Below are 57,671 nucleotides of genomic sequence, written 5' to 3' on the forward strand. Positions count from 1 at the left end.
ATGAGGTTTTATACCAAATATTTTATAGTTGCCCCATACTACGAGCCTGCGCTTCAAGGCGAGCAATACGATCTTTCATCGGTGGGTGTGTTGCCATAAGTCGCTGTAAATCAGCTCCTCTAAAAGGCTGAGCAATCATCATTGACGCAGTATTAACTACCTTAGGATTCTCAGCAGACATCGGGTATCGACTCACCCCATGTTCTAATTTATGCAAAGCAGAAGCTAATGCAAGAGGGTCTCCAGTAAGTCGAGCGCCGTCTTCATCAGCATCATATTCACGAGTGCGACTAATAGCCATCTGAATCACACCAGTAGCGATAGGAGCTAAGAAGGATAGAAGTAAAGCTACAAGCATGTTCTGCCCGCGTCCTTCGCGATTTCCTCCCCCAAACATTCCGGCAAAACCCAGATATTGAGCGATAGACGTAATAACAGAAGCAATAGCTGCAGCGACAGAGCTGGTCAGAATATCGCGGTTGTACACGTGCATTAATTCATGTCCGAGGACACCGCGCATTTCTCTCTCATCTAAAAGTTGCAAAATGCCTTCGGTGCAACAAACTGCCGCGTTCTGAGGGTTGCGTCCTGTCGCAAAAGCGTTAGGAGTCATCGTCGGGGCAACATATAAAGCTGGCATAGGTTGCCCTGCTTTTGCAGAGAGCTCTTCAACAATTTTGTACAGCCCAGGGACTTGTTCACGAGTCACAGGATAGGCATTCATCGACCGAATAGCAACAGTGGCAGAGTTCCAGTAGGTGTACATTACGCTACCGACGCTCATCAGCGCGAATATCCAGATAAACGCACTATTGTTCATCATTGATGAGAGAAGATAACCGACAAAGAGCAGGAACCCAACCATTGACCCCATGAGGACAGAGGTCTTGAGTCCGTTGTGGTGGCTATGCATATTCTTCATTCCTTGTAGTCTTCTTTTCTTCAAAGAATATATGGAAATCCTGAATAATTTATTGATTTTTTCTCAAAAGATGGCGGTGTTCCCTGCAAGCGCAAGAGAACACCGCCATCTTAGGAGAGTTAGATTCTTGAACCGACGCTGGTCGCGTTATCGAGACAAGAAATTGATTCAATCTCACGGACGTTATAGAACGCAGCGAGGACGTAATAGGTGTATTCGGAGTTAAGCACAGCAGATGGCATCCACACGATATCGGTATAGATATTCTCTGCAGGGTCGCCAAATACGGTGTAGTTCAACACGCATTGCACGTTTGTTGGAATGTCAGTTCTCCCGAAGTCATCCCAAGGAATGCTACGACTCCATTGACGGTACGCCTCAGTTTTGTACCATCCGGGAACAATGCTGTCTTCCCCTTCGTGTTCTCCTGTTTCAGGTTGAGGGTTTTCTTCGGGTGTTCCAGTGTCTTCGTCTTCGCTAATAGGTTGTGGAATGAGCCCGTAATACGGAGGCGGTACGGTGTCATCTGGTTGAGTCGGGGTGTTGTTGTCTTCGTTGCCGTCCCAGAAGTTATCGCCTGCTTCGGGTCGCCAGTAGCCGTCGTCGCTTCCACCGCTTCTTTCGTCATCTTCATAGGATGCACCAGGGTCTGACGGTTCTGCAGGTTCTGCAGGTTCAGTCGGTTCAGTCGGTTCGTTTGGCTCTGCTGGTTCGGTTGGTTCTGCAGGCTCAACTGGTTCAGTCGGTTCAGTCGGTTCAGTCGGTTCAGCAGGCTCAACTGGCTCGGTTGGTTCTGCTGGCTCAGCCGGTTCGGTTGGTTCTGCAGGCTCAACTGGTTCTGCAGGCTCAACTGGTTCTGCAGGTTCAGTCGGTTCAGTCGGTTCAGTCGGTTCGTTTGGCTCTGCTGGTTCAGTCGGTTCAGCTGGTTCAGCTGGTTCTGACGGTTCAGTCGGTTCGTTTGGCTCTGCTGGTTCGGATGGTTCGGCAGGTTCAACCGGTTCTGCCGGTTCTGCAGGTTCAGTCGGTTCAGCAGGCTCAACTGGCTCGGTTGGTTCTGCTGGCTCAACCGGTTCAGTCGGTTCGTTTGGCTCTGCTGGTTCAGTCGGTTCAGCTGGTTCAGCTGGTTCAGTCGGTTCGTTTGACTCAGCTGGTTCAGCTGGTTCAGCTGGTTCGGATGGCTCGGTTGGTTCTGACGGTTCAGTCGGTTCAGCTGGTTCGGATGGTTCAGCTGGCTGAATAACAGGCTCAGAGGTGTCGTCAATTTTAGCGGAGCGAGTAGCCCATTCACTATTACCAGCAACAGTCCCCGAGCCATCAGGCTCATGGGAATCTGTAGGCTCAGGATCAGCGACCTTCGCGCTATGCTCCCCCTCAATCACGGGTACAACTCCAGGTTCAGAGTCTCCCTGCGCAGCAACAGGCTGAGCAACATCCGCTGTCTTCACAGCATTGATGCTCGCAGGTTCTTGAGTGCTAGTAGTAATAACTTGAGGTGAAGTTTTCGGCTCTTCAACCTTTGCCTGTTGAACAACCGGAGGTGCTGGCACCTTTGTAGAAGAAGCAGGCTGTGTTACAGGAGCTTCAGTGACAACAGGTTCAAGGGGTGGAACATCAACAACACGCGGGGCCTGTGCAACAGCTTTAACAGGTGAAGATTTTTCAGTAGCTGGCGATGCTGGAGCGACTTCAGGCACATTTGCGTTAGATGTAGAAGGTTCCGACGTAGGAGCCGTAGTTTTTGATGCAGGTTTTGGTTGCTCTGTAGCAGGCTGTGGTTTTTCTTCTTTAGAAGCAGAAGATTGAGGCTGTTCTGCTGGTTTTGCAGGTTTTTCTTGAGGTTCAGAAACATCAGGTACAGGTGCTTGTGCGGGGGCAGAAGTGATACCTTCAGCGCTAACAACCGGCCGTTGAGATTCGATAGAGGCTTGTTGAGTCGAAGCAAGGAAACCTCCAGCGACAGCAACTGTTGCTACTGTCGCGGCAGCAACACCTGCCGCAGCTTGACCTTTAGTCCCCCATGTCTTGGGAGAGAGAAAATTGAGAGTTCCAGCGCCAGAAGCTCCGCTACCACTAGCTGCCGCAGCTGAGGAGCCCATAAGTCCTGCACCAGCGGCAGTACCGCCAGCGGCAGCGGTGAAGGTTGGCGCAATGATTGCGAGCCCGTCTGTACCCCAGACAGAAAGACCGGCAAGAACAGGGAAAACCCAGCTACGCATCGATTTGCTCACATCGACAAGGGAGAGGTACTCACCAGTACAGTGAGAGCACGCTTCAAGGTGTCCGCGTAAGGCGTCACTACGTTTTTGTGTTAATGAGCCTAAAACGTATGAGCTGATATGACTTGAAAAACGTTTGCAGTCCGCCGTTTTAGGAGTGTTTTGATGTGCGCGAAGGAAGCCTTCTTTAAGGCTATTTTTAGCGCGGAGGGATAGCGCCGAAACAGCGTTCGGGGAGAGGTTCATGGCAGAAGCAATTTCTTGAGGTTTTTTTGCCTCAATCTCAGTAAGCCATAAGACGGTCTGCCATCGTTCAGGCAACGAGGTAAAAGCAGAAATTACGTCGTCTGATTCGTGTAGTTTAACAACGGTTTCATCAAGGGTGCCCATTGCTTCAAGGTGTTCTTCTTCGCTAGGCACTTCGCGTTGAGACAATAACCCATATTCGCCTGCTAAGTGGGCGATGGTTGTGGCAAGATAGCCTCCCATATAGGTGCGGGGGCCTTTTCCATTTTCAAGTGCGTGCAGGATTCGCACAAAGCTCTCAGAGACAATGTCGTCTACACGGTGAGAGTCTGAAGTATGTTTAAAAGCAATAGCTTTCGCCATGGAGTTGTAACGACTATAGAGCTTGCTATAGGCCTCAATATCTCCATCGCGAACGAGCGATAGAAGAAACTCGTCAGTTTCTTCTGGGGTGCTAAAAGTATGTTGCTTTTGCATGTTCAGTTTCCTGCATTTCAGTGCAGCGCAGACACGCCAAATCTTGTTGCGCTGAAAACGATGGCTTTTTTCCACCAGTACTTAAGGCATTTAGCTGGGGGAAAATAAACCGTATGTGAAGTTTCCATTTTAGATAAAGTACCTAGATTATACCTAAATATTACGGCAAATACAGCCTAAGTAACACAACCACCGGCAAGCGCATCATTCCCTACTATGACGCCCAAACTTGCCGGTGGTCTTTACAGTGTTGGCGGGAGAACTTTTCATAGTTCTCTCACCATATGAGTAGGTATTCCCTAAACTACATGCCCTACCATGCAGATACCTACTATTTGTTATGTGATAAACAATCTCGGTTCCCTAAAGATATTCCGACATTGCAGCCCTTTTCTTGTGCAAAGACTCTAGCTTGCGTGCAGCGCCTTTACTGTTTTCAGCAAAGTTTTAGCAAGTGGCTTCCCTAAGTTATTCCACTCTGAATCGATTCGTAACCGCCGGTGCGTACAGACTCTGTGTCTGCTGCGACCCGAACATCGTTCTTTGCTGATTCAACGGTTTTTACGCCGTCACTTATTAAGAGCGATTGAGGGGCAAATCGTGACGCGAAAAAATAAAAAACTTTCCAAAAAAATTCTGCCCCACTAAAATAATGCTTGTGACTAGGTGTAATAGAGAAAAAAGTTTTTTAGATTTTCTTGTTTTCAGCGGAAAACTTCGCGTTGGAAAACTTTTTTCACATTCTGCTATTATGAGTAAGTCATATCTGCTATTATGAAATAGTCAGAATAAACACTCAGGTGGACCATGAAAGGTGACCTTATGCATCACACCATGCAGACCCTCGACAGAGAGTCACTCACACAAGCATGGACAGCAACGCTACGCACCAAAGGCCGTCGCGTCACAAAGCAACGCCTAGCGGTACTCGTAGCAGCACATAAGCACCCGCATGCTACCGCAGAAGATATTGTTGCAGCCGTCCGAGAAGAGCTACCAACTATCACTGTCCAGTCTGTATACGTCATCCTTGCAGACCTCGTCAGTATCAACATGCTCCGCAAATTCGAACCGCCTGGAACACCTGCACTCTACGAAACACGTACTGCAGACAATCACCACCACGCCTTCTGCATCCGATGCGGAAAAGTTCAAGATGTTGATTGCGCAATAGGTGCTTCCCCGTGCCTCACACCCAGTGACCACCACGGGATGGCGTTAATCTCAGCAGACGTCCTCTACCAAGGAATCTGCCAAGACTGCCAAACAGAGCAAGAACGCTCCATGGCACAAGAACAACAACGCCAAGCAGCAGAACTTCACACACACTAATCACACAACAGGAACAGAGAGGGCCTTCCCCACATACGGCCCTCTCAACACCTCACAAAAATAAAGGAAGAAAAGTCATGACCGAAACTATCGGAACTTTTACCACCACAACCACAGGCACACCCGTTGCCTCCGACAACAACTCCCTCACCGTAGGTAACAACGGCCCTATCGTTCTTCACGATGCATACACCGTAGAAAAGCTCGCACAATTCAACCGCGAGCGCGTACCCGAACGTGTTGTCCACGCTAAAGGAACCGGCGCATACGGTGTTTTCAAAACAACTGAAGACGTCTCCGCATACACCCGCGCAGCACTCTTCCAACCCGGCGTAGAAACCGAAACCCTCGTACGCTTCTCCACGGTTGCAGGAGAACAAGGTTCACCTGATACCTGGCGCGACCCCCGCGGTTTTGCCGTTAAGTTCTACACCACTGAGGGTAACTACGACATCGTCGGCAACAACACCCCCATCTTCTTCATCCGCGACGCTATCAAGTTCCCAGACTTCATCCACTCTCAGAAGCGTCTACCCCAAACCGGTCTACGTGACAACGACATGCAGTGGGATTTCTGGTCACTTCGCACCGAATCAGCACACCAAGTCACATGGTTGATGGGCGACCGCGGTATCCCCAAGACCCTACGCCACATGGACGGATTCGGCTCCCACACCTTCCAGTGGATTAACGCTGAAGGCGAGCGCTTCTGGGTGAAGTACCACTTCAAAACCAACCAAGGCAATGACTTCCTCACTGCTCAAGAAGCAGAAGAACTCGCAGGTAAAGACGCTGACTACCACCGTCGTGACCTCTTCGAATCCATTGACCGCGGAGAATTCCCATCATGGACTTTGCATGTTCAGATCATGCCTTATGAAGATGCTAAAAACTACCGCTTCAACCCCTTCGACTTGACCAAGGTATGGCCACACTCTGATTACCCACTGATTAAGGTTGGTACTCTTACTCTCAACCGCAACCCGCAGAATTTCTTCGCTGAAATTGAGCAGGCTGCATTCTCCCCCTCAAACTTCGTTCCCGGTATCGCAGCATCTCCCGACAAAATGTTGCTCGGACGTATCTTCTCTTACCCAGATGCGCACCGTTACCGTGTTGGCACCAACTTTGCTCAGCTACCTGTTAACTCTGCAAAGGCAGCACCCGTCAACAACTATTCTCAAGACGGAACCATGCGTTACAGCTTCAACGACCCATCAGTACCTACCTACGCACCAAACAGCCTAGGTGGCCCTCACGCTGATGCTGAACGTGCAGGCGAAGGCTCTTGGGAAGCAGACGGTGAGCTTGTTCGTGCAGCAGCATCCTTGCACGCAGAAGACGATGATTTCGGTCAGGCACGCTCTTTGTACGCTGTAACCATGAACGATGAAGAACGTGCACGTCTCGTTTCTAACATCGCTGGACACGTTGGCGCAGTTCGCAACGATGATATTCGCGAACGTGCGTTGAAGTACTGGGACTCTGTTCATGAAGAACTTGGAGCACGCGTTCGTGAAGCGATTGCTCAGATGAGCTAAGCTCGTGTACTCGCCCTAACCGTTTAGGGTAAAAGGAGTGGCTGTCACAAGATGATTCTTGTGACAGCCACTCCTTAGTTTAACTTGTAGTTTTGGTAGTTCTTGTTGACGCTAGATGGTCGTTTTTGTTTTCGCAACCAAGACGATTGAGCTTGCAGTAAGAGCCAAGGGCCTTGTCGTTGACACAATCTATCGGCAGGCTAAACTTCTTCCGGTAATCTAGCTCTTGAGATGTCGAGGTTTATTTTCTCGTACGTATTCGTCGAGATTCTCAAAGCTCTGTGACGTAACTTCTGCCGTTCCCAGAACCTTCTTGAGAGATGCTGGTAGCCACCATGCTTTTTCACCCAGCAGATGCATTGTTGCGGGGATAAAGGTTGTGCGTACCAAGAATGCATCCATTGCCACGCCAATAGCTAGAGCAAAACCGATAGGACGAACAACCGTCAGGTGAGAGAATACGAAACCTGCGAATACAGAAATCATAATGACTCCGCAAGCCGTAACAACTTTGCCGCCTTGAGTGTAACCAACTTTGACAGCTTCACGAGCGGTGAAGCCCTCACGATAAGCGTCTCTCATTCCTGAAACAATAAAAATTTGGTAGTCCACAGAGAGCCCAAAAAGTACGCCCACCAGAAGAATCGGTAAAAAGGCAAGAATTGGTCCAGCATGAGTGACACCAAAGAGTGTTCCCAGCCATCCCCATTGATATACCAATACGACGGCGCCAAAAGCAGCCAAGGTAGACATTAAAAATCCGACGGTTGCCATTAGCGGTATGAGTAAGGATTTGAACACTACCGTCATAATGAGTAGACACAATAGCAAGACAACCGTCAGGTATAGGGGTACTGCCTGAGAAATACGATCAGATATTTCGATATTGGCAACGGTCTGCCCGCTTAAACCGATTTGTGTTCGAGTCAGGTTCTCTACCTGTGGTAAATCCTTATGTAGCTGATGAACTGTTGAGACTGTTTGTTCATCGGCAGGGCCAGTTTCAGGAGTCAACGCCACTACGACAACTGAAGAGTCTTTGCTAATGGCTGATACTGCCGCGGAGCGAATACCAGATATTTTGAGATGTTCGGCAACGTCAACGCCAATAGCATGAGCACCGGCCGCATCTGTGCCTACAGGCGTTGTTGCCACAGCATAGATTCTGCCATTTGCACCAGGTCCAAAAGTGTCAGCAATTTTTTCGTAGCTTCGGTATGCGGTGCTATCTTGACTCTGATATGAGCCGTCCGGTAGCCCAAGGCGTAGCGTTCCCATAGGGATAATTGCTAGTCCAAGCAGAGTCAATGATAAGACGGTCATCATAACAGGATGTCGAGTCACGAATGCGCCCCATCCGCGCTCAGCTTTCACAAGCTTTTCTTCTTTAGTGTGTTGGGGCTGCCCCTGCCCTAAGGTCTTTTGTTGTTGTGTAGAGAGAATACGCATACCGACAAGAGCCAATAACGCTGGGGTAAGAGTAATTGCTACCAGTACAGTAACGCCTACGGTAAAGGCGCCAGCTAGCCCCATAATGCTCAAGAAAGGGATACCTGTCAGGCTCAACGCAGATAGAGCAACGATATTCGTTGCACCAGCAAATACGACGGAATGCCCAGCGGTCATATTAGCTTTAACAGCTGAAATGATGAGTGTGTTTCCTTCAGCGAGGAATTCTCGATGTCGATGAATGATCAACAATGCATAGTCGATACCAACACCTAGCCCGAGCATTAACGCGAGAACTGGGTCTGTTGAGGTCATGGGAATGATGAGCGTGCTAGCAAAGACTAGTAGCACTCCAACACCACAACCTACTAGCGCAATTAGCACAGGAAGACCAGCAGCAATCACAGACGCTAAAGTGGCTAGTAGAACAATGGCTGCGACAATAAGACCGATAGTTTCTGAGGCGCCAAAGACCCCAGAGACATCTTGGGCTAGTTCGTTGCTGTAGTCGACGTCAATTCCATAGTTTTCTAGGGTGTTGAAGATGTCGAAGATTTTTTGACGTTGTTCGCTAGAGAGCGCTTGGACGTCTTCGGTAAAGGTGAGGGTGATAAGTGCAATATTGCCCTCTTTGGAGAGAACTCGTTCGCCGTTGGCAAGGTTGAGTTCTCGTTGAGCTTCAGCAAGTTTTTGTTCTTCCGTTTTGATACGGTCACGGCTTTGTTCTAGCTGTTGCTGCTGTTGAGCAAGCTCAGGGGCGTTTTGTGTCACCCATTCGGGTGATGAGTCAGGAAGCTGTGAAAGCGCCCCAGCGAGGGCTTGCTGTCCTTGTGCGAGTTCTTCTTTAGCGTGTGTGAGCTGTTGTGTGCCTTGTGCTAGCAGCTCAGCGCCATCGTCTAAACGTTCTTGCTGTTCGAAGGGGTTTGAGATTGAAGCGACTTCGGGGAGATCTGCTATTTCAAGAGATAGTTGGCGAATCTTCTGACGTTCTTGGTAATCAATGGGTTTGCCGTCGCGTCGAGAAAACACAATAGAAGCAGAGCTAGTGCCAGCTTCTGGTATTGCATGGTGAAGTTTTTCGTTAACTTTTTCGAATGTGGCACCGGGAATAGCATAGTTACTTTGAGCACCTTGAGAGAAAGTTGCCGCAAAAATACCGGCGACGCCTAAGATGAGCGCCCAAACAATGACGACGAGTTTTGAGTGACGAAAACATGTTATGCCTAGCCACCTTAGTATACTCTCCACGAACCGCCCCTAATAGTTTTTAATTGTCATTTTTTGACCTAGCATGATGGTATATGCTTTGTCCCCAAAAGAGCGGTATCACGCGCTAATTACTGATATGTTGAGCCGAACGTACAATCTCGAGCAACTCTTGAATCTGAGCCATCGGCAACGTAGCTGACGGACTCAACGCGTTAATACGAACACCATCAGCACCCAAAGATTGAGCAAACTCGAGAACCTCCATGGCAGGAGCAGAACGCACCTGTAATTGAGGGTCAACTGAAGCCACCTCTGCAGCCGAGGTAAATACCAACATCGTCTGAGGTTCTTGCCCTTCAGGAACAGGAACGAAGAGAGGAGCCTCTTCTCCTGCTCTAACACCCATCAACAGCACGGAGCTGGGTGCCGTGAGCGCCGCTAGTAGACGTTGCATATCACCATCTAATAAAGCACTTTTAACGTGGATATTATGTGGAGTGCTCAACACCCACGCAACCTGCGGTTTCTCAATAAATGTTTCGTGTTCAGTGCCTGGGTCAATCACAACCACATCACAGGTTTTATCAGCTAAAAAGTCAAGATATACCTTGAACGCGTGCTCGCGAAGAATCTCTGGTTCAGAAGAGGATTCTGTAAAGCGCGCATGAAATTCCTTGACATATTCGGAGCTGGAATAAAGGCATAGGGCACGCATATCGTTGGCAAGGCGAAGCACACGATAACGAATCGTTGAACGTGGGCCTATTTTTTGGGAGCCAGCAGGAACGAAAGTTGAATCACTAATATCTAGAAGGAAGTCCCCACCTAAAGAAGCTCTTAACACGTTAACTACCGTCGCGTCACTGCGTTCTTTGCCTCGAGTTTGAGACAGAGCTTCGCTCAGGTAAGGGTTAGGAACCTCACAAGAGTCCGTATTGGGTTCGTGGTCTCTTTTAAGTCGCCCTGATAAGCGCAATTGTGCCCATTGTGGAATCTGGCTTGCATGCCGAGGGAAGTGCTCGAGGTGATATCGCACGTCTTGGCGAGACATGCGCCCCTCCCCCTCCCAGTCTTGAGGCTCATCTTGACGATTATAGGCTGCCCCTATCTGATAGTCAGGTTCGGGCCAGTTCTCTGCAGTCACAATAACGGTGGCAGTAAACCATGTACCTTCGTGTTCATCGTAGGCAGCGTGTTGCAGGTTTTCAATCTCAGGAATGACGATGGAATCTTCTTTAATGGGCCCAACACTGCCAACGTAATCTTGTTCATCACGCGTTTCGGTAATACGAGCAAAGATGGTTCCGCTTAACGGTTTAATGTCAAAAACAAGTTCGTTCCACCCTGGTTCGGTTTTAACCGTGTTCAGAAGCCAACTACCAATACGGGTGAGAGCTTCTTGAACTTTCGCAGGGCGTTCTTCTCTGCGAAAACGAGGTGTGTTCGTCATAGGTGGTCTTTCTTGCTCAGTGCGCAGGTGATACCGATAGGGGAAGTTCGTATTCCTTGCCTTTAAAGTTTCTCTATCTCATTTATTAAAGCAATGTTTTGAGTAGTTTTTCTCTTTTTGACGGAATCTACTCATTGTTGAGTCTTCATAAGATTTTTAAAATGGGGACAATTCCCCTCATAATGGAGTGTTCTTGCGTACTCTTTCAGTATGGGGCGGTGGTGGTGACACCCCGTAGGTGTTTATCCATATATGTCAGATATTCTTCATAATTGTGTTTCTCTTTCTAAAAAATGATGAAAACACTGGTTCTTGCAGAGATAAATACCAAAAATAGGGGTTCAGTAGACACAATTTTTGCTAGCCTTAAGCACATGACTAAAACACTGCAGGATTTGATTGACGAATCAATCTTTATTTCCACCGAATACCAGGCACGCCTAGCCGAGCTCAGTGGCGGATCTGAGTGGTCTGTGGACTTTTCAGCTCCGTCTTTCACCCTCCAGTCTGATAGCTCGGTCAAACTCACACCATATCTTTTAGGAACTGAATCAGAAAACCGCGGTTCTTGGATTTGGTCATGGCAAGAACTGGGACATTTCCCCGATTCTGTAGTTTCGGCAGCTATTCAGACAAGAGAGTCGGGAGCGCAGCACTCTATAGGTGAGCTGACCACAGATGAACTTCCACTCACTGAGGGTATTGCACGCCAGGTGACTCTTGCCGCTAAAGCCCTCACCGGCATCTACGCTCATTACCCTGTTACTGCTGGTGCAGGTGTTAAAGCGTGGATTCTTCTCGACGGTGACGCCTTAGAGCTTGAGGCTCCAACGATTAATCGTATGGGACGAGTCATGGCTCAAGCCCTCCAGACCAATACTGCTGTTAACCATCAGCGTGCCGTAGACTCCTATGCTCGTCTACGCGGCGCTCATATTGCTTGGGACACTGAGGCAACCGCTGTTATCACGACCACTGACGGTGCACTTCGTCTCTGGTTTGACGGCCAAAAAATCTCAGGTATTGAAGCAGCTGAGCCAGTTGTCGATTCTGCAGAGCTTAACCGTTGCGCAGCTCAAGCAATTGCGTTACGTGAACAGGCTGCAGCAGAACGCCAAGAAGTTGAGCGTATTGCCGCTTCCGAGGCTGCTGCACAGCTTGCTGCCCGTGAAGCAGAGCAGAAAGCTGCTCAAGAGCAAGCAGAACGCGAGGCTCAAGACCAGTTGGCACAGACTGTTCAAGAGCATGAACTACCTCAGACCCTTGAGGAGTCTTCTGAACAGACAGTTGAAGAAACAATCGAAGAGGTTGAAGGCGTCGTCACCACCGATCGTGTTTACCCTCATGCCGAGAAGCCTTACGATCAAGATCCTCAAGAGGATGCTCAGCCTGGTCGCATTACAACTTCTGCAATTGCAGACGAAGAAATTATCAGCGACACAGAAGAAGAACGTCCTGTGGCAACAGAACCTGTTGATGATGCTGATACATCAGAGCAAGAAGAACGTCCAAGTGCGTTCCGTGTTGCAGGTTCTGCTCCAGATCTTGAAGAAGAACAGCACGAAGAGGCACGTCGTCCACGACGTAAAGAACAGCAAGAGAAGAAAGGTTTCTTCTCTCGCTTCTTCGGACTATAGTCCTTGTCTTCTGTATAAGCACCCCCGGCTCATCGTGATGAGTCGGGGGCGCTTTTTCCCCTCTTTTTCTATTCACCTATTTTATAGAAATACGTACCCTTTATGTCTTCTTTTTCGACGCAGCAGACTTCGACTGCTTCTCATTCTTCACGGACGCGTTCTGGCCTCGTCTCAGCAATTGGTGCATACCTAATCTGGGGCACCTTTCCGCTCTATTTCGCGTTGACGCTACCTGCGACTCCTTATGAGATTGTCTCGATTCGTGTTCTTTTCTCGTTGTTGTTCTGTGCTGTCATTCTATGTTTTATACCGCACGGGTATCAGAAATTTTGGCAGGTTCTTAGCCGTCCCAAAACCCTTCTTGTGCTCTCTGCAGCCGCTCTACTGATTGGTGCGAACTGGTTATTTTATGTTATTGCTACGACGACAGGGCATACTCTTGATGCCTCTCTCGGGTATTTTATTAATCCGCTGGTTAACGTTCTTTTAGGGGTGTTCTTCTTACAGGAGAGGTTGCGTGTACTTCAATGGGTTGCGGTCGGTATCGCGGCGATTGCAGTGCTGGTCATGAGTGTACTTTATGGGCAGATTCCGTGGCTAGGATTGGGTCTTGCTTTTACTTTTGCGTTCTATGGTCTTGTTAAAAATAAGTTAGGTGGCAAAGTACCGCCGATTGCTGCGTTTACTGTTGAGACGTTAGCGTTAGCTCCGGTAGCTATTGTGGTGTTATATGTTCTGTGGCAACAACATCATTTGACGTTATTGTCGGAGGGTACTGCTCATTTTTGGATTCTTGCAGCCTCAGGTATTTTGACGACTCTGCCACTTTTACTCTTTGCCGATGCTGCATCAAAACTGCCGTTGAGCCTTGTAGGAATCATTCAGTATATGACTCCTACTATTCAGTTCTTCCTCGCAATTTTAGTTTTTGGTGAACAACTTACGGCAGAGCGCTGGATTGGTTTTATTTTGGTGTGGATCGCGGTTGCACTCTTTACTGCTGATGCAATTCGGTCTTCACGGGTGAGAAGGCGTGCGGTTCTTAAAGCTGTATAAGTTATTGGAAGAATAAGTTTTTCGTATGTTCTGCTCGTCATAATGGTTTGGGGTGGGCTCTCAGATGAGAGCCCACCCCAAACCATTTTAAGAGTGTGTTGAGATAAGACGGCTTTTAGATGCTGTCTTCTTCCTCCTCAGGATGACGAGAGAGGTTGACTGCGGCAGCAGCGAGACCTCCCCAAATCATGAGGATTGAGATTGTCATCATCATAACGGCACTAGTTTCCATTGGTTAGGCCTCTTTCTGTGCGTTAGTACGAGTGGGGTCGATGTATTCGGTCATGACCTCGCCACCACTGACAGGCTGAGCTGGCGGCTGTAGGGCAGCACGTGAGCTATTTGACCATGGCAGACGAGAGATAACGACAGCAATGACCACGAGCAAAATAGACATTGCCCATCCGAACGGGATTAAGAGTGAGTCGGGGTAGCCCTCGTAGGGAGTGTTGATGAGCTTGATAACGGTAGTAATCAAGGTGTACCCCAGCACTAGTGGAGTGATAACTGCTAGTAGTGCCATCCAGAGTCCACCCACTTTGATGGAACCGTGTTGGTTGAGGTGATCGCGTAAGGTGGGTAGGCCACGTACGAAGTAGGCAACGGTGATGATAGCGACAAGACCTGCAGCAAGAATACCGAAAGTGTTGACGAAGTTGTCGAGGATGTCTAGTACGTATAGGGCTGAGGTCGTGGACATGAAGACTGTGGAGATGAGTGCGAGAGGAACGATGACCAGTGCGGTCGCGTTACGTCGAGCCATTCCAAATTTATCTTGGACACCAGCAACAATAACTTCCACGATGGAAATCATGGAGGTGAAACCGGCAAAAAGAAGTGATCCGAAGAAGAGCAGTCCGATAACGGTTCCACCAGGGGCTTGAGAGATGATGGTGGGGAATGCGATGAAGGCAAGCCCAATACCGGAGGTTGCTACTTCAGATACGGCGGTTCCTGCAGCGTTTGCCATGAAACCTAATGCTGCGAAAACGCCGATGCCGGCAAGAAGCTCAAAGCCAGAGTTTGAGAATCCCACAACAGCACCAGAGCCGGTGAGATCAGCTTTAGGTTTGAGGTAAGAAGAGTAGGTAATCATGATGCCGAAGCCGACAGAGAGCGAGAAGAAAATCTGTCCGTAAGCGGCGACCCACACCTGAGGGTCAGCTAATGCTGCCCAGTTAGGGGTGAACAGTGCGTTAAGTCCTTGGAAAGCTCCTTCAAGGGTGAGGGAGTATGCGACAAGCACAACGAACATGATAATCAGTAGCGGAATAAAGAGAACGTTTGCAGCTCCGACTCCTTTTTGAACGCCGAGGGACATCACGATAAGTAGTACGGCCCAAATGAGTGCTAGAGGAATGAGGATTCCTGGAACGAAGTCAAAGGATAGGGCGGGGTCTCCTACGTGAAGGAATTCTCCGGTGAAGAATGAGGCGGGGTCTTCTCCCCAGCTACTGTTGAGGGAGAAGAGCATGTACCGCAAAGACCATGCAAGGATGGCTGCATAGTAGATGGCGATGATGAAGTTGATACCCATATGCCACCAACCGATGAATTCGGTTTTACGGTTGAGTCGGCGGAACGCTAGTGGGGAGGATGCGCGTCCGCGGTGTCCGATGGAGTAGTCGAAGAAGAGGAAAGGAAGCCCCGCGGTCAGTAGTGCTACGAGGTATGGAATCATAAATGCGCCGCCGCCGTGGTCATAGGCGACGTAGGGGAAACGCCAGATATTGCCCAGTCCAACTGCTGAGCCGATAGCGGCGAAGATAAATACTTTTCGGCTAGAGAAACTTTCGCGTTTCTTTGGTGCCTTTGCGGTTGCTCCCATGGAGTAATCCTCAAGTCGTTGTGTCAATGTGTGCATGTGTGTTTTACGTCAGGTTGCCTTATATGACGCACTTGCGTAAAAAATTTACTCTTTACAATGCCAGATTTATTGTCAAAATAACGACAATCTACAGCATTTCTCATTATTTGAGATAAACAGAGGGCGTGAACAGCAAAGACTCCCCTCATACTCAGATGAGAGGAGTCTTAACTTTGAGGACTCATAAATCGCCTAAGAATCACGGCGAACAACAGCGTGAGCGAAGGAGATGAGCGCTTCTTTTGCTGTTGAATCAGGCAAGGGTTTGAGCGCATCTACTGCATCATCAGCCCATTGGCATGCAATGCTCCACGCTCGTGCCGTAACAGGGTGGGCAGATAATGCTTGCACCGCCTGTGCTAAGGCTTCATCACTGGAAAGATCCCCACGAATCATCTCAAGGACCTCTTGTGCAGAGCGGTCTTCACGTTCAGCTTCTTGCTCAAGCAAAATGGTCGGTAAAGTGGGAACACCTTCTCGTAAATCTGTTCCTGGAGTTTTACCAGACTTTTTACCTTCGCCAGTAATATCGAGCACGTCGTCAGCTAGCTGGAAAGCAACACCAACGAGTTCTCCGTATCGTGCAAGAACCTGAATAGTGGATTCTGGGGCTTCAGAGAGAATACCGCCATATGAACCAGCTGCAGCAATGAGAGACCCTGTTTTACCTTCAATGACTTTGATGTAGTGACTGAGGATATCTTCATCTGGTTCTGGGCCAAGAGTTTCAAAGAGTTGCCCAAGGACAAGACGCTCAAAGGTTTGAGATTGAACAGCCATGGGGCGAGCGCCAAGATCACTGACAATCAGAGAGGCACGAGAGAAGATGAGGTCTCCGGTAAGGATTGCTACGGAGTTACCCCAGATATTTTGTGCAGTATCTACTCCGCGACGTTTGGGGGCGTCGTCCATGACGTCGTCGTGATAGAGGGTTGCAAGATGTGTGAGTTCAACGACGACTGCGGCGTCAAGGACTTTGTCGTTGATTCCACCACCGGCGGCAGCTGCCAAGAGTGTCAGTAGGGGTCTGATACGTTTTCCGCCAGCGTTGAGGAGGTGTCGTGAGGTAACGTCTGCGATACGGGAAGTTTGTGTTACGGCTTTAGAGAGGCGTTGTTCAATGTCGTTGAGGGATTCGAGAATTTGAGGTCCGAGGTGCTCATCTTGGGCGATGATGTCGAAGCCTTTGGGGAGGCTGTAGGCAATGTCGTTGAACAGGTCGTTTACCATGCTAGGCTCGCAGGTGTTCGTCTCGGGGGACTTATTTTGGTCTGTCACGGTAGGTAGTCTCTTTTTTCTCACGGGGTGTTATTTCTCAATAGTAAAGCCTCGACCGGGTTTAAAACCACGGTGTATAGCTACGATGCCACCGCTGAGATTGCGGTACTTTACGTTTTCCCATCCGGCTGTTATAAATTCTTGTGCAAGTTCGTCTTGTGTAGGCCACGCCAGTATAGATTCTGCGAGATAAACATAAGATTCGGGGTTAGAGGAGATGACTCGTGCAACCGGTGGAATGGCTCGCATAATGTATTTTTGGTAGATGGTTCGGAAGGGTTTCCATGTGGGTGTTGAGAATTCGAGGAGGACGATTCTGCCGCCGGGTTTGGTGACTCGGTAGAGCTCTTGTAGTGCCCGCTGATATTGGGCGACGTTGCGTAATCCGTATGACATGGTGACAGCGTCGAATGATTCGTCATCGAAGGGTAGTTGAGTGACATCTGCTTGCATAAAGCAGATGTCGGGTCGACGGCGACGTCCTACGGCAAGCATTCCTTCTGAGAGGTCTGCTGCGATGACTTCTGCTCCACGGTCGGCGAGAGGCTCGGAGGAGGTGCCGGTACCTGCTGCGATATCGAGTATTTTTTGTCCTGGTGCAACGTTGAGTGCAGCGACTGTTTGTTTTCGCCAGTAGATGTGTTGACCTAGGGATGCGATGCCGTTCATGAGGTCGTAGCGGTCGGCAACGCCATCGAACATTGCGGCAATATCTGCTGTTTTTTTATCAAGGTCTGCTCGGTTCACATCTGCTATTGTTTCATGGTTTCGTTGAAAGCTCATCTCGGCACTCGTATGTTCTTGCTAAAGGGCTGAAAAAACCTTGCTGTTGCGTTAGCCTCGACACATTCCCCACTATTGCATGTTTTTACACTACTATGCATAATTTTGCGTTAGGATGTTTAACACCGTTGAGCACACACCATGCATAACGCGTCAACCAACAACAGCTTGCCTCAAGGAACACACCATGAAAAAGACACTCTCCACCACAGCCACCATCCTCGCACTCAGCGCCCTAACACTCACCGGATGCCAATCCACAAACTCAACCACCGCAGAAGGTGACCCAAAACTCGTTACCAGCGGTGAACTCACAGTGTGCACCAACAGCCCCTATAAACCCTTCGAGTTCGAACAAGACGGAAAAATTGTTGGATACGATATGGATATTGCACAAGCCATTGCCGACAAGCTCAAACTCAAACTCAACATCTCTAACACTGGATTTGAAGGGCTTGACTCCGGCGTAGCACTCTCTTCCGGACAATGCGATATCGCCATCTCCGGCATTACCAAAACCGAAGAACGAGCCACCAAAATGAGCTTCACCGAACCATACCTCAACGACAACCTCGGTATTCTCGTCCCCAAAGATTCGACAATCACCAACTCCGGTGACCTCAAAGATCAAAAAGTTGCAGTACAACAAGCAACATCTGGAGAAGAATATGCAAACAAACATCAAGCAGACACCGTCCAATATGAAGACGCAGCGTTGATGATTCAAGCTCTACAAACAGGTCAGGCACAAGCTGTCATTGCCAATATCTCCGTCATTTCTCAAGCACTCACTTCAGACAACTCTCTAAAAGTCGCAGAAGAAATTAACACTCACGAAGAAATTGCTGCAACGGTCGCCACCGACAACCAAAAACTTCTCGACGAAGCAAATGATGTTATCACCACTCTCAAAGACAACGGTGAACTAGCCAAACTTCAAGAAAAATGGCTCGGAGTCTCCACCCAAAAGTAGCCCGCGAACCACACCATATTCTAAGCGGTGCTCTCAGGCACCTCACTCTCTAACGCACGGGGAATAAAGGACATTCCATGGCATTGACCTTACGTCAAAAACAAACCTACAGCAGATACGCTCAATATGCAGCACTAGCAATCATCGTTTTAGTGCTCATTGCCTTAGCAGACTGGCATACCCTCTACAAACAAGTTTTCAACCCAACTGTTATCGCAGAGCAATTTCCGTCGGTCATCACCGTGGCGCTCAAAAATACTATTATTTATACGGCGCTAGGGTTTAGCTTAGGACTATCACTAGGTATCGTTTTAGCACTGATGAAAATATCATCTATCGCTCCTTACCGTTGGATAGCATCAATTTATATTGAACTTTTCCGCGGTATACCAGCACTATTAGTATTCCTCGCCTTCGGGTACGGCATTCCCCTCGCATTCCACGTAAGGTTTAACAGCTATATCACCATCATGTTGGCATTAGGAATTGTTTCTGCAGCATACATTGGTGAAGTACTCAGAGCAGGGCTACAAGCAGTGCCCAGCGGACAATACGAAGCAGCACGCTCTCTTGGAATGTCCCACCCCCGTGCAATGGTCACCATTATCATCCCCCAAGCCTTCCGCATCGTACTGCCCCCGTTAACAAACGAAATCATCCTCCTAACTAAAGACTCTTCGCTGGTTTATCTCCTTGGCATGTCTATCTCAGAATACGAATTAGCAAAATTTGGGCGTGAAGGTCTCTCTGCAGCAAACGCGGGACTTACCCCTCTCGTGGTCGCAGGATTCTGCTACCTATTGATTACTATTCCTTTAGGTTTCCTTGCACGCTATTTTGAATCTCGTTTCAACACCACAACACGACGCTAACTCGTATCGAAAGATTACTATGACGACCCAACACCCCGCATCATCAGTTCATATCTCTGACCTGCACAAATCCTATGGCGCTGTAGAAGTCCTCAAAGGCATCAACCTTGAGGTTCACCCCGGAGAAGTTCTCTGCCTCATTGGCCCTTCAGGCTCTGGTAAATCAACGCTATTACGATGCGTTAACCTTCTCGAAACTCCTGAACAAGGAACCATCGTTGTTGCTGGGCACAACGTCTTGAGTCCAGACGTTGATATCAACGCACTACGACAAACAGTTGGCATGGTTTTTCAGCAATTCAACCTTTTCCCTCATCTGACAGTCCTTGAAAATTGTACTGTTGCACAGCAAAAAGTTCTTAAACGAGACAAACAACAAGCCAAGGACATCGCACTTAAAAACCTTGAAAAAGTTGGTCTGGCAGATAAAGCACAGCGATACCCCGAGCAATTATCCGGTGGGCAACAGCAACGAGTCGCTATTGCTAGGGCCCTCTCGATGAACCCTCAGCTCATACTCTTTGACGAACCCACCTCAGCTTTGGACCCCGAAACCGTCGGCGAAGTACTCACCATCATGCGAGAACTTGCTGAAGAAGGTATGACGATGATGGTCGTAACCCACGAGATGGACTTTGCACGAGATGTTGCGGACCGCGTCATCTTTATGGATCAAGGTGTAGTCGTCGAAGAAGGCCCAGCCTCACAGGTTATTGGCGCTCCACAGCAAGAGAGAACCCAAGACTTCTTATCTCGTGTTCTTCACCCGACGCAGGCTCGCCCTCAATAACGATAAGAAAGAGCCGCTGCTGAATCTTATAGCTGTTCGGCGGGAACCTGAACTTTTGGGTCAGGGTTCTCGCCGGTCAGCATAATGACCATCACTGTTGCTGAAGTATCGGCATCTACTTGGTGAAGAAGGTGATCCGTCAGATGGATCACCTGCCCGGGAGATAATGTGCGGGTCTGCCCACGAACAGTAAAGCGTACGTGCCCTTTGAGTACTTGCACAATAATAGGGTGAACGCTGTGGTGTTCTTTCCAACGTTGTCCCGGTGCTAGCTCAAGAAGCGTCACACTAGCACCTTGGGCATCCACAATTTTTTGCGCTCTCCCCTTATGTTCTGACGGTTGCAGTAATTCTGTTAGTCCGTTGAAGAAGAGGGCTTGCCCTTGATGTGTTCCTGCCATGAGTCCTCCACATGATGGATAGTGACGCTCATTCCTTCGGGAAGTTGATAAGCATGAGCGAGGTCTTCGAGTCGAACACGATGAGGTGTTCTAAAGAATCGTTCTACGGTGTGAGCATACGCAGAATCTTGCGCAAGCGTTCCGTGTTCAAGGGTTGCGAAAATACCGCCCCCACAATCGTCAAGAACGTCAATATGCAGCCGAGGAGTTAGCTCGTGTGGGCCGATGTTTAAAGAGGACGCGTCATAGAGATAGGTTAAATCTCCGCAGATAAGGCGCACGGGGTCAGCAGATTCAGAGGACGAATACTCGGTATCTCTCCCGTACCCACCCAGAGAAATACCGCTTGCAGTAGCGACCATTCCGTCAATTCCAGCTAATCCACGAGAGGCGTACACGCGGGGTGCGTGCGACTTACTCGGTGCAATAAGGTCGAGGTCACGAATAATATTTGAAGAACCACAAACAAGGATTTCATGATGTTCGAGAGCATTTTCCCACGCTTCGAGTGCTAAAGACATTCCGCTTAGCCGTTGGTCAGATTCTCCGGTATGGCGGTAGCTTTCAAGGTCTTTTATGAGTCGCTGACGAAACTCTCTGCCAGATTCTTTCCACCGATACAGCCAACTTTGAGAGCTATGAACGGTTTGCCCGACACCGTACCCTGAGAACTCTGCTAGCTCCATCAAGGTTGTGCAGATTGTCTCATCACGTTTTTTGGGTTCACACCAGCTAACAGGCTCGTTCATATATACGGCCCGTTGAACGTCTTGACGATGAAGCAACGCAGCGATTTGACGGGTCAGAGTCGGGTGCCCGAAGAGAACGACGCGTTCTATTTCTTCACTTAATGAGCTTTCAAGGACCTTCGGGTATGCCTCAATAGCTGTTTCGCCATAGCGGGCTTGTGAAGATGGTTCAGCTAGCAGAGGCAAGGAAAGCTTTCTCGCAAATTGTTCAGCAATAGGGCCAGCCCCGTCTCCTGCAATCACAACTGTTTTATAGGAGTTGTGTGGTCGATAATCTTCTGACAGGAAAGATTCTAGGGTGGTGTCGTTGCGCGGGATAGAGATATATTCTTGACGTTTTTTGAGGCTGTTAGCCCATTGAGTCAAAAGTGGCGCGCTACCGGCAGGTGGAGTCAGCGGAGTATCAAAGCAAAGGTTGATATGTGCCGGCCCGATAGGGGTGTTAGAGGAGTGATTCCAATTTTCTGGGTCTCGTCCGCTGAGTACGGCAAGAACTTCTGAGAATTGTTGAGTTTGTTCTCCCGCCGGCGACTCTGGATATGCGGCGAGGTCTGCTTGTGCTCGTACAAATGAGGTAAAAATACCGGGCTGGTAGGTGGTTTGGTTAGCGCCAGTACCACGCAGCTGTTGAGGCCGGTCTGCTGTTAACGCGAGGAGAGGAATTCCGCTATGGAAGGCTTCCATCATTGCAGGGAGCAGTTCTCCTACTGCCGTTCCTGATGTTGTGACGATACCGACTGGGCGTTGTGTTGCTTTCGCTATTCCTAACGCGAGGAAGCTGGCGCTTCGTTCGTCAAGGCGGATATGGGCACGCAGAATGTTCTCTTGTTCGAGGGCAGCAATAGCATAGGCAAGGGGAGCGCTACGTGAGCCTGGGCAGAGTACGATATGTTCCATGCCAGCGCGAACGAGCGAGTCGAGAACAGAAATTGCGCTGATAAGCGATTCTGGGATGGGAGCATTGTCGTCAGCTGAAGTCACGTTGCTATTCTACTGTCTCTAGTGAGAGTGCGCGAAAAGTTGAGTTTTTATGGAGAATATTGTGGAGTGATTGATGCGTAGAAAGGTTTTTAATCTACATGAGGGGTGCTTTATTAAAGTTCCTTTACTTTAATAAAGCACCCCTCATCATGCATTAAAGTGCTCGTGATAATGTTGCCATTATTGCCTTATGAAGAGGCAGTTTTGGCTGTTACCGCAGAGTAGTCGTAATAGAGGTCCCAGCGTTCTTCTTCAGTGAGTTCAGGGGTCATGAAAATCTGTTTGAAATTCTTGACGAGTTTGGTGCTTACTGAGTGTGATTTTATGGTTTTAGGGGAAGACTGTAATAGAAACATTTTCTTTACCTCTAATATCGTGGTTGACGCATTGGCGCTGGTATTTGGGGGCATCCAACTTCGAATGCGTCCAAGACCTCTTTGCCGTGAAGCATTTATCTTGCGAAAACCACAGTAACACAATTATGCCCCCACCTGTAGACCTCTATGGGGACAAAAGTGTCAGATTTTGCAAATATGAGACTGTTTTTGTCCCCCATTTATAAGATTTTGTTGCAATCTTAAAGAAAACAAAAAGCCTTCACCTGCCATCTTGAGCATTCACATCTTTCAGATTAGAGCTAAAACATCAACATCAAGATACCTTGACGAAAAATATCAGACAGATAAATAAAATACTGTAGCTATTAAAAACAAGGATTTTTTATCTTTTATACATCATCAAAATAAACACCCAAAAAATATGGTGACTTTATTCACATCATTGTCATATAAGACGCCGTTGGGTCACAAACGTTCCTCTATCACCCGATAACAAGCACGAACTCTCTCATGCCACCAACGACGGGTATCATCATCCACCAGCACAGAAGAAACGAGCCTCTCGTCCACCTCAACATCACGCACAGGAATTATCCCGTCACGAGCACATAATGAATCCCGCGTAACATCAGCAGACATTAAAGACACTGTCCCCAACCCACAACCAAAAGGAAGCTCCGGCAAAGAAGCCGCCAACGCAACGCCAGAACGAATCCCCACAGAACTTTCTAAAGCCGAAGAGACCACCACAGGCAACCCAGCCTGCTCACAAATATTGAGGGCACGTCGCACGCCGCCCAAAGGAGCCGCCTTAAGAATCAAAACATCAGCAGCGCCACGCTCCGCTACATACAAAGGATCCTGTGCCTTACGCACCGACTCATCAGCAGCGATGAGTGTACTAATACCAGCTGCCTTCAAACGATCACGTAGAAGCACCAACTCATCCACCGACGCAACAGGCTGTTCCACATACAACAGCTCAAACTCTTCAAGACGTTGTATTGCCTCAAACGCTTCCTCAAGGGTCCAACCACCGTTAGCGTCAACTTTTAAACGCGCATCAGGAGCATACCGGTGTACAGCACTAACTCGTGCAATGTCCTCAGCTAAGCTCTGCCCTCGCTCCGCAACCTTGATTTTGACCTCACGAATATCACCCTGATAACGTTCCAGAACACTAGGAACCTGCTCAGCATCCACCGCAGGAAGAGTCGAATTGACCGGAATAACAGAACGTATCGGCTCAGGAAAACCTAACCACGCAGACTCTAAAGCCGAAGCCAACCAATGCGCAGATTCCTCTGGTGGGTACTCCACAAATGGTGCAAACTCACCCCAGCCAGACTCCCCCTCAAACAACATTGTCTGACGGAAATGAACACCTCTAAACTTCACCCGCATCGGTATCTGCACCACAACACTATGAGCAAGCACCTCCGAAAGTTGTGGCAACGTATCCATCTTCCATAAAGACGATAAAGAGGGTTCCATAAAGCTCACTTCTTATACCAAAGACAACAGTTCCGTATCCCCCATCATAGCTAATCGCCGACAACCATAATCTAACTCGTACAAGCACCAAGGCCTGCCATCAGATGCCCCATCGACCACCAAGTATTCCGATAAACCCTCACCTAGGAACAGGCTTTATGAAACGCACACCATTTTGTCAGGAAAACTTCAAAACTTTCTGCAACAATAATGGTGGTTCTCAAACACCTTGACCACACCGTAGACCAGCAGAAAGGCAGTTCACGCACTCTTATGCACAGAGAAGAACAGCCCCGCCAACCGCATCATGGCGATCAGATAACTCAGGTTCTACCAACCACCCCAGTACCACAGCACTCCAAAGAACAATCCCCCGCCCTCAACACATCAGCACTCAGAGAACTCACACCCAGCAACCTACGGCGCACACGCCCCACATTCTGGGCAATGGTGCAACATCTTTTTGTATTCATTCTTCTAGGTAGTGCACTCATTGGATTTTTTTACTTCTTCATCAAAACCAGAATTGGCCAACGCTTAGACGAAATTTCTTTTACAGAGTTCTCCTACCAACTCACCGATTACCAGCAACCTACCGAAAGAATACTTAACTTCATTCCAACCGTTGCCGCAATCAGCGCTGTCATCGGGCTATTCTTCGTCATTATCTGGAAACATCGTTTTGTACCTTCGCTGATAGGTCTTAGCATTGCCATCTGTTCCTATATCTCAGCATATCTACTCAAATACCATCTCATCACCAAACCGGATTATGGCATCCAAGAAGCGGTCCTCAACTCTGCCCCGTCAGGGCATACCACCGTTGCGGCAGCCGCGGGTTCTGCCCTTTTCTTAGCGGCGCCTAAAAAACTTCGTCCGCTCGTGGCTTTAATCTCTGCAATCCTCACAACAGCCACAGGATTTTCTACCATCGTCAACGGTTGGCATCGACCAGCAGACGTCATCACAGCGGTGCTCTTGGTATCCCTCTGGACGGTGATTGGTCTAGCAATTCTACGTTTTGTCCGTTCCGAAGAACTTGATATGAGCAACACTCAACGTAGCGGGCTCATTCTTATCCCCTTATTAAATATTGCCGGGTTTTTCCTCGGGTTCTGTTCTTTGGCGCTCTACGCTATCACGATCTATTCGCCATTCCCCGGCTGTGCTCTCAGTGCCGCAACCTGCATGATTCTCACCGTCATCTCTTTTAGCACTTCATGGCTTGTTGCACTTTTAAGACCGCAGAATAAAGTACGCTCACCCTATTACACTAAAGTCTGGACTTACTAAAATAGGTGGGGTGGTACAGAACATTAGAGTTCTGTACCACCCCACCTATTTGAGCTATATGCTCAAGGACTATAAGCTACGACCGGTCGTAATAGGTCCGGTTAGACCACTTGGGTGGTCATCAAAAGTCACTTGGCTCAAACCTCGACCTTTATCTTCTTGGTTTTCTAACCACTTCATACGGTCAAGAAGAATACGAGTTGCCCCGCCAGAATACGGTAGCTGGTACATTGCGGCAGTAGCCACGCCAGCACTCGTATTTAAGGCAGAACCTTTAATACGGTCAATTGCATCTTGCATGGTATCTGCCATACGAACAATAAAGGTACGTTCTACGGGGATACCATGGCCGGGAACAAATACTCGATATCTATCAAGCTCAGCTAAATGACGCAGAGTCGATACCCATAGTTGCGGGTAAGAGTCGTCAAAAGCGGGGTCAGAACCTTGTTCTACGACGTCTCCGGTGAAGAGAACGTCATCTACACCGACCAACACGTCCGAATCAGTATGTGCCAGTCCCAAATAGAAGAGTGTTACTGCACGATCACCTAACTCAACTCGAGTAAATGAAGCGCGGGTTCCGTCTCCCGGTAAGAGTCGTTGAGGAACCACAAGATGCGTATTAGGTCCTTCTTGATGAGCCATCTCTGGTTCAAGAACTTCAACATATGAACGCTGTAGATTGCCATAAAGTTCAATAGCTCGTGCAGCTCGAGGGTGCGCCCAAAAATCTTGTGCACCATCAGCCTCAAAAACAGCGTTTCCCATAAAACGGTCAAAATGAGCGTGTGTGCTCACAATCGTCAGAGGAAGTTCGGTAATGCGTCGAACAGCACGCAGAATCTCTGCTCCCTGACGGGGGCCTGCTCCCGTATCGATGAGCATAGCTTTTTCCGCACCGACGATGAGACCCGAGTTCAGACGGTAATTATCCGTGCTGATAAGGTACACACCATCTGATATTTCATTTGTACGTGCCATGTGTTCTACGGTACTTGCAATATGCTATATATGCTGTGTTCTATACCGATAAAATGCCATGTCGCAATACATCTCACAGCATTTTATGAGGCTTTGCCCCCAATTGTTCATAAGACAGATACGATATAGACCGTGATAGACTTCGGCAATTTTCCTTCAACAGGTACAACATCAACGCCCCCTATACGCGGACGGTACGCTCCTTCCCCCTCTGGAGATTTACATTTAGGGAACTTGCGAACCGCTCTTTTAGCGTGGCTTATGGCTCATAGCCAAGGCGGAGATATGGTCATGCGTGTCGAAGACCTTGATCGTGTTCGTGAAGGAGCTGCTCAACGACAGCTACACGACCTTGCTCAATTGGGTATTACCTATACCGGTGAGGTGCTTTACCAGTCCACACGCCAAGAGGCATATCTTCAAGCGGTTGAAAAGCTTAAAGAACAGCATCTGGTCTATGAGTGTTTTTGTACTCGTAAAGAAATTCAGCAAGCAACCACTGCTCCGCATGCTGCCCCAGGGGCTTACCCCGGAACATGTCGCTCCATCTCAGATGATGAGCGTGCTGCCCGACGAGAGGTGCGTACCCCCGCATTGAGGTTACGTTCTCAATGCTCTCAATATACGGTTCATGACTTTTTTTACGGAGAATACACAGGTGTAGTTGATGATTTTGTCTTAGTGCGCAACGATGGAACTATTGCATATAACCTAGCGGTAGTAATTGACGACGATTTTCAAGGGGTAACGCAGGTTGTTCGAGGTGATGATTTACTTCCTTCAGCCCCACGACAGGCGTATCTTGCGCAGCTTTTAGGATATTCTCCTGTGCAGTACGCACACGTTCCTTTAGCGCTCAATAGTGCCGGTCAGCGCCTTGCAAAACGAGATGGCGCTGTTACTGTCTCAGAGTTATATCACCAAGGTGTGAGCATCGATGAGATTGGACGACTCATTGCTTCTTCTATTCCGCTTCCGCGGTTAGACCCTCAGCATGGTGGTCTTTTGCCAAAGAATGCTTCAGAGATGCTCACAGTATTTTCCCCCCAGCTGATACGTCAGCAGCCCTGGGTTGTTATTGACCCGTTTGTGAAAGGATAGTGGTATTGGCTAAGTTCACCGTAGATGCCCTAGCAGCAAAAATTCCCTCTGAGCACCGCGGAACTGCTGCTCTAGCTCTCGTGATGCTCGGCTCAATCAGTCTGCAAGTGTCTACCGCTTTCGCTTCAGACCTTTTCCAGCATTTCACACCCATTGCGGTCACGGGAATGCGTATGGCGGTTGCGGCAGTCATTCTCTTTTTGATTGTTCGCCCTAACCCATTTGCGCTTAAAGCTTCTGACTGGCCACAAGTGTTGTTATACGGTCTTGTTGTTTCGCTCATGACCGGAAGTTTTTATATGGCGGTTAGCTATATTCCATTAGGAATTGCAGTAACCGTCGAATATCTAGGCGCTTTTGCTATTTCCCTTTTAGGTGTTAAACGTGTTCGAGATAGTTTCATCTCTCTAGGTGCATTAATTGGTGTTGCGCTTATTGCTGGGCCTACTTTTGAAAGTAGCCATCTTATTGGCTATCTTTTTGCGGTGATGAGTGCAACGTGCATGGGTGGGTACACGTTCTTATCTGCTCATCTTGGCACTAAAGGTTCTCCTGCGGTAAGTGGGCTCAAAGGCTTATCTCTATCTATTTGTTTCTCAGCGTTGTTATTGACTCCGTGGTCTGCTCCGTCATTTTCACGAGTAGATCTCAATGGCTGGTTCTTATTGGTCATGGTTGGCTTCCTTGGCGTTGTCGTAACGTATTCCTTTGATGCAATTGCTGGTCGTATTACCTCACCGGCGGTTATTGGTGTGTTGTTTAGTTTGGATCCGGTGAATGGCGCAATTATTGGGACGCTTCTTTTGGGTCAGGTACTGTCTATTTGGGCGTATGTTGGCATCGTCTTAATTGCGTGTTCTGGTGCGTTATTGGTCTGGCAGACGAATAAGTCAGCTATTAGGATTTCGGCTAATACGGCGATACTTGATGTGGTGGTTTCTACTCGTACTCAGCAGTTGCCAGTGATTAGTAAAGACCTCAAATAGGTCTAGGTTGTTCGAAGAGTAGGGTCAACGCGCTGACTTTTGGCAAGGGGTCAGCGCGTTTTCTCATATACTAAAAATAAGTTTTTCTTAAATGTTCTATTCGGTTATTCTTAACAGTAAATTTGACCCGAACACCTACAGGTGAACTGTTAACCACTCAGGTCTACCGCTATTATTACGTACATCACATACCCAATTCTCTAGGGGGCTCCTCAATGAGCAACACTACATTCCAGATTGCCGCGCTGGTCATCTACTTCGCCGGCATGATAGCCATCGGGCTCTGGGCAAAAACTAAAAACAACAACCTCGATGATTACGTCCTCGGCGGCAGATCCCTCTCCCCTACCACCGCCGCACTCTCCGCAGGTGCATCCGACATGTCAGGCTGGCTCCTCATGGGTCTACCCGGCGCACTATACGTCGCAGGACTAGCAGAAGCATGGATTGCCATCGGACTAACCATCGGCGCATGGATCAACTGGAAAGTTGTCGCACCACGACTACGTAGCTACACCGAAATCTCTCGAAACTCCGTTACCGTACCAGTCTTCTTCCACAACAGACTACGAGACAACACCAAACTCCTACGTATCATCTCATCCCTCATCATCCTCATCTTCTTCACCTTCTACGCATCCTCCGGCATGGTAGCAGGCGGAAAGTTCTTCGCTTCATCCTTCGGGCTAGACTTCCATATCGGCATGCTGCTCATCGCAGGAATTACCGTCCTCTACACACTCTTTGGTGGATTCCTCGGCGCATCCTACACCGACATGGTTCAAGGATTCCTCATGCTAGGTGCGCTCATCCTCATGCCTATCTTGGCACTATTCTATGTAGGCGGTCCTAGCGGAGCATACGAAACCATTTCAGCGGTCAACCCCACCGCACTTTCACTCTTCGCAGGAACATCTTTCATCGGAATCCTCTCCGCATCAGCATGGGGTCTAGGATACTTTGGGCAGCCACACATTATCGTGCGCTTCATGGCACTACGCACCCCGAAAGACGCAATCGCAGGACGACGTATCGGCATCGGCTGGATGGTTCTCACCGTCATCGGAGCCTGCTCATCAGGACTTATCGGTATCGCATACTTTGCAAAACACCCTGATGCAGCACTCACCGACGCCAAAAACGCAGAATCTGTATTCCTCGATATGTCACAGATACTGCTACCTTCTTTCGTCTCAGGTTTCATTCTTGCAGCAGTACTCGCCGCAATCATGTCAACCCTCTCCTCACAGCTCGTTGTCTGCTCTTCAGCCCTTGCCGAAGACCTCTACGGAGTCGTCACACAAAAACCACTCGAAGCAGCAAAAGGACTATGGCTCGGACGCATGGGTGTACTCGTTGTCTCTATCATTGCAGCAATACTCGCGTGGAACCCCAATAGCTCCATCCTCGAACTAGTATCCTTCGCATGGGCAGGATTCGGTGCAGCCTTCGGCCCCATCGTCTTACTGTCTCTCTTCTGGAAAAAACTCACCAACTGGGGAGCTATTGCCGGACTCATCGCAGGAACTATCACCGTGTTTATTTGGGGAAACAACGAATCTCTCTCCAGCACTTTCTACGAAATTGCTCCAGGTTTCATCGTTAACCTCGTATTTGCGGTAGTCATCTCCTACGCAACATACTCACCCAACCCAGAGATTGAACAAGAGTTTGACGCCGCAGCATTAGCAGCAAAGAACTAAAACTTCTCACCATACAGCTCAGGCGGGTACCACTAAACACCAGTGGTATCCGCCTGAGCTGTTCTTTGTCCTTCATCTTCCAGCCAAGATACAGAACGCAACGGTAGACTAAACCCATGACCTATACACTGCCCGAAACCGTATCTGATATTTTTGACCCTCAACAATGGCGCACCGTCGAAGGCTTCGAAGATTGCACTGACATCACCTACCATCGACAAGTACTCCGTGACGACAACGGCAACTACATCAAAGACCTCCCCGCCGTACGTATCGCGTTCAACCGGCCAGAAGTACGCAACGCTTTTCGCCCACACACCGTTGATGAACTTTACCGCGCACTCGACCACGCTCGCATGACTTCTAGCGTCGGAACGGTACTCCTAACCGGAAATGGCCCCTCCTCCAAAGACGGCGGTTGGGCATTCTGCTCCGGCGGTGACCAACGTATCCGCGGACGTGACGGCTACCATTACGCCGATGGCGACACCGCAGAAAGTATCGACCCAGCACGCGCAGGACGACTCCACATCCTCGAAGTTCAACGACTCATCCGCACCATGCCCAAAGTGGTTATTGCCCTCGTCTCAGGGTGGGCTGCCGGCGGAGGACATTCCCTCCACGTCGTTGCAGACCTCACCATCGCATCCGAAGAATACGGTAAGTTCAAACAGACTGACGCTACCGTCGGATCGTTCGACGCCGGCTATGGTTCGGCTCTACTCGCACGTCAAATCGGACAAAAAAATGCTCGTGAAATTTTCTTCCTCGCACGAGAATACAACGCTCAAAGAATGTACGAGATGGGTGCAGTCAATGAAGTTGTACCCCACCAAGAGCTAGAACGTAAAGGGCTAGAATATGCAGCGCATATTGCTCGACAATCCCCCCAAGCTATTCGTATGCTCAAGTTTGCGTTCAACCTTCCCGACGACGGTCTGCTCGGACAACAAGTCTTCGCAGGAGAAGCTACCCGCCTAGCCTATATGACCGACGAAGCGGTAGAAGGACGAGATGCATTCCTAGAAAAGCGTGAACCACGATGGGAAGAGTACCCTTACTACTTCTAATCTGATACCTCAATGGAGGCTCTGTCACTGCTCTGTGAGGGGCAGAGCCTCCGTTGAGGTCTTCTTATATCAACACGCGTAGAAAGCATTGTAGAGAACACCCTATGACCAACCGTTTTGACCCGTCACATTTAAAACCGTTTTATCTGCCGCACCCCGATATCTCACAATCTCTACATTTAGATGCACAGCGTCCACAAGCACATTCACCAGCAGATATCATCCAGTTCTTTGAAAAGTTCTTCAGCATAGAACCTCAGAATCCAGAAGATATTGCGCTTTTAGTGGGCACATCAGGCTCCACAGGAACACCTAAAACCACGATGCTCAGTCGTGCAGCCTTATTACATTCTGCTCAAGCAACAGCTGAAGCAACCGGTAGCCAGTATTCACAATGGTTGTTATGTTTACCGGTGCACTATATTGCCGGAGCACAGGTACTCGTTCGCTCCGTCCTCAATGGGACCTCCCCCATCGTAACCAATTCCATCAGATACAACACACGATTTAGCAGTGAAGATTTTCTGAACAGTGCACGCTCAATGACAGCCGAGAAAAAGATGGTGTCACTTGTACCAACCCAGTTACAACAGCTTCTTGATGATGTACAACGGTTTCCAGAGCTCCTTGAACTCTTACAAGGGTTCTGCGGTATTCTTCTAGGCGGCGCACCAGCTTCTATCGCGTTACGTGAACAAGCGCAAAAGTATCAGCTTAAGATATTCACCACCTATGGAAGTGCAGAAACAGCGGGCGGTTGCGTCTATAACGGTCGTGCTCTGTCATCAACTCAGCTTCGTATCGAAACACAGCATCCAGAAGATACGGTAGGCAGAATCTGGTTAGGCGGCAAACATATTGCACACGGGTATCTTGACCAACCACAGCGTACCGCGCAACATTTTTGGTGCGATAACAACGGAACACGATGGTACCGCACCGACGACATTGGCTCTTTATCACAAGGGTTTTTAGAGGTTCACGGTCGAGCCGATGACATCATCATTAGCGGTGGAGTAAAAATTTCGCCCGCACCTATTGCACAATGTTTAGAATCTCATCCTGCGGTCGTTTCTGCTTTTGTTTTTCCAGTTCCTCACCGACGATGGGGGCAAGCAGTAGGGTGCGTCGTTTACGCCCCTGAAGAATCACCGGCACGATTATCTCCCCAATTGCAGCAGTTATGCCAGAATCTAGAACCTGCACAGCGTCCTAAATATCTTCGTGTCATCAATAGTTTGCCATTACTTCCTACGGGCAAGCCGGATAGAGGCGCCCTATATGACCTATTGCGTGAAGAATAAGGTCAATAACTTTTTCTTCACCAAGGATTGCAGAAGAACAACTCCTGTTTCGTTCAGTATGAGAGAATGAGAGGTGCTTTAGCACCACTAGATGTTGTACCGCAAGAAAGGAATAATACGTGGCTACTCCGGCTCAATGGATTGAGGGGGCGCGTCTACGCACCTTGCCGCTAGCTGTGGCACCCATTATTGCCGGTTCAGTTGCAGCGTTTGAATTAGGAAAGTTTGACCCGTTCAGAGCTTTTCTTGCTTTTCTTGTCGCCTTTTTTCTCCAAGTAGGCGTCAACTATGCCAATGATTATTCAGATGGTATCAAAGGAACAGATGAGATAAGAGTTGGCCCATTACGTCTGGTAGGTTCAGGTGTAGCGAAACCGAGCCATGTTAAATACGCGGCTTTTAGTTGTTTTGCGTTATCTATGATTGCTGGATTCTACCTTGTATTCCTCGCGCAACAATGGTGGTTTTTAGCTATTGGAGCATCAGCTGTCTTTGCAGCATGGGGATATACCGGAGGTAAACGCCCCTATGGGTATATGGGGTTAGGAGACCTCTACGTTTTTATCTATTTTGGTCTTGTTGCTACAGTTGGTACGCTCTTCACCCAAAGCGCCCATTTAAGTACTACCGGCTGGGTGAGCGCAATATCTATTGGATTATTCTCTTGCGCATTATTGATGGCCAATAATATCCGCGATATCCCAACCGATAAAGAAAGCGGAAAATATACTCTAGCTGTACGTTTTGGGCAGAAATGGTCGCGCAGAATCTATGTTCTTGAGATGCTCTGTGCCCTAGCTATTACTCTCATACTCGTACCAGAAAACCCTTGGTACATGCTGGTTTTTATTCTCATCGGGCCGGTACTTCACTCATGTTTTGTGGTACTAGCTCCGACTCACGGCAAAGAGCTCATCCCTGTACTCAAACAAGCTGGGCTCGTTACTCTTGCATATAGCCTGCTTCTGGTACTTGCTGCTTATTTAGGAACTCTCGATATATTCACCGTAGAAGCACCCACCTTTACCGGTTTCTAATATGAGGGCATCATACGAGACTAAAAATCTAGCCCCTGTGATTTTTTCATCTTCTCTACATACTCATCTTCAACGAGAGTATCTTCATGTTTAATGTTCTTTGTTGGAAAGAGTTTCCCCCACAGTTGTGCAACCTCGACCCCTGCGGCTTCACGAAGCTTCGGGAAGAACAGATACGACAACGATAAAGACATAAGAAGCGCAAAAATAATAGAGAGTAGCACCGCAATTTTAAGTGCCCAAACACAAATCAGGCTAATACTAAAAACGAGGGCAAGACGGAGAAGAGTATATTTGAGCAGGTTCATAGACACTAGTCTAACGAACTTTTCTGGCTGTTCGATCAGTACCAAACCCTCGATAGCTCTCAGGAGTACAAGTAGCAATGTTTAAGGAAGAATTCTTTGAGAGAAGATAGCTGGTTGAGGGTATCTTCTTCTTCCAGAAAATCACACCCCATAAAGTAGATATTGTTCAGCTATCCATGGAACACTAATATCTATGGTTCGCGCAATAATGATTATCGGCTCTATCGCCCTACTGCTTGGCATCATCATCTATTCCTTAATAGATTGCATCCGTACGGAAAATCATCGGGTTAAAGTCTTCCCAAAACCAGTATGGTTTTTAGCTATTCTTATCTTCCCGCTTGCTGGAGCCTTATTATGGTTGTTCTTTGGAAAACACGCCGCTTCACAGGTTTCTTCCAACGCTCCCGATAATGATGAGGAGTTCCTCAAATATCTTGAAGCACGTACCAAACGTCAGATGAGAGAAAAAGACGGTAAGGCTAACCCCACCCCCATACAAGACGCTGACGATGAAAACCCCGACGAGGGCTCTCACGACTCCACGTCCTCATAATGCACGTTAAAAGGCTGTTGGGTTACCACTAAAAGTAAGTAGTGGTAACCCAACAGCTTTTTAAACACTCATCACACCTTATACGGTGTTACCGGTTATAGTCCCGAGTAGCTGTGCAAACCAGAGAAGAAAATATTAACTACTGTAAAGTTAAAGATGATGCATAGATAGCCCACGATAGAGAGCCATGCAGAAGGTGCACCAGACCAGCCGCGTGTTGCTCGAGCGTGCAAATAGGCGGCATAGACAACCCAGATCACGAAGGTCCATACTTCTTTCACGTCCCAGCCCCAATAACGGCTCCACGCTTTCTGCGCCCAAATAGCGCCAGCTGCCAGAGTAAACGTCCACATCACAAAACCAACGGTGTTAAGACGGAACGCAAAATTCTCTAGTGTCTGAGACGAAGGAACCATCGTCATAAACGGCATTGAAGGTTTCTGACCAGCAATAATTTCTTTTTCACGACGAGACTGCAGAAGCTGAAGAATAGCCATTGCAAAGGTAATTGTAAAAATGCCTGAAGCAAGAACAGCAATAGAAACGTGAATAACAAGCCAATACGACTGCAAGGCAGGTTTGAGGTGTCCAACAGGAGTAGGGAATGCAATCGTTGCCGCACACATCATAATAAGGGCAAGACCCGAAACCAACATTCCCACAAAACGTACGTCACGGAAAATCAGAAGAATCAAAAAGACGGTAGAAACAACTAACGCACCAGTTGTACAGAACTCATACATGTTTCCCCACGGAACACGGTGAGCAGCAATACCACGAGTCACCACACCAATAGCATGAACTAACGCACCGATAATCATGATGGCAACTGCGATACGAGCGGCACGACGGGGGCTCGTATCAGTACCCCAACGCATTGAGCTATCCGCAACTTTACCTTCAAGTTTGCGTTCTGCAGCGCGCTTATAGCCAAGCCCGCGAGCGCCCGTGCCTTTCTCGCTGCTGTCAATATAGGAGGTGCGTTTGTGCGCTGTTGTGGCAGCTTCGAGGGGTTGATCAGTGGCGTTGTCCTGTTGTTCTAGTTGTCGGACAGTGCGTGAGTGAGAGGCAACATCTGCGGTGAATAGGATAAACGCTATCATGTAGATAATTGCTGAGATGTACATGAACAGCTCGCTCCATTGGGCGAGGGATGCGTTAATCATCTGCTAGTTCTTCCTTCAGGTATGGGGGGTGAAGTGTTTTATGCTTCGGTGTCTTCTGCTTCACTAAATTCTAGTTCCCAACAGCGAGCAAAAGCTTCTGTGAGCTTATCAGCTTCCGGTAGGAGTCGTGGGTCTTCTCCTCGTGCTAGTAGAGCATATTCTACGGTGAGGTTCTGTCCGTCTCGATAAGCACGTACCCAGACACGACGTCTAGGGACGAATAACGAGATAATCAGTCCGGTGAAGGCTAGAACAAATGACCAGAAAACAATACCTTTTCCAGGGTCATAGTGAATGTCTACACCAATATAACGCTTATACCCCTCAAAACTGATTTTTCCTCGTCCATCTGGCAGATTTTCTTCGGTGTGAGTAGCGGTGAGGATGATGCCGTTTTGTTGAGCCATCGAGTTCATCTCGGTGAGTTTGGAAGTGTCGAGAATATATACGTTTTGTGGGACGCCTTCGTCTAATCCTAAATCACCGTAGTAAGACTGTAGTACGAGCGTAGGGTTATATGGTCCAGCGTCGAGTGATACAGGAACTCCAGCACTGTTGTAGCCTCCGGTGGGTAGGAACATTCCAACAAAACCTAGTTGGTCGGGGTGTGCATCAGGAACTTTAAGTACGATGGATGAGTTGTATTTAGGGTCGGTGGTGAGTCCTACGACGGGGCCTTCAAAAGCGATGGTTCCGTCGGGGTTGGTTACTTTGATAACGGGTGCGTAACCGTTGCCGGCAAGGTTGATGCTGTTTCCGTCGATGGATAGTGGTTCGTTGACTTTGAGCGTTTCGTTTCGTTGTTCTCCAGAGTGGTCGTTGACTTTGAAGGTTGCTTCATAACCAATGTCAGAACCGTAGCTGGCAGATTCGCGTTGTCTGTCGTATTGAACCTCAAAGTTTTCAAGTGTTAAAGAGTATGGGGTGAGCCAGTCTGGGTTGTAGTTTGTACCGGGGGTAAAAGAATCGTAGCTAATGAGAGAGTTGACAAAGGTATCGCCTTCAACCAAGATTTTTTGTCCTCTGTATCCCAGTAGGGAACCAATGGCGATGCCGATGAGGATACCAATCATGGATAGGTGGAAAAGAATGTTTCCGACTTCGCGTAGATACCCGCGTTCTGCTGCGACGGAGTAGCGTCCTTGATCTTCAACGTGGGTTTCTACTCTGTATCCGCGGCGGGAGAGGATACGGGCAGCATCATCGATGGCTTCTTGTGCGCTGAGTTCTTCGAGGGAAGCTGGTATTTCTAGTGTGCGGTGGATGGGGAGTCGTGCGAGGTTCTTGGGTGTGCGTACTGGAGGTTTGCGCCACATCTGGTAGTGTTTTTTGGCGCGTGGTAGTACACATCCAATGAGAGAGATAAACAGCAAGAGGTATATTGCTGAGAACCATGCGGAGCTGAAGACGTCAAATAGCTGGATTTTATCTGCGATAGGTCCCCACGTGGGGTGATTTTCGATGTAGTCGTTGACTTTAACGGGGTCTTGTATTCGTTGTGGGAAGAGCGACCCAGGAACCGCTGCTACTGCTAATAGAAGAAGTAGAATTAGTGCGGTGTTCATTTTTGTAAGTTGCGTCCACGCCCATTTTGTCATTCCCCAGACGCCAAGAGCGGGTGCTTGAGATGTTGTTTGTTCTCCCATAGTGTGCCCTTAGTTTTAGATTGGTAATTCGTAGGTAGGTAGTGTGGCTTGTATCCAAGAAATCATGGAATTCCATACTCCAGTAATCATGAGCGCTCCGATCAGGATGAGTAGTACGGCTCCGCATTGTTGGATACGTCGATGGTGTTGTTTAAGCCAGCGTAGGCGTTGTGTTCCACGGAGAATACCTAATGCGACGATGAAGAATGGGATGCCTAGACCTAAGCAATAGGCAAAGGTGAGTGTTATTGCTTTTGCCGTATTTGCGCCGTCAAGGTAGACCAATGTTTGTACGGCAGCAAAGGTTGGTCCAATACAGGGTGCCCACCCTAACCCGAAGGTTAGCCCCAGAAGGGGTGCTCCCCAAAGGCCTGAGGGTGCTTTAGAGTGAACAAGTTTGCGTTCTCTTTGTAGCCAAGGGATTTTGCCCCAGAAAACTAGTCCGAGAAGAATGACGAAAGTTCCGAGAAGTATTTCAACCCAGCGTTGTCCTCGAAGCCATGGGGCTGCTCCTAATTGTGCGAAGACAACGCTTAAAAGAATGAAGACGGTTGAGAAGCCGAGGATAAAGAGAGCCACTGCCCCTAGGGCGTATCTGGTGTTGATGTTTTTGGTGTTTCCAGACAGCCCTGTCATGTACCCGATGTAGCCCGGTACGAGGGGTAGGACGCAGGGTGAGGCAAAGGACACCAGACCGGCGAGGACGGCTAGGGGTATGGCTAACCATAGTGACCCGTCGATAATAATTTCTCCGAAAGTGTTCACTATTTTTGGGCGTCCTCAAGGAGTGTTCTCACGATAGATTCGTCAATTTGTCCTAGTACACGTGAGGTGACACGGCCTTGGGTGTCTATGATGAGGGTGGTGGGGACGGCTTGTGCGGGGACAACTTGTGAGAGTTCGTAGAGCACTTTTCCTGTTGAGTCTTCAAAGCTGGGGTATTCGACAGAGAACCGGCGTTCAAAGGCTTCTGCTGTTGCTTTTTCATCTCGAACGTTCACACCGTAAAAATGTACTTTGTCAGCAAATTTTTTGTGAAGTTTAACCAAAGCGGGTGCTTCTGCTCGGCAGGGAGCGCAACCTGCATACCAGAAGTTAAGTAGGATGGGTTTTCCTCTTAAGGATTCTGCCGTAATTTCGGTGCCGTCATAGAGTGTTCCGGTGAAGTGGACGGGTTCGGTTCGTTTTTCTGGCGGAAATTCGGTCACAGAGCCATCCCCTGCAATATATCCTTTTGAGTCTCCTGCGTCTGCTTGTGCAGAAAGAGAATCAGACGATGAGCATGCGTTCAGTGTTAGTACACCGGCGGCCGCTCCGAAGCTGAGCAGGTGACGGCGTGAAAGTCGCTGTTCCGGTGTTTTCTGGTGAGGGTTTAGCATGATGTTCTTTCGAGTGTGCTCAATGTCTGGGGATTCGCAAAAACTGTTCAGGTAAATTTTCTGTGTTATGTTCCAGGCAACTGTATGACGCCGTTGTAGAGCGCTGCGGCAGGTTCGCTGTAGCTGATGTGAGGGCGTTCTTTACCGTCTAAGTCGCTAAAGGTGCAGGTTGTGATGGAGGCGAGGTTACATTCTCTGGTTCGAGGGTCGTGAGGGAGTGTTTTCCCTTCGATGCTACGTCTGACGAGCCAGATAGGAAGTTGGTGAGAGACGATAATAGCTTCGGCGTTCTCTCCCCCGATGTCATAGGCGTGTTGAGCGGTTTGGCGTACAGCTTGTGCCATACGTTTGACTTGTTCTCGGTAGGGTTCTCCCCATGAGGGGCGTAGCGGATTGTAGAGCTTAGCCCAATGTTTTGGGTGCGTGAGCAGTTCTTGGGCGTTGACGTGTAGCCCTTCAAAATAGTTTTCTGCTTCAATCACACGTGGATCGTGATGTGCTTCTAATCCGAGCAGTTCAGTGATGGGTTCTGCCGATTCTTGAGTGCGTGTCAGTGGTGAGCAGGCAAGGTAGACAATATTTGCGCCGTTATGAGCACGCTGCGCGAATTCTTCGGCGCTCAAACGGACCATTTGGCGTCCTCGTTGACTCAGATGGTAGTTGGGTAGACGTCCGTAGACGATACGTTGAGGATTTTCTACTTCCCCGTGGCGCATAAGATGGACTTTAACCTGAAGTGAGCTCATTATTCTAGTCTCTCAAATAGTTTGTCTCATTCCCAATTCTGTAACCTGTGAATTGTCAGAACAAGTGGTGAGTTGTCTCTTAGTGTTGATGTTTTGTGGAGATTTTTTGATGCAGTATTTTCTCTAGGCGTCGTGGATTGATTTGCCAGAAGTCTTTCACTTCTCCATCGACGAGCACTACGGGAATTTCAATGGCGTGGCGGGCTTTGAGCTCTGGAGAGTTCTCGATGTTAATTTCGGTGAAGGTGAGCCCGAGACCTGTGGTGACGTCGTGGACTACCTGACGTGCTTTATCGCAGAGGTGACAACCAGGTTTGGTCAATAAGGTCACCTCAATGGGTGTTGTTGAGGAGTGTTGTTCGTGCATAGATGTTTCTTGTTTGTGAGCGGGGTTGGCGGTTGTTAAAAAACAGTGCCTCGCCCTACTGTTAGCAGTTGAGGACGAGGCACATAAAGCTCATAAGAACTTACTTCTTATTGCGACGCTGGTGGCGGGTCTTACGAAGCAACTTGCGGTGCTTCTTCTTGGACATGCGCTTACGACGCTTTTTGATAACTGAACCCATAGGATTCACCTCACTTACATTCGATACCCGGCATCTCTACCCATCGTAGATATGAGATGTTAGCTATCCGGGCGCGGTTTATACCGGTATAAACGCTTCTTAAAGACCAATTCAGGCATAAAAATGCCTGAACGGAAGAAAACGCTCTCTGTATAGAGTACAAGCATTCTCGAAATTTTCCGCATTCTGAACGAGATTCATGAACATTTTCTCGGATAAAAAGCTAAAATCTGGGTCTACATCTTCAAGAATGAGATGTAGACCTCAGATTTTAGGTGATGATGAGAAAGCTATCGTTTCTTCTTCTTTTTCTTTTGAATTTTTTTGTTGATGGTGTAGACCTTAGTACTCACTTCAGGTTCTTCAGATGAAACATCAGATTCTTGAAGTTCTTCGACAGTGGATCCTTCAGAAGTAGAAGGGTAGTCCTCTTCGAGGTGTTCTTCTTCTAAGGCACGCTGCTCTTTTCGCGAAAGACGTGGGGTCTCATCAATAATCTGAGGTTCTTTGGCGTCTTCAAAGGCTAGTTCGTACCCTTCAGGTGCTAACACCTGAGCTTCAGAATCGGAGGATAAAGATTCTGTATTTTCTTCGGGTTCGTTCTCTGTGCCCTGCTGGTGAGAATGTTGTTCTGTAGTGTTTTGGGGTTCTTCTGTCGTGTTGTGTTCGACAGCAGATTGACCTTGTTCAGGACGCACCCCAAAACCTAGCCAACGCCCAATAAAGTTTCCTTTCTTCTCTGTTGCAGAAGATGTTGGAGTCTCTAGCGCTGGCTCTTGTGGTTCTTCGATGCGAGGGTGTGATCCTGGCACAACTTTTCGTGCTGATGGCTTTGCTCGCAGGGTATCTGATGACGGTTGGGTCCACGATGTATCACCATTTTTGCGCACTTTGACAGGGGGTTCTCCGTGTGGAGTGCGATAAATAGGTTTGATAACCGTCGCGTGGACAGGAACGCTTACTGTCCCTCGTACTTTACGTGTACGTCCTGCTGTTGGAGCACGCAAAACATTGTGAACAGGTGGTTGAGGCTCATTCTGGACAACAGATTTTTTCTCCTCTGATACAGCAGCGACAGAAGAATGCTCAGAGCTTTGTTCAGCAGTTGAGGTGTTATCTGTTTCAGATGTTTTGCGGTGGGAGGGAGTTTCTTCTTGCGCAGAAGTCTCTGAGCTGTTTTCTTCACCGGTACTTATTGAGGTGTTCTCTTCAGCTGAAGTTCCCAGTTCTTGTTCTTCGGCAGAAACCTTATCTTTGCGTTGTTCTTTAGCGTACTCTTGTGCAAGAGTCCACCTTTGAACTTTCGGCTGTTCAGGGGAAGGTTCGCTCTCAAGATTCTCTGAGGCAGTATCCCCCTGTGGACTCGTTGTTTCGGCAGTAGTTGCCGGTGTAGTGCCAACATTTTCAAGAGCTTCGATGAGCGAAGGTGCGATAGCTTCTTCCCAGTGGTCGGGAATCAGGTCATCATCATCAATTTCGATAGGTTCCATTGCTACCACTGTTCCTGGTAATTCATGAGCAACAGCGGTTTCTTCATTGAGGTCAAGACTTGCCTCAGTGTATTGGCGTTCAATATTGGCGATGAGTAGTTGTTTCGCTAGCGTTGTGTCACGGTATCGGATAGCTTCAAGTAGTGCACGGTATTCTGCGCGTAGTCGAGTTGCTGTCGCGCTCCAGAGAGGGACACGTCCCATAATCGAGAGTAGATAGTCCGTAAGCGAAGTTCTCAGAGCCGTCATAAGCCCTGTTATGAGCTGGTTACCAGAGAGTTTCGTGAGAGCGATATGAAAATCTACTTCTAGTTGATGGAAGGTGTGGGGCGTGGTCCCCTCGTATTGCATCTTTTCAAGGATGCGTTCGAGCTCGTCCATGGCAGGGTTTGCTGGGTCTGCGTTTTCGATAGAGAACGTTTCAAGCAGAATACGTGTTTGGATGAGATCACGAATAGGGTAACGTGAGCTTGCCATATGTAGACGTAGGGCTGGGGTGACGGAGGCTGCCGGTTCACTGACGAGGTGAGCGATGATAGTTTTCCGTTTCCCCTCATAGAGTCTCAAAACTCCCATTGTTTCAAGGTATTTGAGTGCTTCACGGGTACTTGAGTGACTTGCTCGGATAATATCAGCAAGTTTTCTATCGTCGGGCAAGCTTTGCCCAAGGTGCAGTCTTCCTTCAAAAAGCTCTGTTTCAAGCCAGTTAAGAATTTTCTGGTACACAGACATGGATAGCTTCTACGTATTCTTTCAATAGTGATTCTAGTGAGGACGGCGACGACCCCAACGGGTCAGGGTCGCAAATAATCCGCGGGAGTCTGATGCGGAGTTATTCTGCGTTTCTGAAGAAATCTCAGCTGCAGTAGGAAGCGCTGGGAGAACCTCCATCTGAGAATTGTCTATTTCAGCAGATTCTGCGATTTTTTCTGGTTCTTGTTGCTTCTGAACTACAGGTTGTTCTTCTGGGGTTTCTTCTAACGTATTAGAAGAGGAATCCTCCGTGGAGAAATCTTGTGTTTCGTCGTGGTCTGATTCGTTGGGCGTCTCAGACTCGGGCTCTAACGGACGTGGCACAAAAGGCATCAACGGAGTAAAACTAATAGCGCTATGAGATTCTGATGTGTGTACCCGTTGTCGGGGGTCTCCAGGTTCACCGAATTCAAAAATATCAGGTGTGTACTCTTCATCGGGTGTTTGCTGTTCGTGTGATACGTCAGAGGACGCTAAATCTTGTTCTATTCTCTCAACGGGAGCCTTTTCACCAGCTGAGGCTACTGGTTCAGGGTCAGATTGTTGATCTGTATGCTCACTATTATTTGTAGCTGTTTGCGCCAGTTCAACAGTGTTTGAGACCTCATCGGTTTGCTCTTTGTCTGTTGTTTTATTCCAAGGGGTCAGAATGTTCAGTGTTTGGGTGTGGCATTGGTTGAGGCTGCTAATCCATTCCAGAACATTTTCGAGAGGTTCTGGGGTGAGAGAGTAAAAACGTTTCTGCCCTACTGCTTGGGTATCAACGAGTCCAGCATTTCTTAGAACTTTGAGGTGTTTAGAGACCGTAGGTTGACTCACGCCTAGCTCGTCTACCAGATCCCCAACTGGGCGTTTGCCTGCGGCAAGAACTCGTAGGATCTGACGACGGGTAGGGTCTGCAATTACAGCAAAAACGTCATCAATCATACATACATCATGACATATATACCTGTGGGCGAATGTATCGACACTAAGAGAGTAGTAATTCTCAGCAGGATTCAGCATATTTTGAGCTTAAAACCATGTATTCCACCCTATAAATATAGGCTTTGACCAGTGTTATTAGCATATTTCTACTCGCGTTTTCACCCTTCGAGGTTCTCAAGCTCAGCAAGAAAAGCACCTACTGATTTGCAGGTTCTTAGCCTATATCACAAGGATAATCCTCCTGTGAGAAAACATTGCGACTAAGCTACATATAGTCCCTTCATCCGAAGAAAGAGAGCGGCGTTGCGAGAACCAACACCTGCACACCCCAAAGAGACAGAGGGTGCACATACTTTATCGGCGATGCTCATTCGTTTCCGTGACCTCGTTGATGCCCTCATCGGCACCTCTCCTTCTCGCGTAGCAATTCTTGCCTTCGCGTTAGTTATCGCATTTTTTAGTGCGATGCTTGCATTGCCTATTTCTTCTCAAGACGGTCATGGGGTGGCTATCCACCACGCAATTTTTACCGCCACATCTGCGGTGACGGTCACGGGACTCACCACAGTATCCACCGCTGATCAATGGTCTTTTTTCGGTCAGTTGATGATTCTTCTAGCCTTCCAAATTGGCGGTCTAGGAACATTAACTATGACCTCTCTACTCGCCATGGCCGTCGGCAAAAAACTTGGTTTGCGTTCTAAACTGATTGCCCAAGAAGCAATGAATATCGGAAAGCTCGGAGAACTCGGCTCCGTATTACGCACCGTAGCAGTGACCTCAATTTCTATTGAGGCAACTATCGCGCTCATTCTTTTACCGCGTTTTATTCTGCTCGGAGAGTCCGTTAAGAACAGTATCTGGCATAGTATTTTTTATTCTGTCTCAGCGTTCAACAATGCCGGTTTTACCGCACATTCTCAAGGTCTTGTCCCGTATTCTCACGATTTATGGATTCTCATTCCCATTTGCATAGGGGTTTTTATTGGCTCTCTAGGGTTCCCGGTTATTTTGATTATGCAACAGAACCCTCTAGCTTTTAGCCGATGGAACCTCACCACCAAGTTGACCATCATTGGTACCGTCGCATTATTTTTTATCGGCGCTTTATTGTGGGGCTTCTTCGAATGGTCTAACGATAAGACCATCGGTGAGATGTCTCTAGGCGGGAAGATTATCAACGCTGTATTTGCTTCAGTTATGACACGTTCTGGCGGGTTTAACCTCGTAGAGATGAGCGACACGAACCCGATTACATTGCTCATTAGTGATGCGTTGATGTTTATTGGTGGAGGCCCCGCTTCTACCGCTGGTGGCATCAAAATTACAACAATTACCGTGGTAATTCTGGCAGTTCTTGCAGAGGCTCGAGGTGACCAATTTGTCATTGCCTTCAACCGCACCATTCCTGATTCGGTGCTTCGTATCGCCATTTCTGTGATTATGATGAGCTTCATTATTGTTTTCTTAGGCACCTCCATTATTGTGTTTCTTACGGATGAGCCTCTCGATATGGTAATTTTTGAAGTAATTTCTGCGTATGCAACCTGCGGGCTCTCTGTCGGGCTTTCGGCAAGGCTTCCTCCCGCTGGTATCTATGTGCTCTCTGTCCTGATGTTTATTGGGCGCATAGGTATTATTACTGTGGCAACCGGCTTAGCTTTGCGCTCTCGCCGTCGACTCTATAAATATCCAGAAGAAAGACCGATCATTGGCTAAACGCACCGTTCATAATGCACCCGTATTAGTAATTGGGTTAGGGCGTTTTGGTGCCTCTACCGCCGCCCAGCTACGACGTCAGAATAAAGAAGTTTTGGCGGTAGAAAAAGATGCCGTCAAAGTTCAAAAATGGGCGGGTCTGCTCACTCACGTCGTTGAAGCTGACGCTACAGATATTGACGCTCTGCGACAGCTTGGAGCTGGGGACTTTACGTCAGCTGTTGTTGGGGTGGGTACCTCTGTTGAAGCGTCTGTGTTGATTACCGCTAATCTTGTTGATTTAGGGATTGAACGTATCTGGGCTAAGGCTATTACCCCTGCACACGGAAAGATTCTCTCTCGTATCGGTGCCCACAATGTAGTGTTTCCCGAGGCTGACGCGGGTCGACGTGCAGCGCACCTCGTATCTGGTCGTCTTTTGGATTACATCGAATTTGATGACGATTTCGCGATTGTTAAAATGTATCCGCCGAAGGAGACTCAAGGATTTACTTTGGCAGAATCTGATGTACGTGGAAAATATGGTGTCACGATTGTTGGAGTGAAGTCCCCGGGTGAAGATTTCACGTATGCAACGCCCGACACAAAAGTAACGTCCAGAGATCTCCTGATTGTTTCGGGGCAAGTAGATCTTATTGAGCGCTTTGCAGCTCGTCCTTAACTCGTAAAAATAGCATTTTTTACGCTCTTACTAGGAGTTTTATTTAAATGTTCTATAGCTAAAAGACATTTTATTTAGCAATCGTCACATTTTTGCGGGTTGAGGTTGGCATATTTAAGGAAACATGCTTATGATAGTGTCACCTCTAAAGGTGCGAGTGATTACTGGACGGATTGCGAACCCGTTCAAAACAGCTTGCGCATTTAGCAACAAGGTGGTACCCCCTAAACCACCAGCTAAATGAGCGTGCTGATAATACTAATATCTCTAAGATATTGGTGTTCTGGAAAACGCCGGCTGATTCCCTACAGCCGGCGTTTTTCTGTTAAGTTTTTCAGCTCACCACACTTTCTGATATCCGGCGCAACGACACCAACGCCATCATCAGAATAAAGTGAAGCAACCTGTTCAAGATATCTTTCGTCATGAACGATTACAGAAAAAGCACAAAAGAAAGAGGTATTGCAAATATCTAGTACGCTATAGCTAGGTGCTTTACCCCTCCCACCCATGAGCAAAGTCGTAACTGGAATAATTCTTGCTATCGGCGGTACGTGGCGCTGATAGATATTACGTTCAGACAATCCACAACTTAGAGGTCACCATGAGGAACCTATACAACGCTATCTGCCGTTTTGATACACAACGCGTCAGAATATTGAGCCTATCTATCATTCTTTCCTTCAACGGACTATTCCTTTTGATACCATCCGTTAAAACAGGCCTACCCATCATTGCAGTCATCTCCGGACTCATGATAGGCACAGGTCTAGGCCTGTGCTATCTAGCTGTCCAATGGGATAAGAAAACAACAACCAATATAGTTTTGAGTGTATTCATAGCCAGCTCATCGACCGCAGTCATCTCGCTATTATTCCTTGCAACGCAAGGGAATCTATAAAGGCTGGTTCAAAAAGCCCTCTCGATACCCAAATATATAACTGTTGCAAATCATCGACTCGTCAAAAGGTCAAAGCACTCATGTTGGTGTTCTTGTTAGCGCACACTTAGCTTCATCTAGCTATTCTGCTAACGTGTCAACGTTCTTCTTAAGACCGAAAAGATTCACAACGCCCTCAAAACAACTTGTTATCAACAGGTAATACGCGTTTTCTTTGACCGCACAACGTTGTTTGACTCTTCTACGAATAATCACGAGTCATCTGAGCAGATTTCTGAGCACAAGCACGCATCGCCTGCTCAGTCATTTCTTCCAGCCCATTCTGACAAAAACTCTCAATAGCCTGCTCCGTCGTACCGCCGGGGCTCGTTACCGCACGGCGTAAAGCCACAGGATTCCCTTGTGCGCCCAGAAGTTCACCAGCACCACGAGCAGTCTGCACCGCTAGCTGTTCAGCTAGCTCAGCATCAAGACCTAACTTGATGCCAGCTTTCATCATCATCTCGGCTAATAAGAAAAAATAAGCGGGGCCAGAACCAGATACAGCCGTCACCGCGTCCATCTGATCCTCAGCGACCTCAAAAACTTTCCCTACAGTACCTAGAATCTTCAGAGCAAGCTCACGTTGCGATTCAGAGACAGAAGCACCACAAGAGACCGCAAGCACCCCACAGCCCACTTGAGATGGCGTATTAGGCATACAACGAATCACCGGCTGCCCAGCAGGCAACACATCAGATAACCCTTCTAAAGACACCCCCGCAGCCACAGAAATCACCAAAGTATCAGGCTCTAAAGCAGGAGCAATCTCACGCGCCATATCTAATATCGCATACGGCTTCACACCAAGAACGACTGCCTGAGCTCCGGCAACAGCCCGAAGATTAGCCTGAGGATCTTCAGCGACCGAAAAAACTTTAATCCCCTCAGAACCCTCTATTCCCCATGCTGACGAAAGACGCTGTGCACTGTGTTGCGAATATACGGTTGCTCGTACAGATGAAGAATCATAACCAGCGGCAATCAGTCCAGAAGCTATAGCACCATTCATCGACCCTGTTCCACAAAAAGTGACTATTGCACTCATCAGGTACTCCTTTAGGTAGTGTCAAAGACTCTCACGCCACGATGATTTATGACGTAACTACCACACAGCTTAGCCGAGCAAAGCCACAAGAACAGTGCCCTCACACCGATATTTCACGATAAGACGCACCCAAGAACCGTTCACAAGCCTCAAACGTTCACTCAAGACCCAAATGGCGACGAGCAAATTGCAGCGTCTCATACAACCACTCATCGCGTTCAACAGCTCCGCGAGCGCCACGAGTAGACACTTCTGCGCACACCACACCGTTCCACTGCTGTTGAGCTAAATACTCGAGAGTTTGCGCTACCGGTTGAGTGCCATATCCAGGGCGTAGATGTTCGTCAAGAACTTTTGTGCCGCTACCATCGGTCAAATGCACGTGCCCTAGACGATTTCCAATCTTTTTGACGTACTCTAAAGAATCAACCCCAGCAGCTGCAGCATGCGAAAAATCCCATGTCATCCACTGATAGTCAAACTCTGTTGGATCCCACCCTGGGGAATACATCTGCACAGATGCACCACCGGCACTCCACGGATACATATTTTCTACAGCAATTTTCACGTTCTCTTGCTCAGATATTTCACGAACACCGTGAACAAAATTTTTAGCGTACAGACGCTGCCACCGAAATGGAGGGTGGGCAACGATGACATCAGCTCCAACGGCTTTCGTCATTTTTGCGGCCATCTGCATTTTGTTCCAAGCACGCCCCCACACTTGTTGAGTCAACAACAAGGTGGGAGCATGAATAGCAGATATCGGAATCTGATATTTCTGAATAAGATCACGAAGATCATCCGGCTCTTGAGAGATAGCATTTCCGGTCACCATCACCTCAATGCTGTCATACCCCAAATCTGCGGCAGTAGAAAACGTTTCAGGCACCCCCAGCGGGAAAAGACAGGACGTAGACAATGCGATACCTATATGAGGGGCTTTGTTATCTGCCATCGTAGGTGATCCTTTGCATCAGAGGGGCTTACAAAGATGCTCCTTGGCTAGGACTCAGAAGTTTTCTTCGTCGTGCTAGCTTTCTTTGTGGTGCTCTTCTTCGCTGTAGTTTTCTTTGTGGTGCTCTTCTTCGTAGCGGTCTTTTTTGTCGTAGAACGCTTACGCTGTACGGGCCCCTTGGCACGTTTTTGAGCTAATAGCTCAACCGCGCGCTCATGAGTGATGGACTCAATCGTATCCCCGCGAGGAACAGTAATGTTTGTTACCCCGTCAGTGATATAAGGACCAAAACGACCATCTTTAATCACAATTTTCTTCTCAGAAACAGGGTCAACACCCAGCTCCGCCAAAGGAGGTTTCGCCGCCGCACGACCACGCTGTTTAGGTTGCGAATAAATCTCTAACGCCTGCTCAAGAGTAATCGTAAAAATTTCTTCCTCAGAGCCAATAGAACGAGAGTCGCTCCCCTTCTTCAAATACGGGCCAAAACGACCGTTCTGCACCGTGATATCTTCGCCCTCAGCATCCTGCCCAAGCAGGCGAGGAAGACTCATCAGCTGCAAAGCCTGCTCTAAAGTCACTGTTGCCAAAGACATTGAAGAGAACAAAGAGGCTGTACGAGGCTTCTCTGGTTTTGGTTTCTTCTTAGGCTTCGGGCGACCATTCTTATAATATTCCACCGGCTGAGCATCCATCCACGCCTGAATTTCTTCCTCAGACATTTGAGGAATTAACTCGGTAACGTACGGACCAAAACGGCCGTCACGAGCAACGATGGTACGCCCCGTCTCGGGGTCTACACCCAGTTCACGACCGTCAGATTTGCCCTGTTCGAGAAGCTCTTTAACTTTTTCAGCCGTAAGCTCATCTGGGGCAAGATCTCGCGGAATATTTGCACGAATAGGGTCTGAAAGTTCACCGGTTTCTTCGTTAACGGTTGGCTCAGTCTCGAGATACGGCCCATAGCGTCCCACGCGAACGTTAACGCCATCAGAAACTTCAATAGAGTTAATGGCACGGGCGTCGATATCACCAAGGTTATCGACAATAGGTTTCAACCCGCGTTTATCGCCACCACCAAAATAGAACTGTTCAAGCCATGTAGCGCGCTGTTGCTCACCACGAGAAATACCGTCGAGGTCTTCTTCCATCTGAGCGGTGAACTCATAGTCTACGTACTTACTAAAGTGTTCTTCTAGTAGACGCACCACGCTAAAAGCTGTCCACGAAGGAACCAAAGAACCGCTACGGTTCTCCACATAGCCACGGTCAATAATTGTTGAGATAACAGCCGCATAGGTTGAAGGACGGCCAATACCCAATTCGTCCATAGCCTTGACAAGAGAAGCCTCCGTATAACGAGGAGGAGCAGAAGTATCGTGGCTAAGAGCTGTAACATCTTGAGCTGTTAGCGCATCTCCTTCAGCCAATTGAGGTAGACGCTTATCTTCTTTAGCTGAGGCAGTATCTTCAGCGTTACGTGAAGCGTCTTTACCTTCTTCATACGCAGCGAGGAAGCCACGGAAGGTAATGACTGTACCGGAGGCACCGAATTCCACGTCATGTCCGTCACGAGAAGTAGCAGAAATACGAACTGAAGCAGTAGAGCCCTTAGCGTCAGCCATTTGAGAAGCCACTGTACGCTTCCAGATGAGCTCATACAAACGGAACTCATCTTGGCTTAGTGAGCCTTGAACTTCTGCCGGTGTGCGGAAAGAATCACCGGCAGGACGAATCGCTTCGTGAGCTTCCTGCGCATTCTTTGATTTAGACGCGTATACACGTGGCTGTGAAGGAACATATTCAGAGCCATAGAGTTCTGTCGCTTGAGCACGAGCAGCAGAAATAGCCTGTGTTGAAAGAGCAACAGAGTCGGTACGCATGTAGGTGATATAACCGTTTTCGTAAAGACGCTGAGCAACCTGCATCGTCGAACGAGAAGAAAAACGCAATTTACGGGCTGCTTCTTGTTGCAAGGTTGAGGTGGTAAAAGGTGCAGCAGGACGACGTGTATACGGTTTAGTCTCTAAACTTCGAACGCTAAAAGCGGAGCCGTCAAGTTGCTCGGCAAGAGAACGGGCTTTCTGCTCATCAAGGTGTGCCACTTTCGTTGCTGCCGCAGGTTTTAATGAGCCGTCGTCGTTGAAGTCTTTACCGGTGGCAACGCGAGCGCCGTCGACTGAAACCAGTTTTGCGGAGAATGTTTCTTCAGCTGAGGTACAGAATGTTCCGCTTAGGTCCCAGTAGTTAGCAGAACAGAACGCCATACGTTCGCGCTCGCGTTCGACGACGAGTCGAGTTGCTACGGATTGAACACGTCCAGCGGATAGCCCTGGTGAGACTTTGCGCCAGAGCACTGGTGAAATTTCGTAACCGTAGAGGCGGTCGAGTACTCGTCGTGTTTCTTGAGCGTCTACAAGGTTATTGTCGATGTCACGAATTTCGTCAAATGCGCGGTTAACGGCTTCTTTGGTGATTTCGGGGAAGGTTAAACGGTAGACAGGAACAGTGGGTTTAAGAACTTGTAGTAGGTGCCATGCAATAGCTTCTCCTTCGCGGTCACCATCGGTTGCGAGGTAGAGCGCGTCAGAATCTCGAAGTTTGTTTTTGAGTTCAGCAACTTTCTTCTTTTTATCAGCGTTGATGACGTAGTACGGTTCAAAATGATCTTCGAGGTCTACAGCGAACTTACCCACTGAAGTTTTTTTGAGTTTTTCAGGAAGTTCAGATGGTTGAGGGAGGTCTCGGATATGCCCCATGGAGGATTCCACCTCATAGGCGCTTCCCAAGTAACCGCTAATGGTCTTCACCTTAGAGGGTGATTCTACAATGAGCAGGGATTTACCATGTTCTGCTGTATTTTGAGCCTTGGTTGGCACTTTGCTCCTTGACCTGTGTGTTGTAAGTTCTTGAGATAATGTTCGATGTCAATGATGACTCAGCATAACAATAGCGCAGATTATCTGTCATTGTTCAGAGCCGGCACCTTTTCAGAAGTTTTTGAAGCAGTTATCGATTCATCTCATCTAGCGGTACGATGCTCATTTGTCGCCCCGAGATTTCTTCAGGAATGACTTCAACCCAGTTCATAATACGTGGGTCTGCTAGGAATGATTGTGCTTTGTGTTCGGCTGTAAGGTTAATGTCGTGAGGGTACCATTGTGCGGTGCCATGAATGATGACTGATTTCACGATATCTTGGTGTACTTCCCCTACTTCAAAGGCAACTTGTCTGCTGACCACGATAGATGAGAAGGTCTCTTCTGCACGCGCCTGAAAAAAGATGTGTCCCCGTTCGACCACGTATTTGACGGTGAAGATGTCAATACGGTGCCCTACTTGTAGGGAGAGCCGACCGATATTGTGAGAGTTGATGAGCTTCCAGCACATCTCTTCTTCAAGAGTGGTCAGAAGTTGTGGAGGGTTCGTTTGTTCTGCCATGTCGCCAATCTAATCTGCTGAGGTGAACCGGAGGAATCCTTTTTCAATCAGTTCACGAATATGCTGGATAAGTTTTTCTCGTGGGGTGCCATCTTCCCACTCTAGTAGCACGGCGAGCGCGCCGAGTATTTGTTGGACGCTCAGTTCTCCATCGCAGGCAGAGACGAAGCCAGCGAGTTCAGTTGATTCGAGGATTGTTCGACGGAGCCCTGCTCCTTCACGTAGCAAAATCACTCCTGGGTGTTCTGCTCCGGGTCGGGCGTGTCTTTCTTCTGTAACGTCTTGTGCAACTTCTAAATGAGCGTGTAGGAGTTCTTCTGAGGTGAGTTGGTTTAACTGGTCGTAGAGTTCTATTGCTTCAGTGATGAAGGGGGCAAGAGGTTGTTGTATGGGGTAGGTGATTTCTTCGTAGCGTTGTAATGGTTGGTGCGTTGGGGTGGAGGGTGCTGGTTTTCGAAGCCATAACATACCAAGCCCAATGGCTGTGACTTGTCGTTGCGCGAAGTCAAGGAGGTAGTTCTTGTAGGCTTGTTCATAGTGTTGCAGGTCGCGTTGTTCGCTGGCGTCTTTGAGCCAAGTCTCTGCGTATTGTTCTGGGCTGAGGGTTTCTCGTTGGATGCACCATACATCAAGTTCGTTGTTGACCCATTGGCGTACTCTGCTGTCCCATTGTTGAGAGTCTTCCCAAATTTCCCAGTTAGCGAGCATTTGAGCTCGCCCATTCGGGGCGAGGATTGCGGGGAGCTCATTCAACAGGGTTTGGACGAGTTGGTCTCCGGCAAGACCACCGTCACGGTAGGTGAATTGGTCTTCTGGTTTTTCTTCTGCTGTGCGCGGCGTAATAACAAAAGGCGGGTTAGAGACCACGAGGTCGAATTTTTGCCCTTGTACGGGTTCGGTGAGTGAGCCTTTGTAGAGGCTGACTCTGTTGTGCAGGTTATGTCGGTCAACATTGAGTTCTTTAGCGTTGAGCAGGATGTTGAAGCGGGTGAAGGCTAAGGCTCGTTCGGAGATGTCAGTAGCTGTGACGTGTTCTGCGTGAGAGAGCAGATGGAAGGTTTGGATACCGCATCCGGTACCAAGGTCTAGGGCACGTTTGATGGGGGTGCGTTCGGTGATTTGAGCCAGCGTTAAAGAGGCTTGCCCGATACCTAGGACGTGGTCTTTACGCAGGGCGCCGGAACGCTGATATGCTCGCACGTCGGAGCTGACCCAAAGTTCGGTACCGTCATCTGCGCCGTGCGGTCTGAGGTCGAAAAGAGCGCGATATTGTTGGGGCGTTGATTCTTCAACGAGGTTGAGAGTTTTCAGCAGGGGTAGGGCGTCCTCCCCTAGTGCTTGGTTGAGTTCTGTTTCGGTGCATTGGCGTCCTAGCATAAAGAACCCAATAAGGTATGCCAGAGCTTGTTCTTCTGCGGTGGATTGTTGGTCGCGAAGAATGTGTTCAACACGAATTTTTCCGGGAACGATTTGTTCACGCGTTATGGCTTCTGTTGCGGCTAGGCCTAGAAGTTCTGTGATTGCGTCGTTGTAGTAGCGTGTTTGGTCTAGTCTTTGAGCCAAGGATTCTAGTGCGTTGAGGTCATGGCTGTGGGGGGCGTTCGTTGTTTGGGAAAAATTTTCGGTCATCACGTTCATCATTCTGGCATATCTTAAGGTTCGGTGTGTTTTGTGTGTCTGCGGTTAGGTGGTTTCGTGAAGAAAAGAACAAAAAGTTTTATTTTTTAAGGTTGTCTCTTTACTGCAAAATGGATATATCACTTTTCGACTAGGAGATATATCATCATTAATTTTTTAATATCTTTGTTCTATAACTTTAATACCTTATGAGACACGGAAGACGTAAAGAATTATTAACAAAACACCTAGTCAGAAAAATATTAAGAAATTTTTTTCAATATTAGTATTCTGACACTAAAGAATAGTTGTGGTTTAACGTACACTATCGGTATGGCAGATGCACAGAATGTAGAAAATATCAAGAAATCTATTGCAGACTGGCAGGCAAAGCTCGACGCTGGCACAGGTTTCTCTCCAGAAGTCGTTAAAGAGATTATCGCTAAGCTGCAAGAAGATCTTCGTAAGGCTGAAGAAGCCTAAACATCTTGGACGGCACGTGTGCCATCAAGAACAGAAGTCCCAGTAGGACCTACTCACACAGGTGATAGCTCCCTACTGGGACTTTCTTATATCGCTAGTTCTTAGCGTTCTCACACGTCACCGTGTAGATAACGTCGCCGCCGGGGTAGCGTTTATTCCCGTTACACCCGCCCACACATACATTCGATAATCAGAAGAATCTACATCACCAGGCCCATACACTTCGAGACGAACACCCGTTGGGATCAAGGCTTTAGAAGGAATAAACCGTGAAGCAAGAACATCAAACCCCTCGTCTATGGTGTTCTGCTCTGCCCCGTTGATAAGAACCGTAGCATACATCGAGCTAGGAACAATCACACCAGTAAGACCGAGAGCAGAAACCTCAGCAATACTACGTACGATATAGCCGGCAGTATATGTAAGCCCCGTATCCTCAGCGTCAGGCATTATCACACCAACACGTTGCGATTTCTCTAAAGAGCTACGTTTTTCCACCCCAAGATGGTCGTTTAGCTGCTGCCAAAGCTGCCGAGTATTAGTCTCAGGCGTTAACGGAACATTGATTCCAGCAACAAGAAAAGTGTTGTATTCAATGAGCGACGGATCTGTCATATTTCTATCCTTAGTTCTCTGCCTCAAACGCCTACCATAACCAAAAGGTGTTCAAAGCCAAAGAATTTCTAGGCTAAGAACACCTTAAGGAATCTATATTCTCCGTGAATTATGCGTCTACTAGAGCTGTTTTTCCTAGGGCTTTCGCAGAACAATCCGCACATAAGAGAACAAGATCGCGTTTACCTTCAACATCGAGGTTTTCAAAGGTGTTAGAAGGTGCACCACAATGTTCACATTCTCCGATGGTGACAGTATCTGGCGAAAATTCAACGTGCATACGCTTATCGAAAATATACATGGACCCTTCCCATAGACCAGAGTCTCCGTATTTTTCTCCATAGCGGACGATGCCACCATCAATCTGGTAAATCTCTTTAAACCCACGGTTTTTCATGAGGGCTGAAAGAATCTCACAACGAATACCACCAGTGCAGTAGGTGACTACTGGTTTATCTTTGAGGTCATCGTATTTACCAGATTCAATTTCACGGATAAAGTCGTGCGTTGTTCGTACGTCAGGAACAACCGCATTTTTAAATTTACCGATTTTAGCTTCGAAAGCGTTGCGTCCGTCAAAGAACACTACTTCGTCTCCGCGCTCTTCAACCAGCTGATTGACTTCTTCAGGTTTAAGATGAACGCCTCCACCGACAACGCCGTTCTCGTCAACGACAAGTTCGTCAGGCGCGCCGAAAGCAACAATTTCGTCTCGAGCTTTAACCGATAGACGAGGGAAATCAGAAGCAGACCCATCAGACCATTTAAGTTCGAGCTTGCCAAAGCCGGGGTATTGGCGGGTTGTTTTTCCGTACTGTTTGAGAGCGTTAATATCGCCACCGAGAGTACCGTTAATACCGTGCTTAGAGATGAGAATACGGCCAGTAAGACCAAGTTTCTCGCAAAGTGCACGTTGCCATAGCATCACGGCAGTAGGGTCACCCACTGGTGCGAAGCAGTAATATAAAATAATTCGTTCTTGAGCCACATCTTCATTTTAGACACTCACAGGGCTGGGGTGTTGTAACTGAACGAACAAAAAGTATGAGCAATTTATAGGTTTTTCGACACCTCTGGCGAACCTGCACGACTAGTCGCTTCTACCTCATGAAGCCACGAGAATGCTCCATTTACTGGCACTCGCACCCGAATATCAACTGAACCGGGTTGGTGCTCAACGATCACGCAATGGACCCATGTCGCACCCTGCGCCTGTCCTACACGTTCTGCAATATTGCATGGTTCCCCAGCCCGTAAACCTCGCAAAGTATCTGCAGCGGCAAGGGCTGAAAGGTCTGCTGCACGCATTGCACGGTATTTACTGTGATAGATAGAGGCGACACCTGCAACACCAGCAAACATGATGAGCAAAACACAGATGATGCCCACCGCAAGAACCGTCCCTGAACCTCTATCAGAGCGTTCTTTGGCGAGATCTCGTTCTGCCTCATATAGGCAATCATCTCGTTGAGTCATCATGATGACCCAACACTTTTTTCTGCTGTTCCTTGCACTCTCGATTCGAGCGTCCACCCTGTTATTTCACCGAATATGCCAGGGGCTGGACGACTCACATACACCGTGTAGTTATTTCCCTGTTGTTCTATCCGAACTGAAGCATCAGGGGCATTCTGTTGAGCAACCCGAAGAATATCATCACGGTCTTGCCCTCGTACGACAGCCCGCAAAGCAACACGTGCACAATCTTCTAACTGCATTTGACTTACACCAAACGAGGAAGCCCCTAAAACAAATGCGAGGACAAAAATGACAGCAGGTAGCGCTACTGCAAATTCAGCGGTTATAGCACCTTCATCTGTTTGATGAGTTTTCACGGGGATTCCTCGTTCTCTTGCGAATAGATATTCACGGTATCTGGTGTTGTGTTTATCAAAGCGACGTCGGCTCGTAGACAAGTATTTTTCTTGTCTACGAAGCCACTTGTTTTGTCTTAAGACATTCCGGTAGATAATGCGCTCTGAACAATACCTAAGAGTAGATTTCGCACTTCATCAGATTTCAAAATGGCAACGAGCAAACCGGCGAAACCCACCGCAGCTAACATGACAATGCCATATTCTGCGGTAGTGGCCCCTGCCTCACCATCGTGAAGAAGGTCTACAGAGTCCGTTACTTTTCGCTCTCTTGTCTGCATGGTGGATGATGGATGTCGTTCAGAGGTAGGGGTAGAGTTCGGTTCTGGTGTAAACATAGTGTTCTCCTTGATATAGATAACGGTTGAAAAAGGAACAGGCTAAAAGCCCAAGGACGGGATTAAAGAAATCAATAAAGGAATCACCCCTAAACAGATGAAGGAAGGTAAAGAGCATAGCCCCAAGGGAAGAACGAGCCGTACACCTAGTTTTTGAGCTTGTTGCTCCGCATGACGGTATTCTTGACGACGCAACCTGTCTGATACCACTTGAAGAATCTGTGCACTGGGGGCACCTGTTGCAGCAAGAAAACCCAAGCTTTGTTCGAGGACAGTAAAAGGTGCTCTATTCGGTACGTTCTGCCAGCTATAAGACCACGCATAACCTCGATAAAGCTGTTGGATAACCTGTTGTATCTCATGCGCACTGTCTTCTTGTCGAAGCACTTCATCATAGAGTTGAGCAATATACTCAAGTACTTGATGAAGCCCTAGACCGGCTTCTAACATCACCGTGCATAAATCAATGACTAAAGCATCTGGTATGGTGCGATTTTCTTGAGAGGTTGAAGTTATCAGTGAGCTATCTGTTGGAGGTGTAGCCTTTGAGCAAGGTTTAGTAGTTGGGGACTTGTTTCTTAGTGGGTTTTTGAGGAACATGGTTGACCTTTCTGCGCTTGAGCAATGAGTTTAGAAGTCCATAGGCGTCCAGCTAAAGCTAGCCATAACCCCATCAGACTTAGCAGAATCCCTCCCCATGTTTGGGTTAGGATTTCTATAGGTTTGGCACCCATCAATGCGCCCAACGTTAAACCGAGGGCAGGAAGCCACGAGAGAATTGTTCCTGTTGTTTGTGGTGCAGCCATCGCTGAACGTCGTGACTGATCCAGGTCTATTTCACGTTCATAAAAACGCGCTAACCTCTCGATAGCTTGAGCAATAGGAGCACCTGTTTTTTCTG

55 protein-coding genes (1 of these 55 running past the window's edge) are annotated in these 57,671 nt (G+C 48.2%); 19 read left to right on the top strand and 36 right to left on the bottom strand.

What is annotated here, in order from left to right:
* Positions 1–22: 22 nt before the first annotated feature.
* On the bottom strand, positions 23–913 hold the full coding sequence (gene htpX / locus ACN08Z_RS00005) for a zinc metalloprotease HtpX (protein ID WP_419102604.1): 891 nt from the start codon (positions 911–913) through the stop codon (positions 23–25).
* A gap of 128 nt (positions 914–1,041) precedes the next feature.
* Positions 1,042–3,861 carry a sigma-70 family RNA polymerase sigma factor gene (locus ACN08Z_RS00010; RefSeq protein ID WP_419102605.1) on the bottom strand — a complete coding sequence of 940 codons (2,820 nt, stop codon included), beginning with the start codon at positions 3,859–3,861 and terminating at the stop codon, positions 1,042–1,044.
* Between the two features lie 822 nt (positions 3,862–4,683).
* Here ACN08Z_RS00010 and ACN08Z_RS00015 point away from each other — a divergent pair.
* A complete protein-coding gene (locus ACN08Z_RS00015) occupies positions 4,684–5,193 on the top strand; it encodes a Fur family transcriptional regulator (protein WP_419102606.1) in 510 nt (169 codons plus the stop codon).
* Positions 5,194–5,270: 77 nt separating this feature from the next.
* Positions 5,271–6,734: a catalase gene (locus ACN08Z_RS00020; protein ID WP_419102607.1), complete on the top strand. Its 1,464-nt coding sequence runs from the start codon at positions 5,271–5,273 to the stop codon at positions 6,732–6,734.
* 219 nt (positions 6,735–6,953) lie between these two features.
* Here the strand turns inward: ACN08Z_RS00020 and ACN08Z_RS00025 are convergent, their stop codons facing one another.
* Together ACN08Z_RS00025 and ACN08Z_RS00030 are read right to left on the bottom strand one after the other, a co-directional pair.
* Entirely contained in the window at positions 6,954–9,431 is a 2,478-nt protein-coding gene (locus ACN08Z_RS00025; protein WP_419102608.1) for an MMPL family transporter, read from the bottom strand.
* An 85-nt stretch (positions 9,432–9,516) separates the two neighbouring features.
* A complete protein-coding gene (locus ACN08Z_RS00030; protein ID WP_419102609.1) occupies positions 9,517–10,842 on the bottom strand; it encodes an SseB family protein in 1,326 nt (441 codons plus the stop codon).
* Positions 10,843–11,216: 374 nt separating this feature from the next.
* Between ACN08Z_RS00030 and ACN08Z_RS00035 the strand changes: the two genes are divergently transcribed.
* Together ACN08Z_RS00035 and rarD are read left to right on the top strand one after the other, a co-directional pair.
* Positions 11,217–12,479, top strand: coding sequence for a DUF6882 domain-containing protein (locus tag ACN08Z_RS00035; RefSeq protein ID WP_419102610.1), 1,263 nt, complete (start codon positions 11,217–11,219; stop codon positions 12,477–12,479).
* Positions 12,480–12,581: 102 nt separating this feature from the next.
* Positions 12,582–13,535, top strand: coding sequence for an EamA family transporter RarD (gene rarD / locus ACN08Z_RS00040; protein ID WP_419102611.1), 954 nt, complete (start codon positions 12,582–12,584; stop codon positions 13,533–13,535).
* Positions 13,536–13,650: 115 nt separating this feature from the next.
* On the opposite strand, the gene ACN08Z_RS00045 is transcribed toward rarD, so the two are convergent.
* The 4 genes from ACN08Z_RS00045 to ACN08Z_RS00060 all read right to left on the bottom strand — a co-directional run bounded on the left by ACN08Z_RS00045 (position 13,651) and on the right by ACN08Z_RS00060 (position 17,463).
* A complete protein-coding gene (locus ACN08Z_RS00045) occupies positions 13,651–13,767 on the bottom strand; it encodes a methionine/alanine import family NSS transporter small subunit (RefSeq protein WP_419102612.1) in 117 nt (38 codons plus the stop codon).
* 3 nt (positions 13,768–13,770) lie between these two features.
* Positions 13,771–15,363 (bottom strand): sodium-dependent transporter, encoded by a 1,593-nt coding sequence (locus ACN08Z_RS00050; RefSeq protein WP_419102824.1) that lies wholly within the window; start codon positions 15,361–15,363, stop codon positions 13,771–13,773.
* Positions 15,364–15,594: 231 nt separating this feature from the next.
* Positions 15,595–16,632 carry a polyprenyl synthetase family protein gene (locus ACN08Z_RS00055; RefSeq protein ID WP_419102825.1) on the bottom strand — a complete coding sequence of 346 codons (1,038 nt, stop codon included), beginning with the start codon at positions 16,630–16,632 and terminating at the stop codon, positions 15,595–15,597.
* Between the two features lie 78 nt (positions 16,633–16,710).
* Positions 16,711–17,463 (bottom strand): demethylmenaquinone methyltransferase, encoded by a 753-nt coding sequence (locus ACN08Z_RS00060; protein ID WP_419102613.1) that lies wholly within the window; start codon positions 17,461–17,463, stop codon positions 16,711–16,713.
* 187 nt (positions 17,464–17,650) lie between these two features.
* On the opposite strand from ACN08Z_RS00060, the gene ACN08Z_RS00065 reads away from it, so the two are divergent.
* The 3 genes from ACN08Z_RS00065 to ACN08Z_RS00075 all read left to right on the top strand — a co-directional run bounded on the left by ACN08Z_RS00065 (position 17,651) and on the right by ACN08Z_RS00075 (position 20,098).
* Positions 17,651–18,436: a transporter substrate-binding domain-containing protein gene (locus ACN08Z_RS00065; protein WP_419102614.1), complete on the top strand. Its 786-nt coding sequence runs from the start codon at positions 17,651–17,653 to the stop codon at positions 18,434–18,436.
* Positions 18,437–18,513: 77 nt separating this feature from the next.
* A complete protein-coding gene (locus tag ACN08Z_RS00070) occupies positions 18,514–19,308 on the top strand; it encodes an amino acid ABC transporter permease (RefSeq protein WP_419102615.1) in 795 nt (264 codons plus the stop codon).
* A 19-nt stretch (positions 19,309–19,327) separates the two neighbouring features.
* Positions 19,328–20,098 (top strand): amino acid ABC transporter ATP-binding protein, encoded by a 771-nt coding sequence (locus ACN08Z_RS00075; RefSeq protein ID WP_419102616.1) that lies wholly within the window; start codon positions 19,328–19,330, stop codon positions 20,096–20,098.
* A gap of 26 nt (positions 20,099–20,124) precedes the next feature.
* Here ACN08Z_RS00075 and ACN08Z_RS00080 read toward each other — a convergent pair whose 3' ends face one another.
* From ACN08Z_RS00080 to ACN08Z_RS00095, 4 genes are all read right to left on the bottom strand, one after another.
* Entirely contained in the window at positions 20,125–20,499 is a 375-nt protein-coding gene (locus tag ACN08Z_RS00080) for a cupin domain-containing protein (protein ID WP_419102617.1), read from the bottom strand.
* A complete protein-coding gene (gene menD, locus ACN08Z_RS00085; RefSeq protein WP_419102618.1) occupies positions 20,454–22,229 on the bottom strand; it encodes a 2-succinyl-5-enolpyruvyl-6-hydroxy-3-cyclohexene-1-carboxylic-acid synthase in 1,776 nt (591 codons plus the stop codon). Before menD ends, ACN08Z_RS00080 begins: the two co-directional genes overlap by 46 nt.
* Positions 22,230–22,417: 188 nt before the next feature.
* Positions 22,418–22,585 carry a hypothetical protein gene (locus ACN08Z_RS00090; RefSeq protein ID WP_419102619.1) on the bottom strand — a complete coding sequence of 56 codons (168 nt, stop codon included), beginning with the start codon at positions 22,583–22,585 and terminating at the stop codon, positions 22,418–22,420.
* A 447-nt stretch (positions 22,586–23,032) separates the two neighbouring features.
* Entirely contained in the window at positions 23,033–24,061 is a 1,029-nt protein-coding gene (locus tag ACN08Z_RS00095) for an o-succinylbenzoate synthase (RefSeq protein ID WP_419102620.1), read from the bottom strand.
* Between the two features lie 210 nt (positions 24,062–24,271).
* On the opposite strand from ACN08Z_RS00095, the gene ACN08Z_RS00100 reads away from it, so the two are divergent.
* Positions 24,272–25,354: a phosphatase PAP2 family protein gene (locus tag ACN08Z_RS00100; protein WP_419102621.1), complete on the top strand. Its 1,083-nt coding sequence runs from the start codon at positions 24,272–24,274 to the stop codon at positions 25,352–25,354.
* Between the two features lie 69 nt (positions 25,355–25,423).
* Here the strand turns inward: ACN08Z_RS00100 and ACN08Z_RS00105 are convergent, their stop codons facing one another.
* Positions 25,424–26,338 (bottom strand): MBL fold metallo-hydrolase, encoded by a 915-nt coding sequence (locus ACN08Z_RS00105; protein ID WP_419102622.1) that lies wholly within the window; start codon positions 26,336–26,338, stop codon positions 25,424–25,426.
* Positions 26,339–26,470: 132 nt separating this feature from the next.
* On the opposite strand from ACN08Z_RS00105, the gene gluQRS reads away from it, so the two are divergent.
* The 6 genes from gluQRS (at position 26,471) to ACN08Z_RS00135 (ending at position 33,539) form a co-directional block, all read left to right on the top strand.
* A complete protein-coding gene (gene gluQRS, locus ACN08Z_RS00110) occupies positions 26,471–27,439 on the top strand; it encodes a tRNA glutamyl-Q(34) synthetase GluQRS (protein ID WP_419102623.1) in 969 nt (322 codons plus the stop codon).
* A gap of 5 nt (positions 27,440–27,444) precedes the next feature.
* Positions 27,445–28,425, top strand: a complete 981-nt coding sequence (locus tag ACN08Z_RS00115) for an EamA family transporter (protein ID WP_419102624.1) — start codon at positions 27,445–27,447, stop codon at positions 28,423–28,425.
* Positions 28,426–28,640: 215 nt separating this feature from the next.
* Positions 28,641–30,128, top strand: a complete 1,488-nt coding sequence (gene putP, locus ACN08Z_RS00120) for a sodium/proline symporter PutP (RefSeq protein ID WP_419102625.1) — start codon at positions 28,641–28,643, stop codon at positions 30,126–30,128.
* Between the two features lie 116 nt (positions 30,129–30,244).
* Entirely contained in the window at positions 30,245–31,198 is a 954-nt protein-coding gene (locus tag ACN08Z_RS00125) for a 1,4-dihydroxy-2-naphthoyl-CoA synthase (RefSeq protein WP_419102626.1), read from the top strand.
* A gap of 104 nt (positions 31,199–31,302) precedes the next feature.
* Entirely contained in the window at positions 31,303–32,502 is a 1,200-nt protein-coding gene (locus ACN08Z_RS00130; protein ID WP_419102627.1) for an AMP-binding protein, read from the top strand.
* Between the two features lie 119 nt (positions 32,503–32,621).
* On the top strand, positions 32,622–33,539 hold the full coding sequence (locus ACN08Z_RS00135) for a 1,4-dihydroxy-2-naphthoate polyprenyltransferase (RefSeq protein WP_419102628.1): 918 nt from the start codon (positions 32,622–32,624) through the stop codon (positions 33,537–33,539).
* 20 nt (positions 33,540–33,559) lie between these two features.
* On the opposite strand, the gene ACN08Z_RS00140 is transcribed toward ACN08Z_RS00135, so the two are convergent.
* Entirely contained in the window at positions 33,560–33,847 is a 288-nt protein-coding gene (locus tag ACN08Z_RS00140; protein WP_419102629.1) for a DUF4229 domain-containing protein, read from the bottom strand.
* Between the two features lie 193 nt (positions 33,848–34,040).
* Here ACN08Z_RS00140 and ACN08Z_RS00145 point away from each other — a divergent pair, with 193 nt between their 5' ends.
* Positions 34,041–34,403 (top strand): PLD nuclease N-terminal domain-containing protein, encoded by a 363-nt coding sequence (locus tag ACN08Z_RS00145; protein WP_419102630.1) that lies wholly within the window; start codon positions 34,041–34,043, stop codon positions 34,401–34,403.
* A gap of 95 nt (positions 34,404–34,498) precedes the next feature.
* Here the strand turns inward: ACN08Z_RS00145 and ccsB are convergent, their stop codons facing one another.
* From ccsB to ACN08Z_RS00190, 9 genes are all read right to left on the bottom strand, one after another.
* Positions 34,499–35,569 carry a c-type cytochrome biogenesis protein CcsB gene (gene ccsB, locus ACN08Z_RS00150; RefSeq protein ID WP_419102631.1) on the bottom strand — a complete coding sequence of 357 codons (1,071 nt, stop codon included), beginning with the start codon at positions 35,567–35,569 and terminating at the stop codon, positions 34,499–34,501.
* Positions 35,570–35,607: 38 nt separating this feature from the next.
* Positions 35,608–37,215, bottom strand: coding sequence for a cytochrome c biogenesis protein ResB (resB, locus tag ACN08Z_RS00155; protein WP_419102632.1), 1,608 nt, complete (start codon positions 37,213–37,215; stop codon positions 35,608–35,610).
* A gap of 15 nt (positions 37,216–37,230) precedes the next feature.
* Positions 37,231–37,983 carry a cytochrome c biogenesis CcdA family protein gene (locus tag ACN08Z_RS00160; RefSeq protein ID WP_419102826.1) on the bottom strand — a complete coding sequence of 251 codons (753 nt, stop codon included), beginning with the start codon at positions 37,981–37,983 and terminating at the stop codon, positions 37,231–37,233.
* Positions 37,980–38,594 (bottom strand): TlpA family protein disulfide reductase, encoded by a 615-nt coding sequence (locus ACN08Z_RS00165; RefSeq protein ID WP_419102633.1) that lies wholly within the window; start codon positions 38,592–38,594, stop codon positions 37,980–37,982. The genes ACN08Z_RS00160 and ACN08Z_RS00165 overlap by 4 nt, the downstream gene beginning before the upstream one ends.
* Positions 38,595–38,659: 65 nt before the next feature.
* The gene (locus ACN08Z_RS00170) at positions 38,660–39,343 is read right to left on the bottom strand and encodes a histidine phosphatase family protein (RefSeq protein ID WP_419102827.1); all 684 of its coding nucleotides are present in this window, start codon (positions 39,341–39,343) and stop codon (positions 38,660–38,662) included.
* Between the two features lie 76 nt (positions 39,344–39,419).
* On the bottom strand, positions 39,420–39,707 hold the full coding sequence (locus tag ACN08Z_RS00175) for a glutaredoxin family protein (RefSeq protein ID WP_419102634.1): 288 nt from the start codon (positions 39,705–39,707) through the stop codon (positions 39,420–39,422).
* Positions 39,708–39,807: 100 nt separating this feature from the next.
* Positions 39,808–39,906 carry a 30S ribosomal protein bS22 gene (locus tag ACN08Z_RS00180; protein ID WP_005504750.1) on the bottom strand — a complete coding sequence of 33 codons (99 nt, stop codon included), beginning with the start codon at positions 39,904–39,906 and terminating at the stop codon, positions 39,808–39,810.
* Positions 39,907–40,196: 290 nt separating this feature from the next.
* Positions 40,197–42,128: a FadR/GntR family transcriptional regulator gene (locus tag ACN08Z_RS00185; RefSeq protein WP_419102635.1), complete on the bottom strand. Its 1,932-nt coding sequence runs from the start codon at positions 42,126–42,128 to the stop codon at positions 40,197–40,199.
* 33 nt (positions 42,129–42,161) lie between these two features.
* On the bottom strand, positions 42,162–43,076 hold the full coding sequence (locus ACN08Z_RS00190) for an ArsR/SmtB family transcription factor (RefSeq protein ID WP_419102636.1): 915 nt from the start codon (positions 43,074–43,076) through the stop codon (positions 42,162–42,164).
* Between the two features lie 363 nt (positions 43,077–43,439).
* On the opposite strand from ACN08Z_RS00190, the gene ACN08Z_RS00195 reads away from it, so the two are divergent.
* Positions 43,440–44,795: a TrkH family potassium uptake protein gene (locus tag ACN08Z_RS00195; RefSeq protein WP_419102828.1), complete on the top strand. Its 1,356-nt coding sequence runs from the start codon at positions 43,440–43,442 to the stop codon at positions 44,793–44,795.
* Positions 44,788–45,456, top strand: a complete 669-nt coding sequence (locus ACN08Z_RS00200) for a potassium channel family protein (RefSeq protein WP_419102637.1) — start codon at positions 44,788–44,790, stop codon at positions 45,454–45,456. The genes ACN08Z_RS00195 and ACN08Z_RS00200 overlap by 8 nt, the downstream gene beginning before the upstream one ends.
* Before the next feature lie 305 nt (positions 45,457–45,761).
* Here ACN08Z_RS00200 and ACN08Z_RS00205 read toward each other — a convergent pair whose 3' ends face one another.
* A complete protein-coding gene (locus ACN08Z_RS00205; protein ID WP_419102638.1) occupies positions 45,762–46,040 on the bottom strand; it encodes a hypothetical protein in 279 nt (92 codons plus the stop codon).
* Between the two features lie 20 nt (positions 46,041–46,060).
* On the opposite strand from ACN08Z_RS00205, the gene ACN08Z_RS00210 reads away from it, so the two are divergent.
* Positions 46,061–46,357 carry a hypothetical protein gene (locus ACN08Z_RS00210; RefSeq protein WP_419102639.1) on the top strand — a complete coding sequence of 99 codons (297 nt, stop codon included), beginning with the start codon at positions 46,061–46,063 and terminating at the stop codon, positions 46,355–46,357.
* Positions 46,358–46,598: 241 nt separating this feature from the next.
* Here ACN08Z_RS00210 and proC read toward each other — a convergent pair whose 3' ends face one another.
* The 5 genes from proC to ACN08Z_RS00235 form a co-directional block, all read right to left on the bottom strand.
* Complete coding sequence (gene proC, locus ACN08Z_RS00215) at positions 46,599–47,444, bottom strand: pyrroline-5-carboxylate reductase (RefSeq protein WP_419102640.1); 846 nt, start codon at positions 47,442–47,444, stop codon at positions 46,599–46,601.
* Between the two features lie 157 nt (positions 47,445–47,601).
* The gene (locus ACN08Z_RS00220; RefSeq protein ID WP_419102641.1) at positions 47,602–48,402 is read right to left on the bottom strand and encodes a sugar phosphate isomerase/epimerase family protein; all 801 of its coding nucleotides are present in this window, start codon (positions 48,400–48,402) and stop codon (positions 47,602–47,604) included.
* Between the two features lie 47 nt (positions 48,403–48,449).
* Entirely contained in the window at positions 48,450–51,281 is a 2,832-nt protein-coding gene (gene topA / locus ACN08Z_RS00225) for a type I DNA topoisomerase (protein WP_419102642.1), read from the bottom strand.
* Positions 51,282–51,411: 130 nt separating this feature from the next.
* Entirely contained in the window at positions 51,412–51,843 is a 432-nt protein-coding gene (locus ACN08Z_RS00230; RefSeq protein WP_419102643.1) for a pyridoxamine 5'-phosphate oxidase family protein, read from the bottom strand.
* Between the two features lie 9 nt (positions 51,844–51,852).
* Entirely contained in the window at positions 51,853–53,472 is a 1,620-nt protein-coding gene (locus ACN08Z_RS00235; protein ID WP_419102644.1) for a DUF7059 domain-containing protein, read from the bottom strand.
* 321 nt (positions 53,473–53,793) lie between these two features.
* Between ACN08Z_RS00235 and ACN08Z_RS00240 the strand changes: the two genes are divergently transcribed.
* Positions 53,794–53,943, top strand: coding sequence for a hypothetical protein (locus ACN08Z_RS00240; RefSeq protein ID WP_419102645.1), 150 nt, complete (start codon positions 53,794–53,796; stop codon positions 53,941–53,943).
* Between the two features lie 117 nt (positions 53,944–54,060).
* Here ACN08Z_RS00240 and ACN08Z_RS00245 read toward each other — a convergent pair whose 3' ends face one another.
* The 7 genes from ACN08Z_RS00245 to ACN08Z_RS00275 form a co-directional block, all read right to left on the bottom strand.
* Complete coding sequence (locus ACN08Z_RS00245; protein WP_419102646.1) at positions 54,061–54,558, bottom strand: GyrI-like domain-containing protein; 498 nt, start codon at positions 54,556–54,558, stop codon at positions 54,061–54,063.
* Between the two features lie 109 nt (positions 54,559–54,667).
* Positions 54,668–55,546 (bottom strand): rhodanese-related sulfurtransferase, encoded by an 879-nt coding sequence (locus tag ACN08Z_RS00250; RefSeq protein WP_419102647.1) that lies wholly within the window; start codon positions 55,544–55,546, stop codon positions 54,668–54,670.
* A gap of 65 nt (positions 55,547–55,611) precedes the next feature.
* On the bottom strand, positions 55,612–56,037 hold the full coding sequence (locus ACN08Z_RS00255; protein ID WP_419102648.1) for an Rv3654c family TadE-like protein: 426 nt from the start codon (positions 56,035–56,037) through the stop codon (positions 55,612–55,614).
* Positions 56,034–56,393 (bottom strand): TadE/TadG family type IV pilus assembly protein, encoded by a 360-nt coding sequence (locus tag ACN08Z_RS00260; RefSeq protein ID WP_419102649.1) that lies wholly within the window; start codon positions 56,391–56,393, stop codon positions 56,034–56,036. Before ACN08Z_RS00260 ends, ACN08Z_RS00255 begins: the two co-directional genes overlap by 4 nt.
* 116 nt (positions 56,394–56,509) lie before the next feature.
* On the bottom strand, positions 56,510–56,770 hold the full coding sequence (locus ACN08Z_RS00265) for a DUF4244 domain-containing protein (RefSeq protein ID WP_419102650.1): 261 nt from the start codon (positions 56,768–56,770) through the stop codon (positions 56,510–56,512).
* A 42-nt stretch (positions 56,771–56,812) separates the two neighbouring features.
* Complete coding sequence (locus tag ACN08Z_RS00270) at positions 56,813–57,370, bottom strand: type II secretion system F family protein (protein ID WP_419102651.1); 558 nt, start codon at positions 57,368–57,370, stop codon at positions 56,813–56,815.
* Positions 57,349–57,671, bottom strand: partial view of a type II secretion system F family protein gene (locus tag ACN08Z_RS00275; protein WP_419102652.1) — the final stretch only. Its footprint extends 406 nt past the window's final position; the window shows 323 of its 729 coding nt (coding positions 407–729); its start codon lies beyond the right edge, outside the window — the gene reads right to left on this strand; it ends in the stop codon at positions 57,349–57,351. Before ACN08Z_RS00275 ends, ACN08Z_RS00270 begins: the two co-directional genes overlap by 22 nt.

This window comes from Rothia sp. P7181 (assembly GCF_048513015.1).
Classification (GTDB): domain Bacteria; phylum Actinomycetota; class Actinomycetes; order Actinomycetales; family Micrococcaceae; genus Rothia.

Coding starts and splice junctions, on each gene's coding strand:
- ACN08Z_RS00190 (WP_419102636.1), bottom strand. CDS start 43,076: ATGATTGATGACGTTTTTGCTGTAATTGCAGACCCTACCCGTCGTCAG.
- ACN08Z_RS00185 (WP_419102635.1), bottom strand. CDS start 42,128: ATGTCTGTGTACCAGAAAATTCTTAACTGGCTTGAAACAGAGCTTTTT.
- ACN08Z_RS00235 (WP_419102644.1), bottom strand. CDS start 53,472: ATGACCGAAAATTTTTCCCAAACAACGAACGCCCCCCACAGCCATGAC.
- ACN08Z_RS00060 (WP_419102613.1), bottom strand. CDS start 17,463: ATGAGCTTTCAACGAAACCATGAAACAATAGCAGATGTGAACCGAGCA.
- ACN08Z_RS00165 (WP_419102633.1), bottom strand. CDS start 38,594: ATGCTAAACCCTCACCAGAAAACACCGGAACAGCGACTTTCACGCCGT.
- ACN08Z_RS00255 (WP_419102648.1), bottom strand. CDS start 56,037: ATGATGACTCAACGAGATGATTGCCTATATGAGGCAGAACGAGATCTC.
- ACN08Z_RS00230 (WP_419102643.1), bottom strand. CDS start 51,843: ATGGCAGAACAAACGAACCCTCCACAACTTCTGACCACTCTTGAAGAA.
- ACN08Z_RS00265 (WP_419102650.1), bottom strand. CDS start 56,770: ATGTTTACACCAGAACCGAACTCTACCCCTACCTCTGAACGACATCCA.
- ACN08Z_RS00095 (WP_419102620.1), bottom strand. CDS start 24,061: ATGGAACCCTCTTTATCGTCTTTATGGAAGATGGATACGTTGCCACAA.
- ACN08Z_RS00175 (WP_419102634.1), bottom strand. CDS start 39,707: ATGCACGAACAACACTCCTCAACAACACCCATTGAGGTGACCTTATTG.
- ACN08Z_RS00080 (WP_419102617.1), bottom strand. CDS start 20,499: ATGGCAGGAACACATCAAGGGCAAGCCCTCTTCTTCAACGGACTAACA.
- ACN08Z_RS00240 (WP_419102645.1), top strand. CDS start 53,794: ATGGCAGATGCACAGAATGTAGAAAATATCAAGAAATCTATTGCAGAC.
- ACN08Z_RS00090 (WP_419102619.1), bottom strand. CDS start 22,585: ATGTTTCTATTACAGTCTTCCCCTAAAACCATAAAATCACACTCAGTA.
- ACN08Z_RS00140 (WP_419102629.1), bottom strand. CDS start 33,847: ATGAACCTGCTCAAATATACTCTTCTCCGTCTTGCCCTCGTTTTTAGT.
- putP (WP_419102625.1), top strand. CDS start 28,641: ATGAGCAACACTACATTCCAGATTGCCGCGCTGGTCATCTACTTCGCC.
- proC (WP_419102640.1), bottom strand. CDS start 47,444: ATGAGTGCAATAGTCACTTTTTGTGGAACAGGGTCGATGAATGGTGCT.
- ACN08Z_RS00270 (WP_419102651.1), bottom strand. CDS start 57,370: ATGTTCCTCAAAAACCCACTAAGAAACAAGTCCCCAACTACTAAACCT.
- ACN08Z_RS00010 (WP_419102605.1), bottom strand. CDS start 3,861: ATGCAAAAGCAACATACTTTTAGCACCCCAGAAGAAACTGACGAGTTT.
- ACN08Z_RS00030 (WP_419102609.1), bottom strand. CDS start 10,842: ATGACGAACACACCTCGTTTTCGCAGAGAAGAACGCCCTGCGAAAGTT.
- ACN08Z_RS00100 (WP_419102621.1), top strand. CDS start 24,272: ATGGTGGTTCTCAAACACCTTGACCACACCGTAGACCAGCAGAAAGGC.
- ACN08Z_RS00075 (WP_419102616.1), top strand. CDS start 19,328: ATGACGACCCAACACCCCGCATCATCAGTTCATATCTCTGACCTGCAC.
- ACN08Z_RS00195 (WP_419102828.1), top strand. CDS start 43,440: ATGCTCATTCGTTTCCGTGACCTCGTTGATGCCCTCATCGGCACCTCT.
- ACN08Z_RS00020 (WP_419102607.1), top strand. CDS start 5,271: ATGACCGAAACTATCGGAACTTTTACCACCACAACCACAGGCACACCC.
- ACN08Z_RS00035 (WP_419102610.1), top strand. CDS start 11,217: ATGACTAAAACACTGCAGGATTTGATTGACGAATCAATCTTTATTTCC.
- rarD (WP_419102611.1), top strand. CDS start 12,582: ATGTCTTCTTTTTCGACGCAGCAGACTTCGACTGCTTCTCATTCTTCA.
- ACN08Z_RS00070 (WP_419102615.1), top strand. CDS start 18,514: ATGGCATTGACCTTACGTCAAAAACAAACCTACAGCAGATACGCTCAA.
- htpX (WP_419102604.1), bottom strand. CDS start 913: ATGCATAGCCACCACAACGGACTCAAGACCTCTGTCCTCATGGGGTCA.
- ACN08Z_RS00180 (WP_005504750.1), bottom strand. CDS start 39,906: ATGGGTTCAGTTATCAAAAAGCGTCGTAAGCGCATGTCCAAGAAGAAG.
- ACN08Z_RS00130 (WP_419102627.1), top strand. CDS start 31,303: ATGACCAACCGTTTTGACCCGTCACATTTAAAACCGTTTTATCTGCCG.
- ACN08Z_RS00105 (WP_419102622.1), bottom strand. CDS start 26,338: ATGGCACGTACAAATGAAATATCAGATGGTGTGTACCTTATCAGCACG.
- ACN08Z_RS00145 (WP_419102630.1), top strand. CDS start 34,041: ATGGTTCGCGCAATAATGATTATCGGCTCTATCGCCCTACTGCTTGGC.
- ACN08Z_RS00050 (WP_419102824.1), bottom strand. CDS start 15,363: ATGGGAGCAACCGCAAAGGCACCAAAGAAACGCGAAAGTTTCTCTAGC.
- ACN08Z_RS00245 (WP_419102646.1), bottom strand. CDS start 54,558: ATGACAGATCCGTCGCTCATTGAATACAACACTTTTCTTGTTGCTGGA.
- ACN08Z_RS00220 (WP_419102641.1), bottom strand. CDS start 48,402: ATGGCAGATAACAAAGCCCCTCATATAGGTATCGCATTGTCTACGTCC.
- ACN08Z_RS00210 (WP_419102639.1), top strand. CDS start 46,061: ATGAGGAACCTATACAACGCTATCTGCCGTTTTGATACACAACGCGTC.
- ACN08Z_RS00045 (WP_419102612.1), bottom strand. CDS start 13,767: ATGGAAACTAGTGCCGTTATGATGATGACAATCTCAATCCTCATGATT.
- ACN08Z_RS00015 (WP_419102606.1), top strand. CDS start 4,684: ATGCATCACACCATGCAGACCCTCGACAGAGAGTCACTCACACAAGCA.
- ACN08Z_RS00125 (WP_419102626.1), top strand. CDS start 30,245: ATGACCTATACACTGCCCGAAACCGTATCTGATATTTTTGACCCTCAA.
- ACN08Z_RS00055 (WP_419102825.1), bottom strand. CDS start 16,632: ATGGTAAACGACCTGTTCAACGACATTGCCTACAGCCTCCCCAAAGGC.
- ccsB (WP_419102631.1), bottom strand. CDS start 35,569: ATGATTAACGCATCCCTCGCCCAATGGAGCGAGCTGTTCATGTACATC.
- resB (WP_419102632.1), bottom strand. CDS start 37,215: ATGGGAGAACAAACAACATCTCAAGCACCCGCTCTTGGCGTCTGGGGA.
- ACN08Z_RS00065 (WP_419102614.1), top strand. CDS start 17,651: ATGAAAAAGACACTCTCCACCACAGCCACCATCCTCGCACTCAGCGCC.